Source organism: Streptomyces sp. SPB074 (assembly GCF_000154905.1).
In the GTDB taxonomy this organism is placed as follows: domain Bacteria; phylum Actinomycetota; class Actinomycetes; order Streptomycetales; family Streptomycetaceae; genus Streptomyces.
In genome coordinates this window covers 2,009,177-2,051,322 of record NZ_GG770539.1, presented here as the reverse complement: position 1 = coordinate 2,051,322, position 42,146 = coordinate 2,009,177, and the positions used below count along the sequence as shown (strand labels likewise).

The following is a 42,146-nucleotide window of genomic DNA, read 5'->3' as shown; positions in this document are numbered from 1 at the left end:
CAAGCTCGTCCGCGTCGACCTCGGCGAGGACGGCAGCCCCGTCCTCGCGCGCCAGGGCAGCATGGTGCTCTACCAGGGCAAGGTCGACTTCAGCTACAAGGGCGCGGGTGTCAAGGGCCGCATCGTCGGCAACGCCACCGGCCAGGAACTCCAGCTCATGCGCTGCACGGGCAAGGGCCAGGTCTTCCTCGCCGAGGACGAGGCACACCTGCACCCCATCGAGCTCCAGGGCGACGCGATCTGCGTCTCCGCCGAATCCGTCCTCGCCTTCGACGAGTCCCTCCAGCGCGAGGTGCGCCGCATCGACGGCCACGGGCTCCCCGGCGGCTCGCTCTTCACGATGCAGTTCCAGGGCACCGGGACCGTCATCGTCAAGACGCACGGCACCCCCGTCGTCCTCCCGGTCACACCGACCACCTTCGCCGACGCCAACGCCGTCGTCGCCTGGTCGGCCGCCTCGCAGGTCGTGCTCTCCAGCCAGGTGCGCCTGCGCCGCAACGCCTACCCGGGCCACAGCGGCGAATCGGTGAACCTCCAGTTCCGGGGCGCGCCGGGCAACTTCATCGTCGTCCAGCCCTACGAGATCTGACGCCCGCGAGAGACCACGAGAGACAAGGCAAGCGCATGATGCAGCAGCACCTCGCGGGCTTCGCCGCGACGCCCGTGCAGGCCCGGATGGACACGCACGGCCACCACATCGCCAAGATCGCCATGAGCACCGGCCGGGACCTGTACGCCCGCTCCGGCTCGATGATCGCCTACGAGGGCTTCGTCCAGTACGAGTCCAACCCGCCCACCGTCCGCCGGCTCGCCGGGGGCTGGCTCACCGGCGAGGGCGCGCCGCTCATGAAGTGCAGCGGCGACGGACTCCTCTACCTCGCCGACTACGGCGCCGACGTCGTCGTCCTCAATCTGGGCGGCGAGAGCGTCTCCGTCAACGGCACCAACATCCTCGCCTTCGACGCGCACCTCCAGTGGGGCGTCGAGCGCGTCAAGGGCCTCGCGAAGTTCGCGGGCCAGGGCATGTTCAACGTCACCGTCGGCGGGGACGGCTGGATCGCGCTCACCTCGCGCGGCACGCCCATCGTCGTCGACTGCGGGCGCGGCGACGACGAGACGTACGTCGACCCGGACGCGCTCGTCGCCTGGTCCCCGAACCTCAAGGTCAAGGGCAAGCGCAGCTTCAAGGCCGGGTCGATGATCGGCCGCGGCAGCGGCGAGGCGTACCAGATGGCCTTCTCGGGGCAGGGGATCGTCGTCGTCCAGCCCAGCGAGGACAGCACCGACCGGCTCCGTATCCGGGGCTGAGGGGGGACACCGACATGCAGAGCCCGCTCTTCGCACACACCGAACAGCAGACCCAGGAACGCTGGACGCTCCAGAACCCGCAGCTCCTGCGCATCGCCCTCACCGGGCACGACGACGTCCTCGCCCGCAAGGGCGCCATGGTCGCCTACCAGGGACTCATGGAGTTCGACGGCGAGTACCAGAGCAGCGGCCAGCGCCGCTCGCGCCGCATGACGGGCGAGGGCCTGGACCTCATGCGCTGCACCGGCCAGGGCACCGTGTTCCTCGCCAACCTCGGCCAGTACCTGCACGTCCTCGACGTCGACCACGAAGGTCTCACCGTCGACAGCGCCTACGTCCTCGCGCTCGACTCCGCACTGCACACCGAGGTCATCGCCGTCGACAGCCAGTACGGCATCTCGGGCTCGGGCAAGTACCAGCTCAACATCACCGGCAGCGGCAAGGTCGCCCTCATGACCTCCGGCACCCCGCTGCTCCTCCAGGTCACCGGCGAGAACTACGTCAACGTCGACTCGGACGCCGTCGTCGCCTGGAGCACGTCGCTGCGCGTCCAGATGCAGTCCCAGACCCAGTCCAGCGGCGTCTTCCGCCGCCGGGGCAACACCGGCGAGGGCTGGGAACTGAGCTTCCTCGGCCGCGGCCACGTCCTCGTCCAGCCCAGCGAGATGCTCCCCCCGCAGCACGCCGACCTCTCCGGCATCCGCGGCCACTACGGCGCCGGCCAGAACCAGGGCAACGCCTGGGAGTGACGACCACCGGCCGGCCCTCGCACCGAGCGGCACGGTCGCGGCGGTACGGGCCGGGGCGCCCCCGGCCCGTACCGCCGAAGCGCCCTCAGACCCCCAGCGCCTCCCGCGCCGCGCCCACCAGCAGCCCCACCGACGAGTCGCCGATCTCCGCCGCCTCCGCGTAGCCGAACCAGCGCAGGTCCAGCGACTCGTCACTGATCCGCGCCGCCGCCGCGGCCGGGGCGAGGGCCACGTACTGCACGTCGAAGTGCCGCGTGCACGGGCCCGGGATGGGATGCCGGTCCAGGCGGACCGGGCCGCCCGGACGCAGCTCCAGCGCCCCGATGCCCGACTCCTCGCGGGCCTCGCGCAGCGCCGCCTCCGCGAGCGTCACATCGCCCGGCTCGCAGTGGCCGCCCATCTGGAGCCACATCCGCAGCTTGCGGTGGAGCGTCAGCAGCACCTCGCCGCGCTCCGGGCACACCACGAGCGCGCTCGCCGTGACATGACCCGCCCCGCAGGACTTGAACATGCCGTCCGGGTGCGCGTCGAGGTGCGCCAGGTACGCGTCCCGCAGCGCGGGCTGCGCCCCGTACCGTTTCAGGACGCCGTACGCGTCCGCGTGCAGGCTCACGCGCCCGGACCCCGCTCCTCGCCGTCCCCCGGGCCGTCACCGGAACCGGAACTTGGGCCGTCGCCGGGACCCGAGCCGGAGTCGTCGCCGGAACCCGGCCCGTCGCCGGGATCGTCCGCGTCCTGCGCGCCGCCGTCCTTCTTCCGCAGGTCCGGGCCCTGGCCCGAGGCCGCCTCGCCGAGCATCTTGTCCAGCTCGGAGAAGTCGAGCTGCTCGCGGTGCACGAAACCGTCCGGGTCGTCCAGGTCACGCGCCGTCGGCAGCATGTCCGGGTGCGCCCACAGACCGTCCCTGCCGTCCACGCCGCGCGCGTCCGCGAGCGAGGCCCACAGCCGCGAGGCGTCCCGCAGCCTGCGCGGACGCAGCTCCAGGCCGATCAGCGTCGCGAAGGTCTGCTCCGCCGGACCGCCCGAGGCGCGCCGCCTGCGCAGCGTCTCGCGCAGCGCGTCCGCCGAGCCCAGACGCGGCTTCGCCGCCGCGTGCACGACCGCGTCGACCCAGCCCTCGACGAGCGCGAGCGCCGTCTCCAGCCGGGCGAGCGCCGCCTTCTGCTCGGGCGTGTCCTGCGGCTGGAACATGCCGGACTGGAGCGCCTCCTGGAGCTGCTCCGGGTTCGACGGGTCGAGATTGCCGACCGCGTCCTCCAGCTTCGACGTGTCCACCTGGATGCCGCGCGCATAGCCCTCGACCGCGCCGAACAGGTGCGAGCGCAGCCACGGCACGTGCGCGAAGAGCCGCTGGTGGGCGGCCTCGCGCAGCGCCAGATAGAGCCGCACCTCCTCCTGCGGGACCCCCAGGTCCTTGCCGAAGACCTCGATGTTGAGCGGCAGCAGCGCCGCCTTGCCCGCCGGGCCCAGCGGCAGCCCGATGTCCGTCGAACCGACGACCTCGCCCGCGAGCTGCCCTGCGGCCTGCCCGATCTGCGTGCCGAACATGGCCCCGCCCATCGAGCGCATCACCCCGAGCAGCGGGCCCGCCATGGCCTGCATCTCCTCGGGCAGCACCTGGCCCATCGCCGTGCCGACCCGCTCCGCGACCGGGTCCACCAGGTCCTTCCACACCGGCAGCGTCGCCTCGACCCACTCGGCGCGGCTCCACGCCACCGCCGTGCCCGCCCCGCTCGGCAGCGACGTCGCGTCGTCCAGCCACAGGTCCGCCAGCCGCACCGCCTCCTCGACGGCCGCCCGCTCCGCCGGGCCCACACTGCGGTCCTTCGTGCCCTCCGACGTGCCCTGCGAGACCGTCTGGCGGGCGATCTGCTGCGCCATGTCCCAGTTCACCGGGCCGCCGTCGAAGCTCAGCATCTGCCCGAGCTGCTGGAAGGCGGCGCCCAGATCGTTCGGCCCCATGGAGCCGAAGAGCGCGGCGAACGGGTTGTCCCCGCCCGCGCCCCCCGGCAGGCCGAAGCCGAACGGGTTGCCCGGGGTCTGCCCGGAGCCGGAACCCGAGCCCTGGGACCCGCCGGTGCTGTCCTTCTTCTTGCCTTCGTCGCCGTCGTCCGGCTCCTCCGGCGGAAGGCCGAATCCGAATGGGTTGTCACTCACGGGTTTCCTCGGCTGTTAGGGCCACCGGCACGAGTCCGGCGGCGGCTGCCCTGGGCGGCGCGCACACGGCGCCCCGTACCACCCAGCGTAGACACCGGGACCGGCTCGGGGCTCGGTGCTCCGCCGGTGGACGGCCTGCGGCAGGATGGACGCCACCTGGTACGTACGCGTCATGCCCGTACATACGACAGACAACCGCTGGAGACGCCTGGTGAGTTCCCCAGATCCGCAGGTTCGCGCAGCGCGAAACCCGTCCGGGTCCGCCGCGCGCGGTCCCGTCGTGGCCGTGACCGGCGCGGCGACCGGCATCGGAGCCCTGCTCGTGGAGCGCCTGACCGCCTCCGCGGACATCGGCGAGGTCCTCGCGATCGACGAGAAGCGCGGCGACAACCCCGACGCCACCTGGCACACCCTCGACGTCCGCGACCCCGCCCTCGCCGAGAAACTGCGCGGCGCCGACGTCGTCGTGCACCTCGCCGTCGATCTCGACCTGGAGACCGAGCCCGGCGCCCGCACCGCCTACAACGTGCGCGGCACCCAGACCGTCCTGACCTGCGCCGCCGCCGCCGGAGTGCACCGCGTCGTGCTGTGCACCTCCGCGATGGTCTACGGGGCGCTCCCCGACAACCCGCTGCCGCTCGCCGAGGACGCCGAGCTCAAGGCGACCGCCGAGGCCACCGGCGTTGGCGACCTCCTGGAGATCGAGCGCCTGGCCCGCCGCGCCCCGCGCGCCCACCCCGGGCTCAACGTCACCGTGCTGCGCCCCGCCGTCCTCGTCGGCGGCACCGACACCGCGCTGACCCGCTACTTCGAGTCCCCGCGCCTCCTCGTCGTCGCGGGCTCCCGGCCCGCCTGGCAGTTCTGCCACGTCGAGGACCTGATCAGCGCCCTGGAGTTCGCCGTCCTGGAGAAGGCCGAGGGGGAACTCGCGGTCGGCTGCGAGGGCTGGCTCGAACAGGAGCAGGTCGAGGAGCTGAGCGGTATCCGCCGCATGGAACTCCCCTCCGCCGTCGCCCTCGGCGCCGCCGCCCGCCTGCACCGCATCGGCCTCACCCCCTCCCCGGCCGGCGACCTCGCCTACACGATGAACCCGTGGGTCGTCAGCGGCAGCCGCCTCCACGACGCGGGCTGGCGACCCGCCTGGAGCAACGAGGAGGTCCTGGCCGAACTCCTGGAGGAGGTCGCGGGACGGCGCACGGTCGCCGGGCGGCGCCTGGGACGCAAGGACGCGACGGCCGCCGGGGCGGCGGGGGCGACCGTGGCGCTGCTGGGCACCGCAGCGCTCGTCCGGCGGGCCCGCAAGGCGCGCCGACGGCTGTGACGGCGCCGGGGACCGCCCCCGGGCCCGCTCCCCGGGCGCGGGAAGGGCCCGCGCCGGTGCGGCACCATGGGGGCATGGACTCCTCCGACCCGATCAAGCTCCTCGCCATCCGGGACACCCCGCTCTCCGTGGACGAGGTCTTCGCCGCCGTCGGGGACGACGCGGCCGGCGGGACCGCGCTCTTCGTCGGTACGGTCCGCGACCACGACGGGGGAGAGGACGTCGCCTCGCTCAGCTACTCCAGCCACCCCAGCGCCGCGGCCGAGCTGCGGCGCGTCGCGGAGAAGATCGCGGCCGACTTCCCCGTACGGGCCCTCGCCGCGACGCACCGCGTCGGCGACCTCGCGATCGGCGACCTCGCGGTCGTCGTCGCGGTGTCCTGCCCGCACCGCGCCGAGGCCTTCGCCGCCTGCCGCCGCCTGATCGACGACCTCAAGCACGAGGTGCCGATCTGGAAGCATCAGCGCTTCACGGACGGCCGCGAGGAATGGGTGGGCGCCTGCTGAGGCCGCGCGCTCGCCGGGCGCCGGGCCCGCCCTGCCGCCGTGCCCTTCGGCCCGTCCGTTCCTCCGGTTGCGTAACCGGACCCCGCCAGCGAGCGTTGGACTGGCTGCTGGTTAATCTGCTGATCAGCCAGTAGGTGACGCAGTCGGGGAGTCGGAGGTCGGCATGGCTGCACTCGCGTGGTTGCTGATTCCGCTCGTGGCCGCCGTGGGCGCGGGGCTGTGGGCCATGTGGGCCGCGCGGACGCGCCGGACGGGCGACGGCTCCGAGCTCGACGGCTACGAGAAGTTCCGGGCCGCCATGGAGAAGCAGGGCGCCGGCCGCGCGCCGCGCGAAGAGCCCGCCGAGAGCGCCTGAACCCCGGCCCCTCACCCGTTCGCCCGGCCCGCGGGGCCCGGACGTGCGCGCACAGGCCCGTCCCGTACTGTCGTGCCATGCCGCGCCGCACCGTGACCCTCCTCACCTCGACACTCGTCCTCGTCGCACTCCTGTGCGCGGGCGTGCTGATCCCGGTCCCGTACGCGGAGATGTCACCGGGCCCCACCGTCAACACGCTCGCCGACCACGACGGCGAACCCGTGCTCCAGGTCTCGGGCCGCAAGACGTACGAGGCGAGCGGCCACCTCAACATGACCACGGTGCGCGTCACGAGCCCCGACTACCGGATGAACCTCCCCGAGGCGGTCTGGGGCTGGCTCTCGGGCCAGTCGCTCATCGTCCCGCACGACAACCTCTACCCCGAGGGCACCACCGAGGAGCAGTCCACGAAGGAGAACGCCGAGGAGTTCTCCCAGTCGCAGGAGAGCGCCAAGGTCGCCGCGCTGCGCCAGCTCAGGATCCCCGTCTCCTCGCGCATCGTCGTCGCCGCCGTCACCAAGGACAGCCCCGCCGAGGGCCGGCTGCACGCCGGGGACGTCATCGAGAGCGTCGACGGGACGAAGGTCGAGCAGGCCGACGACGTCGCCGGGGTCGTCACCAAGCACGAGGTCGGCGAGCCCGTCCGCTTCACCGTGATCCCCGCCGCGAAGGCCGCCGAGGCCGAGAAGCGGCACGAGGAGCCCACCGGCGCCCGCGAGGTCACGGTCACGACCGTCCGCTCCGGCAAGGACCAGGGCCCGCGCCGCCCCATCGTCGGCATCTCCGCCGGAGTGGACCACACCTTCCCGTTCTCCATCGACATCAAGCTCGCCGACGTCGGCGGTCCCAGCGCCGGGCTCATGTTCGCCCTCGGCCTCGTCGACAAACTCACCCCCGGCGACCTGACCGGCGGGAAGTTCGTCGCCGGCACCGGCACCATCGACGACGACGGGAAGGTCGGCGCGATCGGCGGCATCGGCATGAAGACGGTCGGCGCCCGCCGCGCGGGCGCCCAGTACTTCCTCACCCCCGCCGACAACTGCGCCGCCGCGCGCGAGAACACCCCCGACGGGCTCACCCTCGTCAAGGTCCGCACGATCGGCGACGCCGTGAAGGCCCTCGACACGATCCGCGCGGGCAAGACCTCCGGCCTCCCCTCCTGCGCCGCGAGCTGAGGCACGGGAACGAGGAGGGGGCGGGCCGCCGTGGGCCCGCCCCTTTGCGCGCACGGGGGCCCGCCCCTTTGCGCGCACGCGGCGCCCCGGCCGGTACGGCGCCCCGGTCCCGTACCGGCCCCCGTACCGCCACCGCCCCCGCTACGCCGCGAACGTCGCCGTCAGGGCCTCGGCGAGACCCGGCACCAGGTCGGCGCCGGTCAGCACGTCCAGCTCCGAGTCCTTCTCGCGCAGCCGCAGCGCCGACTCGCGGGTGCCGTCGCGCAGCACCGCGACGGTCATGCGGACCTCCTGCCGCTCCGGGTGCTTCGCGACCCACGCCGCGAGCCCCGCCTCGTCCAGACCGTCCGGGACACCCGCCTCGGCGGACGAGGGCAGCATGAGGCGCTCGATCGTGAGCGCGCAGCCCGCGACCGCGTCCGGCCAGCCGATCGTGGCGAGGAACTCGTCCAGCGGCACGTCCGCCGGCACCTCCTCCTGCTCGACCGGGGTCAGCGTGCCGGCCGCCGCGTCCGTGTCGAGACCGAGCCGCTGGGCCAGCTCGGGCTCCTCGGCACGCAGCCGTCCCGTGTCGACCAGGGCGAAGAGCCGGGCGGGCTGGTCCCAGCCGAGACCGGCGGCGTAGGTGTCGATCTCCAGTACGGCCCGGGTGAGGGGGGTCGCTGCGGGCGGGGGGCTGGCGGGGGAATCTTTGGACATGGGCAATATCCTGCCCTCTTCAGGGGCCGGGACGGGAACTGAGTAAAGCTTCGTTAAGTTGCATGGGTGTGGGACTTGCCGCGTGAGCCCCATATACGGGGCGAAACAGGCTCAACCGGGCACGCGTCCGGGCCCGAGACACCCCGGCCGACCCGCGCGGCAGCACCACGCCCACCGACCGACCACCACCACAGCGAACTTCGAGGTGCGCACCTTGGCTTTCCAGATGCCGGACCGCGGCGGAGGCCCGACGGGGCCACGGATCAGAGTGGGCCGCCCCTCCAGGCGGGTCCGCACCCTGCTCATGACGCTCGGCGTCCTGGCCGTCCTGGCCATGGTCTTCGTGATGTTCGCGGGCTTCTGGACGGACTGGCTCTGGTATCGGTCGCTCCACTTCTCCTCGGTCTTCACCACGACCCTCAAGACGAAGGTCGGCCTCTTCGTCGTCTTCGGCCTGCTCATGGCCGCCGCCGTCGGCGTCAACATCTGGCTGGCGCACCGGCTGCGGCCCCCGCTCAGCGCGATGTCGATGGAGCAGCAGAACCTCGACCGCTACCGCATGGGCATCGCCCCGTACAAGAAGTGGCTGCTGCTCGGCATCACCGCCCTCGTCGGCCTCATCTCGGGCGCCTCGGCGGCCGGCCAGTGGCGCACCTGGCTCATGTGGGTCAACGGGCAGTCGTTCCACCAGAAGGACCCCCAGTTCCACCTGGACGTCTCCTTCTACGCCTTCGACCTGCCCTGGTACCGCTTCCTGCTCGGCTTCGGCTTCGCCGCCGTCGTCCTCTCGGTCATCGCGGCGCTCCTGACCCACTACCTCTACGGCGGCGTCCGGGTCACCAGCCCCGGCCAGCGCGTCACGAAGGCGTTCACCGGGCACCTCTCCGTGCTCCTCGGCGTCTTCGTCTCGCTCAAGGCCGTCGCGTACTGGCTCGACCGCTACGGACTCGCGGTCAAGTCGAGCGACTTCAAGGCCACCGACAACTGGACGGGCCTGCGCTACGTCGACGCCAACGCCTACCTCCCGGCGAAGACGATCCTGTTCTGCATCGCGATCATCTGCGCGCTGCTCTTCTTCGCGACGCTGTGGCGCCGCACCTGGCAGCTCCCCGTGATCGGCTTCGGCCTCATGGTGCTCTCCGCGATCCTCATCGGCGGCCTCTACCCGGCCGTCGTGCAGAAGTTCACGGTCCAGCCCAACGAGCAGGCCAAGGAAGCCCCGTACGTCCAGAAGAACCTGACCGCCACGAAGAAGGCGTACGGCATCGACGACGCCAAGGTCAGCGAGTACCCGGGCAAGAGCGAGACCGACGACAAGTCCAAGCTGCGCGCCGACGCCGACCAGGCGGCGAGCTACCGGATCATGGACCCCAACGTCGTCTCGCCCACCTTCCAGCAGCGCCAGCAGATGAGGAACTACTACGCGTTCCCCTCGAACCTGGACGTGGACCGGTACAAGGACAAGGACGGCAAGGACCAGGACACCGTCATCGGGCTCCGTGAGCTGAACCTGAACGGCGTCCCGAAACGGAACTGGATCAACGACCACTTCCGCTACACCCACGGCTTCGGCGTCGTCGCCGCCGAGGGCGACAACGCCGACTCCGGCGGCGGACCGGTCTTCACCGAGTCCGACCTCCCCTCCAAGGGCGATCTCGGCGACTACGAGCAGCGCGTCTACTACGGCGAGAAGACGACGCAGTACTCGATCGTCGGCGGCCCGCAGAAGGAGATCGACTACTCCGACGACAACGGCGAGAAGACCACTGGGTACCAGGGCAAGAGCGGCGTCAGCCTCTCCAACCCGCTCAACCGGGCCGCGTACGCCGTGGCCTTCGGCGAGCCGCAGATCCTGTACTCGGGCGCCATCGGGGAAGGCTCGCGCGTCCTGTACAACCGCACCCCGAAGGACCGCGTCGAGGCCGTCGCGCCCTGGCTCACGATCGACGGCGACGCCTACCCGGCTGTCGTCAAGGGCAAGATCCAGTGGATCGTCGACGCCTACACGACGACCAACGGCTACCCGTACGCCTCGCGCACCACGCTCGGCGACACGACGGCCGACTCGCTCACCGCCGCGAACAACCAGCGCGCGGTCGTCGCCCAGCAGAACCAGGTCAACTACATCCGCAACTCGGTGAAGGCGACCGTCGACGCGTACACCGGCGAGGTCAAGCTCTACCAGTGGGACACCGAGGACCCCGTCCTCAAGACCTGGATGAAGGCGTTCCCGCACACCGTCGAACCCCGCTCGGCGATCTCGCCGCAGCTCATGGAGCACCTGCGCTACCCGCAGGACCTCTTCAAGGTCCAGCGCGAACTGCTCACCCGCTACCACGTGGACAGCGCGCAGACCTTCCTGAGCGGCTCCGAGGTCTGGCAGGTCCCGGACGACCCGACGAACAAGACGGGCAACTCCATCCCGGCGTACTACCTCAGCATGAGGATGCCGGGCGAGAGCAACCAGGCGTTCTCGCTCACCACGACCTTCACCCCCAACGGGCGCGACAACCTCAGCGCCTTCATGGCGGTGAACGCCGAGGCCGGGACGAAGGACTACGGCAGACTCACGCTCCTCAAGATGCCCACGGCCGACACCACCGACGGCCCCAAACAGGTGCAGAGCAAGTTCAACTCGAACGAGGCCATCGCCGAGAAGATCAGGCTGCTGCGTGGTGGTGACTCGGAAGTCGAGTACGGCAACCTGCTCACCGTGCCCCTCGACGGGGAGTTCCTCTACGTCGAACCGGTCTACGTGCGCGGCAGCGGCCTGAAATACCCGCTGCTCAAGCGCGTCCTCGTCACCTACGCCGGGAATACGGCCTTCGAGGAGACCCTCGACAAGGCGCTCAACGTCGTCTTCGGCGCCGAGAGCGAGACCCCGCCGGGCGACCAGGACCAGGATCAGGACCAGGGCGGGAAGCAGCAACCGCCGGCCACCGGCGACAAGACCCTGCAAGGCGCCCTGGACGACGCGGAGAAGTCCTTCGAGGACGGGCGGCAGGCCCTCAAGGACGGCGACTGGAAGGCGTACGGCGAGGCCCAGGACCGCCTCCAGGACGCCCTGGAGCGCGCGGCGAAGGCGCAGGACGCGGCTTCGAAACCGTCCTCCGACTCCAAGTCGCCCCCGAAGAAGGAAGGTTCGGGCTCCAGTACCTGAGCAGGCGCCCGCCCCCGGTCCTCGGGGGCGGGCCAGCCCCGCTCCCCGTGATAGCGTGGTGATCACAACGACGCGGGGTGGAGCAGCTCGGTAGCTCGCTGGGCTCATAACCCAGAGGTCGCAGGTTCAAATCCTGTCCCCGCTACGAAGGAGGAGGCCCGGGTCCCGAAAGGGGCGCGGGCCTCCTTTGCTGTGCGGGCACACCGCCGCGACCGCCCTGTGGGGCACGTACCGGAGCCTGTCAGTCCCCTCTGCTTGAGTACGACTACTCATCCGCGCGGCGGCCTTTCGCGCGAGGCTGGGACCGCCTGGACCCAGCCCCGTGTGTCGGCTGTACGGACGGGTCGAGATCGGGGAGCCTCCGCATGTGAAGAGTGAAGCTTACGGGGGTAGTTGGGTGTTCCGAGTTTGACATGCCCTCATGCGGGCATGTCGATAAAACGTTGTAGAGACCTCAATTAGCTGTAGAGACCTCAAGGGGACCCGGATATACCAGGTGTACGGGCTCGCGGGTGGTGCGACGATGGACGTTGTGGGGGACAGGGCGACGTGGTGGGAATCGGGACGGTTCACGCCCTCCGGTACGCCATGGGCCGAGGAGGCCGAGAGTGGTACGGCGCTGATCCCGCCCCCCGGTATCGCCCAGCCGGGACCGGGCACCGCCCCGGCCGTGGCCCGGCCGGTGGCGACGGGCACCGACACGCTCTTCGCCGCGACCGCCCCCGCTGAGCCCGCCGCCGGCTTCACCGGCGCCGCCGACCTCGCGGCCGAGCCCACGCCCGGCCCCTTCGCCGCCCCGGCCGCCCCCGAGACCCTCGCGCCCGACCTCACGGACGCCGAGACCGAGGCGCGCCGCCGGGCGGCCGCGGCCGCCGGGGACACCGCGGCGATGAGCGAGTTGGGCGCCCAGCTCCTGCGCGCCGGTGCCCTCGAAGAGGCCGAGCCCTACCTGCGCTCCGCCACCTCCGCGGGCGACCGCGCCGCGGCCAACAACCTCGGCGTCCTGCTCCACCAGCGCGGCCACAAGGACGAGGCCGCCGGCTGGTGGCGCGTCGCCGCCGTCGCCGGCTCCGCCGCCGCCGCGCACTCCCTGGGCCGCCACCACCGCGAGCGCGGCGACGAGCCCGCCGCCGAGTACTGGCTGCGCCAGTCCGCCGAACAGGGCCACGTGCACGGCGCCTTCGCCCTCGCGGACCTCCTGGAGCACCGGGGCGAGACCGGCGCCGAGACCTGGCTGCGCCGCGCCGCCGAGCACGGGCACCGCGAAGCCTCCTACCGGCTCGCCAGGACCCTGGAACGCCGCGCCCGCGACACCGCGCGCCGCGCGAGAGGCCCGGTCCTGCCCGGCCCCCGCCGCCCCAAGGCGAGCCGCCCCAAGGGCGCCGCCCCCGTCCCCGGGCCCCGTACCCCCGCCGCCGGCGAGAACCAGGGCAAGGAGCAGGGCAAGGCGCGCGCCGAGGAGCTGACCCACCAGGCCGAGCAGTGGTACCAGCAGGCCGCCGCGCGCGGCCACCGGGGCGCCGCGCTCCAGCTCGGCGCGCTCCTGGAACGCCGCGGCAAGCTCAAGGAAGCGGGCCGCTGGTACCTCAGCTCCGCCCGCGAGGGCGAGACACGCGCCGCCTGCGCCCTCGGCTTCCTGCTGCGCGACGCGGGCGACGAGGAGAACGCCGCCGTGTGGTGGCTCAAGGCCGCCCAGGACGGCGACGGCAACGCCGCGAACGCCCTCGGCGCCCTGCACGCCGGGCGCGGCGAGCACCAGACCGCCGAGCGCTGGTACCGCGCGGCGATGGACGCGGGCGACCACAACGGCGCCTACAACCTCGCCCTGCTCTGCGCCGCCCAGGGCCGCACCGCCCAGGCCGAGCAGTGGTACCGCCGCGCCGCCTACGCGGGCCACCGCGAGGCGTCCAACGCGCTCGCCGTCATGCTCCTCCAGGCCGGGGACGCGGCCGGTGCCGAGCCCTGGTTCTCCAAGGCCGCCGAGACCGGCAGCGTGGACGCCGCCTTCAACCTCGGCATCCTGCACGCGGGCCGCGGCGACGAGGACGGCGCCCTGCGCTGGTACGAGCGCGCCGCCGCCGCCGGGCACGCCGAGGCGGCCCTCCAGGTCGGCATGGCCCTCCTGCGCGAGGGCGACGAGCGCTCCGCCGAGCGCCACCTGCGCTGCGCGGCGGGCGGGGGCAGCGCCGAGGGCGCGTACCGCCTCGCGGCGCTCCTGGACGCGCGGCGCCCGCCGCAGGGCCCGCCCCGGCTCGGCGAGAGCAGCGTCGCCGAGCGCGACGAGTCCGCAGCCTGGTACGAGCGCGCCGCCGAGCAGGGCCACCGGCGCGCCCAGGTCCGGGCCGGGATGCTCGCCGCCGAGCGCGGCGAGGTCGAGGAGGCGGCCCGCTGGTACCGCTCCGCCGCCGAGGCGGGCAGCCGCAACGGCGCCTTCAACCTGGGCCTGCTGCTCGCCCGCGAGGGCGGGGAGCCGGAGGCGGCGCTGTGGTGGCGCCGCGCCGCCGAGGCGGGCCACGGCCGCGCCGCCCTGCGCCTCGGGCTCTTCTTCGCCCGCCGCGGCGAGCTGGAGGAGAGCCAGCACTGGTGCGACGCGGCGGTGGCCGCGGGGCCCGCGGAGGTCACGGAGCGCGCGGGACGGCTGCGGGAGGCGCTGCGGGAGGAACTCAGCGCCTGACGCCTCCGGCGGCGTGGCGCGTCAGCGCAGGTGGCCGAAGGCCAGGACGGCGTCGGCCACGGCCTCGGGGTGGACGTCGTCGGCGGTCCTTCCGCCGGCGATCTTCTGCCAGTTGGCCCGGGCGAGCACGCGCTGGACCGCGAGCACCTGGGCCGCCCGCAGCCGCGCCCCGATGCCCTCGCCCAGGGCGGCGGCCAACGCCTCCTCGTCGTCCATCTGGTACCGCGTGAGCCGCCCCGCGAGGCCCGGCGTGGTGAACACCAGCCGGTGGAAGGCCACCACCCCCGGCTCGTCGCACAGGCCGGTGACGGGCTCGTGCCGGTCGAGACCGGCCAGGAAGTGACGGCGCAGCGCCGGCACCGCTCCCGTGCCGGGCCCGCGCTCCCGTACGACGCGGGCCGCCTCGCCCTGGTGGTCCGCGAACCGGTCCAGTACGAGGTCTTCCTTGGTGGGGAAGTACCGGAACAGCGTCGGCTTCGAGACCTCGGCCGCCGCGGCGATGTCGTTGACCGAGACGTGGTCGAAACCGTGCTCCAGGAACAGCGCGAGGGCCACGTCCCCGATCGCCTCGCGCGTGCGCGCCTTCTTGCGGGCCCGCAGCCCCGTCGGCTCGTCCATCTGACCACCGTAACATTGGTGACCCGGTTGCTTTTTTAACCCGGTAACGTTTCTATGGGGTCATGCGACCCACGGACATTCCTCCAGTGCTGGTGACCGGTGCGACGGGCCGGATCGGCCGCCTCGTCATCGGGCAACTCCTCGACGTGGGCGTGCCGGTACGCGCCCTCGTACGTCACGCCGGGGCGGCGGCGACCCTGCCGCCGGAGGCCGAGGTCTTCACCGGCGACCTGACGGCGCCCGAATCGCTCGACCCGGCCCTGAGCGGGGCCAGCGCCGTCTTCCTCGTCTGGACGGCCCCGCCCGGGACCGCAGCCCCCGTCGTCGGGCGGCTGGCGGAGCACGTACGCCGGGTCGTCTTCCTCTCCTCCCCGCACCGGACCCCCCACCCCTTCTTCCAGCAGCCCAACCCCATGGCGGCGCTGCACGCCGGCATCGAACGGTTCCTCGCCGCCACCCGGCTCGCGCCGACGATCATCCGGCCCGGGATGCTGGCCTCGAACGCGCTGGCCTGGTGGGCGCCCGCCACCCGGGCGGGCGAGGCCGTCCGCTGACCCCACGCCGCCGCGGTGACCGCCCCGGTGGACGACCGCGATGTCGCCGCCGTCGCGGCCCTGGCCCTCCGCCGGGACGGGCTCGCCGGGACCGACCACGTCCTCACCGGCGCCGAACCGCTGACCCAGGCCGCGCAGGTCGCCGCCATCGGCGCCGCCCTCGGGCGGCGGATCGCGTACGAGGAGTTGACGCCCGAGGCGTTCCGGACGCTCTGGGAGGTGGAGGGCGCAGGCCCGGTCGCCGACATGCTGCTCGCGGCCTGGGGCGCGGCGGGCGGGCGGCCCGCCTTCGTCAGCACCGCCGTGGCCGACCTCCTGGGCAGGGCGCCGCGCACGCTTCACCAGTGGGCCGCCGACCACGCGGCCGCGTTCACCGGGGAGCCGGACGCGTCGGCCGCGTGACGGGCGCTCCCGCCGTGACGGAACGCGCCACCCGCACCCTCGCGGCACGGCCTCGCGTGCCCCCGCCCTCCCGGCTCCCGCCCCTCCGCCCCAGCTGCAGGTTGAGCCGTTCCGTTGGCAGTGGGTCCTGCTGAAACTCCGGATTCCATGTTGCGTGAGCAGTGGGCCGATCAGCTGATCTTCAGCAATCGTGTGGCCGTCGGGACGGACCGTTGGGCGGGGGTCCGGTGCAACAAGCCGGAGAACCTTTTTCCCGCCTCCCCGGGGGCTGCGCCGAGCTCATGATGCGGCTCGTGCCCGGCGACGCCCGGGGTTCGCGGTGGTCAGGCCGTATGGGAGCGGGTCGAGGTGATCACGACAGATGTGTAGGGCATGGTGGCGTGGCCGCCGAACCTGTCGATCGCGGTCCCGGCGCTGTCCATGACCTCCGCCAACGTGTCCGCGGGGAGTTGGGTGAGGCCGCCGAAGGTGGGGAGCTGGTCGAGCCACTCCTCTCGGGAATAGGTGCGCTCCCAGGTGAAGCGCCACTGTTCCGGCTCGCTGAAGCTGCCGGTCCGGCGGATTCCGTCGGCGATTTTCGCGAACAGTGGCTGGTATGCGTCCACGGCCGAGCCTCTGAGCGCACCGGGGTTGAACGGGGAATCGGGGGCGACGCGTCGGAGTGTTCCGGCGAGGGCGTCGATCACCGCGGCCGGAAGCTGGGGGACGTGGTGGAAGGGGGCGAGTCGGCCGCCGGGCCGGAGCACCTGGGCCGCCTTGGCCGCGCCGGCGACGGGGTCCACCCAGTGCCAGGCGGTGCCGGCGATGACCGCGTCGAACTGCCGCCCGGCCGGTTGCCAGTCCTCGAACCTGGCGACCTCGACCTCGATGCGGCCGCGTCGCGCGAAGGCGGCCGTCCGCTCGTCGGGCTCGACACCGAGCACCGTGCAGCCGGCCGCCTGGAACTGCCGGGCCTCGATGCCGGTTCCGGCTCCGACGTCAAGGACGCGCCGGCCGGGGCTTGCCGCGACGATCCTGTCCGCCAGGGCCTGGGGATACGGAGGCCGGGCACGGTCGTAGCGTTCGGCGTCCACGCCGAACGACTCGGCCGTCTGCCGGTGGCGGTGGGGCTCGGGGCCGGACGTGTCCGGCTGTCCCTGCGATAAAGTGGGCATGTGCCCACACTAATGGGCGGTCGCCCACTTGTTAAGGCGGGGGGCGCGGAAAGGGAGACAATGCCGTCAGGGGTGCACATCCACAACGTGCGCGGCCAGTTGTTCGTAGCCGCCGAGCGCGTCCTGCTTCGGGACGGGCCCGACGCGTTGACCAGCCGGGCGGTCACGGAGGAGGCGAACTGCGCCAAGGGTGTGCTGCACCGACACTTCGCCGACTTCGACGCCTTCCTGGCGGAACTGGTCCTCGATCGCGTCCGCGGCATCGAGGACCGCGCCACGACTCTGCGCGCGGCCGCCGGCACCGGGAGCGTGGTGGACAACCTCACGGACGCGCTGCGGGACCTGTTCGGGCCTGTCACGGTGGCGATCGTCGCGCTCATCACCTTCCGCGACGGCCTCCGCGCCCGGCTGCGCGAGGCCGGTCTGACCGGCATCCCACTGGCCATGCAGGGCACCGCCATGATCGCCGCATACCTCACCGCCGAGCGGGAGTCGGGGCGCCTGGCCGGTGACGCGGACATCGACACACTCGCCCCCACCCTCGTCGGGGCCGGACACCTGCTTTTCGCCGACCGGACAAGTGCCCCACCGCAGACCGCCGCCGTCCGCAAGATGGTGACCACCGTCCTCGCCGGCGCCTTGCGACCACCCCGGTCGTAGGTCGGGCCGCTGGTCGGGTGGCGGAGGATCGCGCCGCGTCCAAGAGGCTGAGCGGGTGCTCTGCTTCATGGAGGAGAGCCGCGCCCGCGGACGTGGCCGCGAGGGGGCTGGTCCGTTCGATCGACTGACGGCCCGGAGGATTGCTGGCCGACTGCTGGAGATCGACCGGCACTGCTCACGCGGACCCGGAACCTGCGCCCGCCCCGTGACGGATTTGCCTCCTGGGGGGCGGGGTGCGTAGAGTCGGGTTCACCGACGCGGGGTGGAGCAGCTCGGTAGCTCGCTGGGCTCATAACCCAGAGGTCGCAGGTTCAAATCCTGTCCCCGCTACCAAGACCGAAGGGCCGGAGATCATTGATCTCCGGCCCTTCGGTGTGTTGCGGCATCCCGGGTGCGACCGCCGCCCGGTGGGTCGGGGGCTCCTGGGGGAGTCTCGTGCCCGGCGGGGTGTTCAGCGGTGTACGTAGCCGGGCTCCGCCCTGGTCAGGCGCTCGCGCAGTCGGGGCACAGGCCGCGGTAGGTGATCTCCACGTCCGAGACCGTGTAGCCGAAGCGCTCGTCCACCGGCAGGTCCTTGAGCGGGTCGCCCGCCGGGCGGACGTCGCGGACGGCGCCGCAGTTCGCGCAGACCAGGTGCTGGTGCGGGTGGTGCGCGTTGGGGTCGTACCGCTTGGCGCGGTGGTCCGTCGCGACCTCGATGACCTCGCCGAGCGAGACCATCTCACCGAGCGTGTTGTAGACCGTGGCACGCGAGATCTCGGGGAGGCGCCGCGCGGCCCGCGCGTGCACCTCGTCGGCGGTCAGATGGACGTGGTCGCCGTCGAGCACCTCGGCGACCACGCGGCGCTGCGCCGTCATGCGCCAGCCGCGCCCACGAAGCCGTTCCAGAAGGTCACTCATAGGGCAAAGGGTAACAGGCGAGCGACCTGATTCCGAACGAGTGTCGCTTTGGAGGGCGGCTTGAATTAGATAAAGTCCAATGCAGGATCGGTCCTGCGGTCCGACCGGGCCGGAACGATGCGGGAGGCAGCAGTGACACAGGGGCAGGGACCACTCACGACCGAGGCCGGGGCTCCGGTCGCCGACAACCAGAACAGCGAGAGCGCCGGCGTCGGCGGGCCCGTCCTCGTGCAGGACCAGTCGCTCCTGGAGAAGCTCGCCCACTTCAACCGGGAGCGCATCCCGGAGCGCGTCGTGCACGCCCGGGGCGCGGGCGCCTACGGGACCTTCACCGTGACCGCCGACGTGAGCCGCTGGACGCGGGCGCGTTTCCTCTCGGAGGTCGGCAAGCGCACCGAGACCTTCCTGCGCTTCTCGACCGTCGCGGGCAACCTCGGCGCCGCGGACGCCGTGCGCGACCCGCGCGGCTTCGCGCTGGAGTTCTACACCGAGGACGGCAATTACGACCTCGTCGGGAACAACACCCCGGTCTTCTTCATCAAGGACGCCATCAAGTTCCCCGACTTCATCCACACCCAGAAGCGCGACCCGTACACGGGCTCGCAGGAGCCGGACAACGTCTGGGACTTCTGGGGCCTCTCGCCCGAGTCCACGCACCAGGTGACGTGGCTCTTCGGCGACCGCGGCATCCCGGCCTCGTACCGGCACATGAACGGCTACGGCTCGCACACGTACCAGTGGAACAACGCGGCCGGGGAGACCTTCTGGGTCAAGTACCACTTCAAGACGGACCAGGGCATCAGGACGCTGACGGCCGAGGAGGCGGCGCGGCTCGCGGGCGCGGACCCCGACTCGCACCAGCGCGACCTGCGCGAGGCGATCGAGCGCGGCGAGTACCCGAGCTGGACGGTGCAGGCGCAGATCATGCCCGCCGCCGACGCGGGGCACTACCGCTTCAACCCCTTCGACCTCACCAAGGTGTGGCCGCACGAGGACTACCCGCCCATCGAGATCGGCAGGCTGGAGCTCAACCGCAACCCGCAGAACGTCTTCGCCGAGGTCGAGCAGTCGGTCTTCAGCCCCGCGCACTTCGTGCCCGGCATCGGCCCCTCGCCCGACAAGATGCTCCAGGGCCGCCTCTTCGCCTACGGGGACGCGCACCGCTACCGCGTCGGCATCAACGCCGACCACCTCCCCGTCAACCGCCCGCACGCGGCCGAGGCGCGGACGTACAGCCGGGACGGCTTCCTCTACGACGGCCGTCACGCCGGTACGAAGAACTACGAGCCGAACAGCTTCGGTGGCCCCCCCGCGCAGACCGGGCAGCCGCTGTGGCAGCCGACGGGCGTCTCCGGCGCGACCGGCACCCACGAGGCGCCCGCGCACCCGGAGGACGACGACTTCGTCCAGGCGGGCACCCTGTACCGGCTGATGCCCGAGGACGCCAAGGACCGGCTGATCACGAACCTCGCGGACTCGATCTCGGGCGTCTCGCGGGACGGCATCGCGGAGCGGGCGATCGCCAACTTCCGCAAGGCGGACGGCGACTTCGGCAAGCGGCTGGAGGAAGCGGTGGCCCTCAGGCGGGCGAAGCGCGCGGCCTGAGCACCCCGCGCCGCCCGGGCCGGGGCCCGTCGGCACCTGTGGACAACTCGGCGGAACCCGCGCGACGGCTCACTCGAAACGGTGAGGCGTCGCGCGGGTTTCCTCGCGTTATCCACAGATGTGCCGGGTTGGGCGGGGGAGGGGGTGGGGATTTGGGAGACTTGTATAGGGGACGCCCCCCTGGGCGGGAGGGGGCTGTTCGCGGTTCGCGGTTTGCTGCGCGACACCCTCGACCGGCCCGGCCCGGCCCGGCCCGGCCCGGCCCCGCTCTCGCGGTCCGGCGTCCCTCCGCATGATGGACGCCCGTACGGATGCCCACGGGTGCGGGCCCCACGGCTTGGGCTCCCAACGGTGGGCGCTCCCGCCGCCGCAAGCCCCACCACTGGGGGCGGGCCCCCACCTCTGCGCCCCCCGCCCCCCTCCCTCAATACCGCTGGTTCAGATAACTCAGCAGCTCGTCGTGCAGCACCCCGTTCGACGCCGCCGCGTTGCCGCTGTGCGGGCCCGGGCGGCCGTCGAGGCCGGTGAAGGTGCCGCCCGCCTCCGTGACCACGATCGCGTTCGCCGCCATGTCCCACAGCGACAGTTCCGGCTCGGCGCAGATGTCGACGGAACCCTCGGCGACCATCATGTACGGCCAGAAGTCCCCGTAGCCGCGCGTCCGCCACACCGCCCGGCTCAGGTCGAGGAGCCCGTTGAGCCGGCCCTGCTCCTCCCAGCCGGTGAGCGAGGAGTACGCGAACGAGGCGTCCGCCATGCGCCGCACGCCCGAGACCCGCAGCCGGCTCGCCGAGGTGAGGCTGCGCCCGGTGAACGCGCCGTGCCCGTACGCCGCCCACCAGCGGCGGTTCAGCGCCGGTGCGGAGACGACCCCGACCACCGGGTGCCAGGTGTCCTGCTCGCCCTCGCGCCCCGGGAACAGCTCCATGAGCGAGATGAGGGTCGCCCAGACCGGCACCCCGCGCACGTAGTTCTTCGTGCCGTCGATCGGGTCGACCACCCAGCGGCGCGGGCCCGTGCCGCGCAGCCCGTACTCCTCGCCGAGGATCGCGTCGCGCGGCCTGGCCCGCTGGAGCTGGGAGCGGATCAGTTCCTCGGCCGCCTTGTCCGCCTCCGTCACCGGCGTCAGGTCGGGTTTCGTCTCGACCTTGAGATCCAGCGCCTTGAAGCGCTCCATCGTGGTGGCGTCGGCGGCGTCGGCCAGGACGTGAGCGAGGCGCAGATCATCGTGGTAGTCGGCCATGCCCGAACAGTATCCACGCGCCCGCCGCGTGATCCAGTCGCGCCCGCGCCACTCCCGGCGCGCCACCCGCGACCGCCGGTACTTCGCGCCCCCGCGAGGGGCGCTCCCGGCGCACCACCCCGCGACCCCGCCGCCCCGCACGGCCCGTCCCGGCGTCGCCCGGCACCGGCCCCGCGCGCCCCCCAAGGTCCCGCCGACCCCGCCCTCAGTGCGCCGATCCCGAGAGCTGGAGCCCGATCACGCCCGCGATGACGAGGCCGATCGAGACGATCTTGAGCACCGAGACCAGGTCGTCCATGAAGACCATGCCGTAGATCGCCGTGCCCGCCGCCCCGATGCCCGTCCACACCGCGTACGCCGGGCCCACGTCGAGCTTCTTCAGCGAGAGCGTCAGCAGGCCGAAGCTGCCGAGCGCGAAGCTGGCGAAGGCGATGGTCGGCCACAGCCGGGTGAAGCCGTGCGAGAGCTTCAGGCAGATCGCGAAGCCCGTCTCCAGCAGCCCGGCCACGACGACCAGCAGCCACGCCATGTGGTGTCTCCTTCACGCTCGTACGGGCCCGCCCGCGCACACCGCCGCCGACGACGGCACCACGCGGCCGGACCGGCCCGCGTCCGCCTCGTGCGGACCCGCCCGAGCTTAGGCCTTTGCCTTCCCTTGGGGGACGCAAACCCCCTCCCCCCGGGCCGGCCGCACCACGCCTGGCGGCCCCTCAGTCCCCCTCGTGCCGCTCCCGGGTGGCCAGCAGCCGCCGCAGCGAGGCGAGCCGCTCCGGGCCCGCGTGCCCCTCGGCGACCCAGGTGTCGAGCGCGCACTCCGGCTCGTCGTGCGAGCAGCCGCGCGGGCACTCCTCCGTCCCCGGCACGAGGTCGGGGAAGGCGAGCACGACGCGCGAGGGATCGACGTGCGCGAGTCCGAAGGACCGCACGCCCGGCGTGTCGACGACCCAGCCGCCCGCCCCGTCCAGCGGCAGCGCGAGCGCCGACGTCGTCGTGTGCCTGCCGCGTCCGGTCACCGCGTTGACGTGCCCGGTCGTACGCCGCTGGTCCTCCGGGACCAGCGCGTTGACCAGCGTCGTCTTGCCCACCCCGGAGTGCCCGACGAACGCCGTGACCTTCCCGTCGAGCAGCTCCCGCACCCGTCCGGCCGCCCCGCCGTCGTACAGCTCCTCACGGCTCGTCACGACGTAGGGCACCCCGAGCGGCGTGTACGTCTCCAGGAGCCGGTCCGGGGAGGCGAGGTCGGACTTGGTGAGGACGAGGAGCGGGCTCAGGCCGCCGTCGTACGCCGCGACGAGGCAGCGGTCGATCATGCGGGGGCGCGGTTCGGGATCGGCGAGCGCGGTGACGACGGCGAGCTGGTCGGCGTTGGCGACGACGACGCGTTCGTAGGGGTCGTCGTCGTCGGCCGTGCGGCGCAGCACCGAGCGGCGCTCCTCGATACGCACGATGCGGGCGAGGGTGTCCTTCTCGCCGGACAGGTCGCCCACGAGCGCGACACGGTCCCCGACGACGGCGGCCTTGCGGCCCAGCTCGCGGGCCTTCATCGCGACGATCCTGCGCCCCTCCACGAGGCAGGTGAGCCGCCCCCGGTCCACGGTGAGGACCATGCCGGAGGCGGCGTCCTCGTGCTTGGGCCTGATGTGGGTGCGGGGGCGGCTGCCCCGGCGCCCGGGGCGGACGCGGACGTCGTCCTCGTCGGGGTTCTTTCCGTAACGGCGCATCGCTCAGGTCCCGTCAGTTCCCGAGCATTCCGGTCCACAGCTCCGGGAAGTCGGGCAGCGTCTTCGCCGTCGTCGCGACGTTCTCGATCTCCACGCCGGGCACCGCGAGCCCCAGGATCGCCCCCGCCGTGGCCATGCGGTGGTCCTCGTAGGTGTGGAAGACCCCGCCGTGCAGCGGGCGCGGGCGGATGTGGAGGCCGTCGGCGGTCTCGGTGACGTCGCCGCCGAGTTCGTTGATCTCCTTGGTGAGCGCCGCGAGCCGGTCCGTCTCGTGCAGGCGCAGGTGCGCGACGCCGCGCAGCGTGGAGGGGGAGTCGGCGAGCGCGGCGACGGCGGCGATGCCCGGTGTCAGCTCGCCGACCTCGCCGAGGTCCACGTCGACGCCGCGGACCCGGCCCGTGCCGCTGAGCGCGAGGCCCGCCTCCGTCAGCTCGCAGGCGCCGCCCATCTCCGTGAAGATCTCCCGGAGCCGGTCGCCCGGCTGCGTCGTGCGCGCCGGCCAGTCCGGGATCGTCACGGTGCCGCCCGTGACGAGCGCGGCGGCCAGGAAGGGCTGCGCGTTGGAGAGGTCCGGCTCGATCGTCAGGTCGCGGCCGAGCAGCGCGCCCGGCGTCACCCGCCACACGTTCGGCTCGCCGCCCGTCTCCGGCTCGTCCACCTGCGCGCCGACCGCGCGCAGCATGTCCACGGTCATCCGGATGTGGGGGAGCGAGGGCAGCGTCGCGCCCGTGTGCCGCAGCTCGACGCCCTGGTTGAAGGACGGTGCCGACAGCAGCAGCGCGCTGATGAACTGAGAGGAACTGGAGGCGTCCACCTCGACCTTGCCGCCGTCCAGCGCCCCGCTGCCGAAGACCGTGAGGGGCAGCGCGCCCCGGTCGCCGTCGTCGATACGGGCGCCGAGCGCGCGCAGCGAGTCGATCACCCCGTGCAGCGGGCGCTCGTAGGAACGCGGGTCGCCGTCGAAGCGGATCGCGCCCTCGGCGAGCGTCGCGACGGGCGGCAGGAAGCGCATCACCGTGCCGGCGTTGCCGACGTCCACGGTCGCCGGGCCGCGCAGCCCGGCGGGGATCACGCGCCACGCCTCGCCCGCGCCCGCGAGCCCGCAGGACTCCGAGGAGACGGTCTCCTCGATGCCGACGCCCATCGTGCGCAGCGCGCTCGCCATCAGGAGTGTGTCCCGCGAGCGCAGCGGGCGGCGCAGCCAGCCCGGCTCGGCGGCGAGCGCGGCGAGCACGAGCGCGCGGTTGGTGATGGATTTGGAGCCGGGTACCCGCACGGTCGCGCGAACGGGCCCCTCCGCGTGCGGCGCGGGCCAGAGGTCGGTCAGTGCAGGCGTCTCGGTCATGACCCTCACTCTAGTCGCTCAGGGTGATCCACGATCCTGTCCAAATGCGCCGAAACCAGTCCGAAACAGGGGTGTGGTAAGCGGGACGGGCGGGGCCGGCGAGGCCCGTTTCACCCGCACGAGGGGCCCCGCGCACGCCGGTGGACACGCGCCGGCGCGCACCTCCCCGGCGTCCCGCGCGGGGTTCACAGCCCGAGCAGCCACCGGCCGCCCGCGACGAGCGAGCCGAGCGAGACCGCGAAGAAGAGCAGCAGCCACAGCCCGGCGGGCACGTGGGTCAGCCGGGCGAGCTGGTCGGGATCGGAGTCGTGGGCGCCCTCGCGCCGCCGCTTGCCCCGGAGCTCGAAGACCGGGCGCACCCCGCCGAGCAGCAGGAACCACACCACGGTGTAGGCGAAGAAGGACTGCGCCTGCGGCCCGGTGAGCCAGGAGACGAGGACGAACGCGGCGCCCGTGACGAGCACGGTGAATATCCCGTACGCGTTGCGGACCATGATCAGCAGGAGCAGGAGGAGCGCCGTCGCCGCCCACAGCAGGAGCGTGATGTGGTGCGCGGCGAGCAGCCACGCGCCGCCGAGGCCGAGGAGCGAGGGCGCGACGTACCCGGCCGCCGCCGTCAGGATCATGCCGGGCCCGGTCGGCTTCCCGCGGCTCACGGTGAGCCCCGAGGTGTCCGAATGCAGCCGGATGCCGTCCAGGCGCCGCCCGGTCAGGAGCGCGACGAGCCCGTGCCCGCCCTCGTGCGCGATCGTCACGGCGTTGCGCGTCAGGTGCCACAGCGGGCGGGGCCCGGCGCCGAGGAGCGCGAGCAGCAGCGCGACGAGGACGACCCAGCGCTCGGGGGAGGGCTGGCCGCTGAAAGCGCGGTGCCAGAGTCCGGGGAGATCGGTGGGGTGCATGGGACGGAACGCTCCTCGGGTCGGGGGTGGACGTGGCAGGCTGAGGCTCATGTGTGGACGGTATGCGGCCTCTCGTGCCCCCGAGGATCTCGTCTCGCTCTTCGGTGTGGAGAAGTGGGAGCCGAGCGAGACCCTGGCCCCCGACTGGAACGTGGCCCCGACGAAGCTCGTCCCCGCGATCCTCGAACGGCCGCTCAAGGGACAGGACGCGGGGGACGGGCGCCCGGTTCGCCAGCTCCGCCCTCTCAAGTGGGGCCTCGTGCCCTCCTGGTCGAAGTCCCCCGAGGGCGCCGCGCGGCTGATCAACGCCCGCGCCGAGACCGTCCACGAGAAGCCCTCCTACCGCCGCGCCTTCGCCGCCCGCCGCTGCCTGCTCCCCGCCGACGGCTACTACGAGTGGGTCACCGGCAAGGAGGAGCGGCGCCTTGAGGAGGAGGGCCGCCGCAAACGCCCCCGCAAGCAGCCCTACTTCGTCACCCCGGCCGACGGCTCCGTCTTCGCGATGGCCGGGCTCTACGAGTTCTGGCGCGACCGCACGCTCCCCGACGACCACCCGCAGGCGTGGTGGGCCACGTGCACCGTCCTCACGACGGAGGCCGAGACCGCCCCGCTCGCGCGCGGCCCCGAGGACGGCCCCCGCGCCCTCGCCGACATCCACCCCCGGATGCCCCTCATGCTCACCCCCGATCGCTGGGACGCCTGGCTCGACGCCGCCCACACGGCCCCCGAGTCCCTCCTCGCCCCGCCCCCCGAGGGCCTGATGCGCGCCTACCCGGTCAGCACCTCGGTGAGCAACGTCCGCAACAACGGCCCCGAACTGGAGAAGGAACTCCCGGCCCCGGAGGAGGAGACGCTGTTCTGAGGGGCGCCGACCAAGCCCCCCGGGAGACGGCGGAGCGGGGTGCGGGGCGGAGCCCCGCGGCACCGTGCGGCGCGTGACCGGGGCCCTGCGGCACCGTGCGGCGCGTGATCGGGGCCCTGCGGCACCGTGCGGCGCGTGACCGGGGCCCTGCGGCACCGTGCGGCGCGTGACCGGGGCCCCGCGGCCCAATCCGGCACGTGACAAGGGCCCCACGGCACAATGCGGCGCGTGACCGAGCCCCGCGGCCCAATCCGGCACGTGACAAGGGCCCCGCGACACAATGCGGCACGTGACTCCTGACCTCGTGCCCACCCCGCACGGCGACGCGCGCATCACCTGGCACCGTGCGGCGGAGCCGCACACCGTGCTCGCCCTCGGCCACGGCGCCGGCGGCGGCATCGAGGCCCGCGACCTCGCGGCCCTCGCCGCCTCGCTCCCGCCCCTCGGCGTGACCGTCGCCCTGACCGAACAGCCCTGGCGCGTCGCGGGCCGCGGACTCGCCCCCGCTCCCCGCACCCTGGACGCCGCCTTCACCGCCCTGTGGCCCGCGCTCACCGGGGCGGCCGGCGGGCTCCCCGTCGTCGCGGGCGGGCGCTCCGCCGGGGCGCGCGTCGCCTGCCGCACCGCCGCGGAACTCGGCGCCGCCGCCGTCCTCGCGCTGTCCTTCCCGCTCCACCCGCCGGGGAAGCCGGAGAAGAGCCGCGCCGCGGAACTCCTCGGCGCCGGACCGCCCACGCTCGTCGTGCAGGGCGGCAACGACCCCTTCGGCCGGCCCGCCGAGTTCCCGCCAGGCCCCTACGACCTCACCGAGGTCCCGTACGCCGACCACTCCTTCCACGTGCCGAAGAAGGCACCACTGGGGCAGGAGGAGGCGGTGAGTCTCCTCACATCGGCGGTGGCCGGGTGGCTGCGCGCGCGGGGCTGAACCCGGCGCGGGAATGCGGCGCGCCGCCCTGGTGTTCTGTCAGGCGTACCGGAACCCCCGGCGTACGAAAGGAAGAGGCCCCGCATGGGAGCGACGATCTGCCCCAGCCGCAGCGGCACGGAACTGGACTGGTCCGTTCTGCACGCGGCGCGCACCACCCGGAACGGCGGCGTGGCCGGAGTCGACCCGAAGGCCCCCGAGGCCCCCGGTCGTCTATTCTCCGAGGCGGGCGCCCGCACCTTCGCGGACGCCGGCACGGTGTCGGAGGAGGTGGGTCGGGTCACTGGGACCGACGCGGGAGAGGACGAGGCGGGGACGCGTTCCGAGGAGAGCGCGGCCGAACGCAGCGCCCGCTTCGAGCGGGACGCCCTCACGTACCTCGACCAGATGTACTCGGCCGCGCTGCGCATGACGCGCAACCCGGCCGACGCCGAGGACCTGGTGCAGGAGACCTACGCGAAGGCGTACGGCTCCTTCCACCAGTTCCGTGAAGGCACCAATCTCAAGGCGTGGCTGTACCGCATCCTCACGAACACGTTCATCAACTCGTACCGCAAGAAGCAGCGCGAACCCCAGCGCAGCGCGGCCGAGGAGATCGAGGACTGGCAGCTCGCGCGCGCCGAGTCGCACATGTCCACCGGTCTGCGCTCCGCGGAGTCGCAGGCCCTGGACCACCTGCCGGACTCGGACGTCAAGTCCGCGCTCCAGGCGATCCCCGAGGAGTTCCGCATCGCGGTCTATCTCGCGGACGTCGAGGGCTTTGCCTACAAGGAGATCGCGGACATCATGGGGACACCCATCGGGACGGTGATGTCCCGGCTCCACCGCGGCCGCCGCCAGCTGCGCGGCATGTTGGAGGACTACGCCCGCGACCGCGGGCTCGTCCCGGCGGGCGCGAGCGGGTCGGACGAGGCGAAAGGCTCGGGCTCATGAGCTGCGGAGAGCCGCACGAGACGGATTGCAGCGAGGTCCTCGACCACCTGTACGAGGTCCTGGACCATGAGCTGCCGGACGCCGAGTGCGTCAAGTACGAGGACCACTTCCAGGAGTGCGATCCCTGCCTGGAGAAGTACGGTCTGGAGCAGGCGGTGAAGAAGCTCGTCAAGCGCTGCTGCGGCCAGGACGACGTTCCCGCCGACCTGCGCGCCAAGGTGCTCGGCCGCATCGAGCTGATCCGCTCGGGCCAGGCGGTGCCGGACGACGACATCTCGCTCCCCGACGCGGTGGAGAGCGCCGCGCGGGAGCGCTGAGCGACCGGCGGCTCGCGCGGCGGGCCGTACGGGACGGCCCACCGGCCCGCCCGGAGGTGAACGGAGGCCGTGTCCCGCAGGGGGCACGGCCTCCGGCGTGCCCGGCTCATCACCGTACGTACCCTCTCTCACCCGTACGAGGGACACGGGCCCCCGTGCCCCGGCCCGGGGGCCAGGTCTGGATGCGTCCGGACGGGGTAACCCATGGGTAATGAGCGGGCGCCCGGAGGTCCGTGGTTGGATGCGAGAGCGGGAGCCGGCGGCGAGGAACGCGCCCGGCTCGCCCGGTACCGACGGGGCGACACGGCCCGTGCGGCGGAACAGCGGGCCGCGGCCCCTCCAACGACGGCAGCGGGGATGCAGGCGGGAATCGTGAGGATCTTCGGCAAGGGACGGCACCGGCCCTCCGCCTCCTGGCGGCAGGCCACCGATCGCGCGTTCACCCTCATCGGCGACGGCAGGTACGAGGACGCGGGGGCGCTGCTCACGCGCGCCGCCGACCTGGAGCCCTGGCTCTCCGAGTCCTGGTTCAACCTCGCCCTGCTCCACAAGTTCCGGCACGACTGGGAGGCCGCCCGCACCACCGGCCTGCGCGCCGTGGCCCTCCTGGACCGCTCGGCCGGGGCCCCGGACTGGTGGAACGTGGGCATCGCGGCCACCGCGCTCCAGGACTGGCCGCTCGCCCGGCGCGCCTGGCAGGCGTACGGGCTGCGGCCGGCCGGTGACGCGGCCCCCGGCGGGCCGCCCACCGGCATGGGGCTGGGCAGCGCCGCCGTGCGCCTCTCGCCCGAGGGCGAGGCGGAGGTCGTGTGGGGCAGGCGCATCGATCCCGCCCGGATCGAGGTCCTCTCGGTGCCGCTGCCGTCCTCGGGGCGGCGCTGGGGCGAGGTCGTGCTCCACGACGGGGTGCCGCACGGGGAGCGGATCACGCCCGAGGGGCAGTCCTTCCCCGTCTTCGACGAGATCGAGCTGTGGGCGCCCTCGCCGGTGCCGACCTGGGTCGTGCTGCTCGACGCGGCCACCGAGGACGACCGCGACGCCCTGGAGAAGCTCGCCTCGGACGCGGGCTACGCGGCCGAGGACTGGACCTCCTCGGTGCGGCTGCTGTGCCGGAGCTGCTCCGAGAGCCGGATGGAGAGCGACGCGGGCGACGGGGAGCGGGCCGACCCGCACGACCACAGCGAGCCGGGGGCGCCGGGCCCGCTCGGGCACGCGACCGCCGGGGGACGGTGGGTGACCGAGCGCGAGTGCGGGATCGCGGCCCCGGCCGAGCTGGTGCGCGGGATTCTGGAGACGTGGGTCGCCGACCGGCCCGAGGCCAGGGGATGGCGGGACCTGGAGGAGGTCTGCTGACCTCCTCGCGCGGGCACGGCCCTCGCCGGGAGCCCCGGGGCCGCGCCCCGGACGGACCTGACGGACCCCGCCGCCCGAGCGCCGCGGGGGCGCCACCTCCAGCCCGTCCTCGCTGCCTCCATCCCGCCCGGGCCGGATTGGCCGCCCCTGTAGGGTAGGTCGGCACATCCCGCTGGTCGCTCGGCCGGCTCCCTGAAAGGACACTCCGGAGAAGATGGCGCAGCAGACGACCGGCCTCCCCGTCGACGACGAGGGCTACGTGATCGACACGGCCGAGACCGAGGAGCGGGAGAGCGCCTACCGGGAGCGCGGGGAGGTGCTGCCGATCACCGTCGTCGGGAATCCCGTGCTGCACAAGGAGTGCGCGGACGTCACCGACTTCGGCCCGGAGCTGGCGAAGCTCGTGGACGACATGTTCGCCAGCCAGCGCGCCGCCGAGGGCGTCGGGCTCGCCGCCAACCAGGTCGGCGTGAGCCTCAAGGTCTTCGTGTACGACTGCCAGGACGACCAGGGCGAGCGGCACGTCGGCGTCGTGTGCAACCCGAAGCTGCGCGACCTGCCCGCCGAGCTGCGCACCCTGGACGACTCCAACGAGGGCTGCCTCTCCGTCCCCGGCGCCTACGCCGCGACGCCCAGGACCGAGTACGCCGAGGTGACCGGGCAGGACGAGCACGGCAACGCGATCAAGGTGCGCGGCACCGGGTACTTCGCGCGCTGCCTCCAGCACGAGACGGACCACCTCTACGGCTCTCTCTACCTGGACCGCCTCTCCAAGCGGGACCGCAAGGACGCGCTGAAGCAGATGGCCGAGGGCACCCCGCGCTACGCGACCGTTCCCAACGACTGAGCGCCGCACCTCTCCCCACGGCTGCGCTCCCCCTGCGCTCGTGCGCCCGCGTGTGCCCCCGGCGGCTGTCCGCGCCGTGCGGCGCGGTCTCAGGAGTCTCCCGCCGCCCGTCCGCCCCAGGACGGGCGGTGCGGCATATTCGGCCGCAATATGACGACCATAGATGATCGGATTCCGGACAAAAACGTGCCTGTTGTCGGCACACCTGAGCGATTCCTCGACGGTATCCATTCCCTTCCCGCCACTTCATAGGGCTGAATGGAATGCGCTGTCGATTTACGACGCGGCGCGTGCCGGGAGACGGGGACCCGGCGTGCCCGCGTCCGGCTCCCGAAAGGGGTTCGCTCGTGCCTGCTTTCTCACCCCGGGCCACCGCCGTCAGGCCCGTGCCCGCGCCGCCCGCGCTGCAACTCCCGGTAGTGGAGAGGGATTTCACCCGCCGACTGCACAATTATTGGCCAAAGCTTCAGGTGAAGTCGAAGCTCTGGCTCCAGGAGAAGCGGCTCATGGCCCCCGCCGCCGCCGAGGCGCTCGCCGACGAGCTGCGCTACACCGACCTCGTCGCCGGCTACTACCTCGGCGCCTCGGACGCGATGCTCGGCGCCATCGCCGACTTCAGCAGCTGGTTCTTCGCCTGGGACGACCGGCACGACCGGGACATCGCCCACGCCCGCACCGCCTCCTGGCACACCCTGTGCGCGGACCTGCACGCCGCCCTGCGCGAGCCCGAAGCCCATCTCCACCACGAGGAGCCGCTGGTGGCGGCCTTCGCCGACTGCCTGATCAGGATGGGCGAGCCCATGCCCCCCACCTGGCGCAGCCGCTTCGCCCGCCACATGCGTCCCGTCATCGACGCCTACGACCAGGAGTTCCGCAACCGACTGAGCCGGACGGTCCCCACCGTCGCCGAGTACCTGCTGCTGCGGCGCCTCACCTTCGCCCACGACATCTGGCTCGACCTCCTCGAAGCCGTCGCGGGCGCCGAACTCCCCGCCGTCGTGCGGGAGGACGCCGCGTACCGGACCGCCGGGCTCGCCTGCCAGGATTTCGCCGCCTGGTACAACGACCTCTGCTCGCTGCCGAAAGAAATAGCGGGCGACGAACTCCACAACCTCGGGATAAGCCTCATCCGGCACGAGGGAATGGAACTCGCCGAAGCCGTCTCCGTTGTCCGCGAAAAAGTCGCCGGACGCGTCACCGCATTCCTCGCCGCCGAAAAGGAATTGCACGCGCTCGCGGATTCCCTCGCGGACGGCGGGGGAGCGGAGGGGGCCAGAACACGGGACATCCTCCTTTCCTGCGCGGACAATATGCGGAACTGGTTCCCCTCCGTCTACTGGTTCCACCACGAATCCGGTCGCTATCGCGTCGAGCAATGGGAGGACCCCGCCTGCCCGCCCTATCTCCAGGACGGCGCACCGGCGCGCACCACCCCCGCGCGGCACCCCGCCGCGCCTGCCCGCGCCCTTGACGCGCGCGAGGCGGGGGACGCCGTATGAGCCCGCGTACGCCCCCCGTCGCCGCCCCCGCCGAGCACCTGCGGCCCGCGCCGCTCGCCGCCGGCGCCCTCCCGCTCCTCGGTCACGCGCCCGCCCTCGCCCGGGGCCCGTTGCCCTTCCTCGAAGGGCTGCGCGCGCACGGTGAGGTGGTGCGCATCGCGCTCGGGCCCAAGCGGGTGCTCGCCGTCTGCGCCCCCGACCTCGTCGGCACCCTCCTGACCCGGCCCGAGTTCACCGTCGGCGGGCCGCTGTGGGACACCCTGGAGATCCTGCTGGGCAAGGGCGTGGCGACGAGCAACGGCCCCCGCCACCGCCGCCAGCGCCGCACCATCCAGCCCGCCTTCCGCCCCGACCGCATCGCCGCCTACGCGCGGGTGATGACCGAGGAGGCGGTCAGCACCGCCTCCTCGTGGCGGGACGGCGAGATCACCGACGTCGGCGCCGAGATGTTCCGTACCGGCGTACGGATCGTCTCCCGCTCCCTGCTGGACGTGGACGCGCGCGGCGGCGAACGCGCCGACCGGATCGCGCACGCCCTGCACACCGTCTTCGGCGGCCTCTACCAGCGGATGATCCTCTCCTTCGGGCCGCTGCACCGCCTGCCCACCCCCGCGAACCGCCGCTTCCGGGCGGCCCTGGAAGAACTCCACGGCCTCGTGCGCGAACTGGTCCGCGAAGCGCGCGCGGACGATTCCGGCGAAGCGGGGCCCGAGGACGACCTGCTCTCCGTACTGCTTCACGCCACCGGCGAGAGCGGAGAGCCGCTGCCCGACGAGGAGATTCACGACAACGTCGTATCCCTCGTCGTCGCCGCCGCCGAGAATGTCGCGGCCACACTCGCCTGGACTTTTCAGCTCCTCGCCCGCCACCCCGAGTGGGAACGCCGGCTGCGCGAGGAAGTGGAATCGGTCGCGCCGGACCGGCCCGTCGATTTCGAGGATCTTCCGAAACTCGCCCTCACCCGGAATCTCGTGAGCGAATCCATGCGGATACGCCCCGCGGCATGGATATTCACCCGCAGGGCCGCCCACGACACCGAACTCGGCGGCTACCGCGTCCCGGCCGGGACCGACGTGCTCTACAGCCCCTGGGCCCTCCAGCACGACGCCCGGTCCTTCCCCGAGCCGCACCGCTTCGACCCCGACCGCTGGCTCCCCGAACGCGCCGCCACGATCCCCCGGCACGCCTTCATCCCCTTCGGCATCGGCAACCGCAAGTGCCCCGGCGACATCTACAGCCTCACCGAACTCGCCCTCGTCCTCGCCAACACGGTCCGGAACTGGCACGTCGAGACCGTCCCCGGACGCACCGACCCCCGCCCCCGCGTCGGCATCACCCTCCAGCCCCGCTCCACGCTGCTCCGCGTACGGCGCGCCTGAGGCGGGGGAGGGGACTACGGCGGAGACGACGGAAGGGGGGGGCGGGCCCGTACGGACCCGGCCCCCCCTTCCGGGGTGGCGCTTTCTAGAAGTCGTCGTCGAAGGAGACCGAACCCTCGACCGCGACCTGGTAGGCGGAGGGCCGCCGCTCGAAGAAGTTCGTCAGCTCCTGCACGCCCTGGAGCTCCATGAAGGAGAAGGGGTTGCTGGAGCCGTACACCGGAGCGAAACCGAGGCGCTGGAGGCGCTGGTCGGCGACGCACTGGAGGTACTCGCGCATCGACTCGGTGTTCATGCCGGGCAGGCCGTCACCGCACAGGTCCCGCGCGAACTGGAGCTCCGCGTTCACGGCCCCGTCCAGCATGTCCTTGACCTCCTGCTCCAGCTCCGCGTCGAAGAGCTCGGGCTCCTCCTTGCGGACCGTGTCCACCACGTCGAAGGCGAAGCTCATGTGCATCGTCTCGTCGCGGAAGACCCAGTTGGTGCCGGTCGCGAGGCCGTGCAGCAGTCCGCGCGAGCGGAACCAGTACACGTAGGCGAAGGCGCCGTAGAAGAACAGGCCCTCGATGCAGGCCGCGAAGCAGATCAGGTTGAGCAGGAAGCGCCGGCGGTCGGCCTTCGACTCCAGCCGGTCGATCTTCTCGACCTCGTCGATCCACTTGAAGCAGAACTCGGCCTTCTCCCGGATGGAGGGGATGTTCTCCACCGCCGCGAAGGCGTCCGCGCGGTCGTCCGGGTCGGGCAGGTACGTGTCGAGCAGCGTCAGGTAGAACTGCACGTGCACGGCCTCCTCGAAGAGCTGCCGGCTCAGGTAGAGCCGCGCCTCCGGGGAGTTGATGTGCTTGTACAGCGTCAGCACGAGGTTGTTCGCCACGATCGAGTCACCCGTCGCGAAGAACGCGACGAGGCGGCCGATGAGGTGCTGCTCGCCCGGCGTGAGCTTCGCGAGGTCGGCGACGTCCGAGTGGAGGTCCACCTCCTCGACGGTCCACGTGTTCTTGATCGCGTTCCGGTACCGCTCGTAGAAGTCCGGGTAGCGCATGGGGCGCAGGGTCAGCTCGAAGCCGGGGTCCAGGAGGTTCTGGTGGCGCTTCTTCTGCTCGGGAAGGGTGGGTTCGGACATTACTGGCAGGCCTCGCAGGACTCGGGGTTCTCCAGTGAGCAGGCGATGGCGTCCGCGTCGGGCACGGCCTGCTGCACCGGGATGGGGGCCGACGCGGCGGCGCTGGAGCCTGCCGCGCGGGCGATGCGCGTCGCGGGACGCGAGCGCAGGTAGTACGTCGTCTTCAGGCCCTTGTTCCAGGCGTGCGCGTACATCGAGGAGAGCTTGCCGATCGTCGGCGTCTCCATGAAGAGGTTGAGCGACTGGCTCTGGTCGAGGAAGGCGGTGCGCTCGGCGGCCATGTCGATCAGGCCGCGCTGCGGCAGCTCCCACGCGGTGCGGTACAGCGCGCGCACGTCCTCGGGAATCCAGTTGAAGCCCTGCACCGAGCCGTTCGCCTCGCGCAGCGCCTCACGGGTGCGGGCGTCCCACACGCCGAGCTTCTTGAGGTCCTCGACGAGGTAACCGTTGACCTGGAGGAACTCGCCGCTGAGCGTCTCGCGCTTGAAGAGGTTGGAGACCTGCGGCTCGACGCACTCGTAGACACCGGCGATCGAGGCGATCGTCGCGGTCGGCGCGATGGCCAGGAGCAGCGAGTTGCGCATCCCGGTCTTCGCGATCCGGGCGCGCAGCGCCTCCCAGCGCTCCGGCCAGGTCCGCTCCACGTCGAAGTGGTCGGGGTGCAGGACACCGCGCGCGGTGCGGGTCTTCTCCCAGGCGGGGACGGGGCCGTGCTTCTCGGCGAGGTCGGCGGACGCCTCGTAGGCGGCGAGCATGATGCGCTCGGCGATCCGCGTCGAGACGGCCTTGGCGGCGGCGGAGTCGAAGGGCAGCCGCAGCTTGAAGAAGACGTCCTGGAGGCCCATGGCGCCCAGGCCCACCGGGCGCCAGCGGGCGTTGGAGTTCGCCGCCTGGCCGGTCGGGTAGAAGTTGATGTCCACGACGCGGTCGAGGAAGGTGACGGCCGTGCGGACGGTCTCGTCCAGGCGCTCCCAGTCGATCTCGCCGTTCTCCACGAAGGCGCCGAGGTTGATCGAGCCGAGGTTGCACACGGCGGTCTCGCCGTCGTCGGTGACCTCGATGATCTCGGTGCACAGGTTCGAGGAGTGCACGACGCTGCCGGGCTCGGCGGTCTGGTTCGCGGTCCGGTTGGAGTGGTCCTTGAACGTCATCCAGCCCTGGCCGGTCTGCGCGAGGGTGCGCATCATGCGGCCGTACAGCTCGCGCGCCGGCATCGTCTTGCGGGCCAGGCCCTTCGCCTCGGCGGCGCGGTAGGCGGCCTCGAACTCCTCGCCCCACAGGTCGGTCAGCTCGGGCACGTCGGCCGGCGAGAAGAGCGACCACTCGCCGTCGGCGGCGACGCGGCGCATGAACTCGTCCGGAATCCAGTGCGCGAGGTTGAGGTGGTGGGTGCGGCGCTGGTCCTCACCGGTGTTGTCGCGCAGCTCCAGGAACTCCTCGATGTCCGAGTGCCACGTCTCCAGGTAGACGGCGGCGGCACCCTTGCGGCGCCCGCCCTGGTTGACGGCGGCGACGGAGGAGTCGAGCGTCTTGAGGAAGGGGACGATGCCGTTGGAGTGCCCGTTGGTGCCCCGGATCAGCGAACCGCGCGAGCGGATGCGGGAGTACGCGATGCCGATGCCGCCCGCGTGCTTGGAGAGCCGGGCGACCTGGAGGTAGCGCTCGTAGATCGAGTCCAGCTCGTCCTTGGGGGAGTCCAGGAGGTAGCAGGAGGACATCTGCGGGTGCCGGGTGCCGGAGTTGAAGAGCGTCGGCGAGGAGGGCAGGTAGTCCAGGCGGCTCATGAGCCGGTACAGGCTCGCGACCTCGTCCACGGCGGGGAGGCTGTCGTCGGCGGCGAGCCCGGCGGCGACGCGCAGCAGGAAGTGCTGGGGGGTCTCGATGACCTGGCGCGTGATCGGGTGCCGCAGCAGGTAGCGGCTGTAGAGGGTGCGCAGGCCGAAGTAGCCGAAGCGGTCGTCGCCCTCGGGGTCGATGAGCGCGTCCAGGCGGGCGGCGTGCGTGGCGACGAACTCCGCGGTGCGGTCGCCGATCAGGCCCTCGCGGTGGCCCACGGCGACGGAGGCGGCGAAGCCGCTCGCGCCCTGGCCCGCGGCCTCGGCGACGATCCCGATGGCCAGCAGGCGCGCGGCGAGCCGGGAGTAGGCGGGGTCCTCGGAGATGAGACCGGCGGCGGCCTCGGTGGCCAGCTCGCGCAGCTCCGCCTCGTCGGCGTGGGCGCTGCGGCCGCGCAGGGCGGCGGCGGCGACCCGGCCGGGGTCGGTGTCGGGGAGGTCGGCGGTCAGTTCCGTGAGGGTCCGCAACAGGGCGGTCCCGGGAAGGTCCTGCTCGGCCGCGACCGATGAGGCGGGATCTGCTGGCGCGATGGTCACTGGGTGGCTCTCCCTCGCTCGGCTGGGGGCCTCGGGGGCGGGGCGGCGACGGGACGGCGGACGCTCTTTCGGGCACACCGCGTCACATCCCCGGCCCTTTCCGCGGGGCCCGGACGTCTGGCACCGCGCCCGGGCGGGGCGGCGGCGCGCTTTCGGCAGGTCATCGGACTCGCGATACGCCACGGGGCGCGTCGCACACCGTTGCGGGACAGTCCCGGGCTCGCACCGGATTCCCCTGCCGACAGCGAGGAAGAGCATACATCTGGGGGGCGGGCGGGAAAGGAGGCCCCAGATGTTGTGTCGGGGGTGGGGACTGTTACGTGCGGGTCAACGGTTGTGGGGTGCCGACAAGGGCTCCTGTGCCCGGTGGGGCGACGGGGGGCGGTGGGGGCGGCGGCGTCGATCGTATGGCTTGAGGGGACCCCACAAGCGAGGGCGTGCGGAGTTTTTTCCGGGCGGGCCGGGTGGCGCGCGTGTTCGGATTTCGGTCGCTGAAAGTGAGGGCGTGTCAGGGGCACGGGAAAGCCGGAGGGGCTGAGAAGACTCAGCCCCTCCGGCGGGTGGGAAGCGGGGGTCCGGAGCGGCGCTCCGCACGGGTCCCGGCCCCGGGGGCCGGCGTCCCGCGCGGGCCCCGGCCCCCGGGGGTCAGTGCCCCGCGGTCTCCGGCATGGCGGGCGGGAGCTCCTGCCGGACACCCGGGTCGCCCGCGTCCGCCACGTAGTCCGAGGGCCGGGTCTCGTCCACGCCCTCGGGCGCCTTGAGGGCCCGCAGCACGAACGTGAGGACGACCGTCACGACTACGTTCAGGACGATCGCGGTCATCCCGATGTAGCCGATCTCGCCGAGCCCGGGGATCTCCTTCGAGGAGCCCCCGAAGTGGTCCTGCGTCGGCGAGGACGTCGACCAGGCCGCCCACGTCCCGTACGCCATCCCGGCCGCCCAGCCGGCGAGCAGCGCCCAGCGGTGGAACCAGCGGGTGAAGAGGCCGCCGACGAGCGCGGGGAGCGTCTGGAGAATCCAGATGCCGCCGAGGAGCTGGAAGTTGATCGCGACGGTCTTGTCCATGCCGAGCACGAAGATCAGCGCGCCGACCTTCACGAGGAGCGAGACGAGCTTGGAGACCCGCGCCTCCTGCGCGGGCGTCGCGTCCGGCTTGAGGAAGTCCTTGTAGATGTTGCGCGTGAAGAGGTTCGCCGCCGCGATCGACATGATCGCGGCCGGGACGAGCGCCCCGATGCCGATGGCCGCGAAGGCGACCCCGGCGAACCAGTCGGGGAACATGTTCTCGAAGAGCTGCGGGATCGCGAGCTGGCCGTTGCTGACCTTGACGCCGCTCGCGATCGCCATGAAGCCGAGGAGCGCGAGCAGCCCGAGCATGAGCGAGTAGAGCGGCAGGATCGTCGTGTTGCGCCGGATCACGTTCCGCTTGCTGGAGGAGAGCGTCGCCGTCACCGAGTGCGGGTACATGAAGAGCGCGAGCGCCGAGCCGAGCGCGAGCGTCGCGTAGCCCCATTGCCCGGCCTCGCCGGGCGCGAGCGCGCCCTTCGGCGCCCCGGTGGCCGGGTTCTTCTGCGAGAGCGCGGCACCGGCCTTCGCGAAGATGTCGTCGAAACCGCCGAGCTTGATCGGGATGTAGATGATCGCGACCGCGATGACGAGGTAGATCAGCCCGTCCTTGACGAAAGCGATCAGCGCCGGGGCGCGCAGGCCCGCCGAGTACGTGTACGCGGCGAGCACGGCGAAGGCGATCAGGAGTGGCAGGTCCTTGACAAACCAGTTGGTGTCCTCGCCACCGCCCACGCCCATCACGTCCAGCACCGCCTGGATGCCGACGAGTTGCAGGGCGATGTACGGCATCGTGGCGAGGATGCCGGTGAGCGCGACGGCGAGCGAGAGCCCCTTGGAGCCGAAGCGGCCCCGCACGAAGTCCGAGGTCGTCACGTACCCGTGCCGGTGCGAGACCGACCACAGGCGGGGCAGGAAGGTGAAGATGAGCGGGTAGACCAGGATCGTGTACGGCACGGCGTAGAAGCCGGCCGCGCCGCCCGCGTAGATCGCCGCGGGGACCGCCACGAAGGTGTAAGCGGTGTAGAGGTCGCCGCCGAGCAGGAACCACGTCACCCAGGTGCCGAACGAGCGCCCGCCGAGGCCCCATTCGTCCAGGCTCTCCACGCCGGAGCGCCGCCAGCGCGCGGCGAGGAAGCCCATGACGGTGACGACGACGAAGAAGAAGATGAAGACCGCGAGCGCGATCCCGTTGACGCCGTCCTTCACGCGCCCTCACCTCCCCGTGCGGCGCGCCGCACGCGCTGGTCGCGCTGCCACAACTTGTAGGCGAGGAAGGTCAGTCCGCTGGAGAGGAAGACCCACAGCATCTGGTACCAGTAGAAGAACGGAATCCCGATGAACGTCGGGTCGATCCTCGCGTACGAGCCCACCCACAGCATCGCCACGAAGGGCGCGACGAGACAGAGCCCGACGACGACCCGTACAGGGGTCACGACCGGCAGCGTCCCGTCACCTCCCCCCGGCCGCGCCGTCGTTCCCGCTTGCCGTGCCATGCCCGGCTCCCCTCCGGCCCGCCTCCGCGACCGCGGAGCGGACCACGCCGTCTCCCCGCGCACCTCGGTGTGCGCGGGCGCGCGTCGCCGCACGCGACGCGACGGGGGAAAGGTAGGGCAGTTACCGGCCAGGCAACACCCCTTTACCGCATAGCGGACGCGTTCGGGCGGTCGCCCGCGCCCGGGGTGTCCCGGGGTGTGCGCGGGCGGGCGGCTTTGTCCTTCGGGAGGTATGGGGAGTTACGGGCGCCGCAGGTTGGCCACGAACTTGTAACGGTCGCCGCGGTAGACCGAGCGCACCCACTCCACCGGCTCCCCGCGCCCGTCCACCGAGTGCCGCGAGAGCAGCAGCATCGGCAGGCCCACGTCGGTGCCGAGCAGGGAGGCTTCGCGCGGGGTGGCGAGCGAGGTCTCGATGGTCTCCTCGGCCTCGGCGAGCCGCACGTCGTAGACCTCGGCGAGCGCGGTGTAGAGGGAGGTGTACTTGACGAGCGAACGGCGCAGCGCGGGGAAGCGCTTGGCCGCGAGGTGCGTCGTCTCGATCGCCATCGGCTCGCCGCTCGCCAGGCGCAGCCGCTCGATGCGCAGCACCCGGCCGCCGTTGTCGATGTCGAGCAGCCCGGCGAGGCGTTCGTCGGCGGTGACGTAGCCGATGTCCAGGAGCTGGGACGTCGGTTCCAGGCCCTGGGCGCGCATGTCCTCGGTGTAGGAGGTCAGTTGCAGCGCCTGCGAGACCTTCGGCTTCGCGACGAAGGTGCCCTTGCCCTGGATGCGTTCGAGACGGCCCTCGACGACGAGTTCCTGGAGCGCCTGGCGCACGGTCGTGCGGGAGGTGTCGAACTCGGCGGCGAGCGCCCGCTCGGGAGGCACCGGGCTGCCGGGGGGCAGGGTGCGGGTCATGTCCTGGAGGTGGCGTTTGAGGTGGTAGTACTTCGGCACGCGGGCGGTGCGCGCGGGTGCCGAAGGGCTCGCCCCGGCCTTGGTCGCGGCGGCCTTGGTGTCCGGGCCGGATCGCGTCCTGCCCCCGTCGGTGCCCATTCTTCGCGCTTGCCTCTCCGGCTCGGCGGCCGTCACGGGGACGGCCGCTCCTGGGTCCTGGTGGTGCCGTACCGCTTGTGGTGCGGCACCGCGTGTGGTGCTGTGGTGCTCGGTGTTCGCGCCGTCGTCCCGCCCGTCGCGCGCTGGTGCGCGTGGCGCCGCCCATCGTGGCACGGCCGCCGGGAGACAGGGGGCCGGGTTCGCCTGCCCCGGTCCACCCGCCGCTCACACCCGGATCAGGTACCGGTCCGGTAACGGAGCGGACAGCCCCTCTTATACACCCTTGACACCCCTAAAGGTCTAGGCCAAGCTCCCGAGTACTGGTCTACACCATTAACGGCCAGGTCCCAGTCCCGCGAGTGCTGCCGTTCGTGTGCCGTCGCTGTGGGTGGGGGGTTGCTGGAATCCCTGAGGAGGGTGGCGTGAAGCGCAAGCTCATAGCGGCGATCGGTGCAGTCGTGATGATCGGTTCGATCGCGGCGTGCGGCTCGGACGACGACTCGTCGTCGAAGAAGGCATCATCGGCCAAGGACGGCTACAAGGGCCAGACCCTGACCGTGTGGGTCATGGACGGCTCGACGCCCGACCAGTGGCAGAAGGACCTCACCGCGGCCTTCGAGAAGAAGACCAAGGCCAAGGTCAAGTTCGAGATCCAGCAGTGGAACGGCATCCAGCAGAAGCTGACCACCGCCCTCTCGGAGTCGAACCCGCCGGACGTCTTCGAGGTCGGCAACACCCAGACCGCCTCGTACGCGCAGAGCGGCGGCCTCGCCGACCTCGGTGACCTCAAGTCCTCGATCGGCACCGACTGGACCGAGTCGATGAACAAGGCCGCGGTCGTGGACGGCAAGCAGTACGCCGCCCCGTGGTTCGTGCTCAACCGCGTCGTCCTCTACAACAAGAAGATCTGGAAGGACGCGGGGATCACCGACACCCCGAAGACGCGCGACGAGTTCTACAAGGACCTCAAGCAGATCGGCGACAAGACCAAGGCCGAGCCGATCTACCTGCCGGGCCAGAACTGGTACCACTTCGTCGGTCTCACCATCGGCGAGGGCGCCGAGCTGGTGAAGAAGGACGGCGACAAGTACGTCTCCAACCTGGCCGACCCGAAGGTCACCGCCGCCATGGAGACCTACAAGAAGTTCCAGGACCTCTCCAAGGCCCCCAAGGACAAGGACGAGGCCACCCCGCAGCAGGCCGACGTCTTCGCCAAGGGCAAGACCGGCGCCATCATCGGCATGGGCTGGGAGGCCGGCACCGCCATCAAGGCGAACCCGGCGATCGAGAAGGACCTCGGTTACTTCACGATCCCCGGCGCCACCGCCGACAAGCCCGAGGGCGTCTTCCTCGGCGGCTCCAACCTCGCGGTCGCCGAGGGCAGCAAGAAGCAGGACCTCGCCAAGGAGTTCCTGAAGATCGCGCTCTCCGACCAGTTCGAGGGACAGCTCGCCAAGGAAGGCGGGGTCATCCCCAACAAGTCCGCCCTGGAGAGCAACCTCGACGGCAACGCCGCGGCCCAGGCCGCCGCGCCGGCCGCCGCCACCGGTGGCACCACGCCGCTCATCCCCGAGTGGGCGCCGGTCGAGAACGCCCCGAACCCGATCAAGACCTACATGACCGCCGTGCTCAAGGGGAAGTCCCCGGCCGAGGCGGCCAAGCAGGTCGAGGGCGAGTTCAACAAGCGTCTCTCGCAGCAGCAGTAAGCAGCACCCCGGCCGGGGGCCGGGGC

Annotated in this window: 38 protein-coding genes, 2 tRNA genes and 1 riboswitch; of the genes, 24 read left to right on the top strand and 16 right to left on the bottom strand. The window is 72.3% G+C overall.

Annotated features, from left to right (window positions below; translation table 11 throughout):
* From SSBG_RS08210 to SSBG_RS08200, 3 genes are all read left to right on the top strand, one after another.
* Nucleotides 1-589: AIM24 family protein (locus tag SSBG_RS08210; protein ID WP_037869240.1), on the top strand; the 589-nt coding region annotated here is incomplete at its 5' end.
* Nucleotides 590-627: 38 nt separating this feature from the next.
* Nucleotides 628-1,308, top strand: a complete 681-nt coding sequence (locus SSBG_RS08205; RefSeq protein WP_008745726.1) for an AIM24 family protein — start codon at nt 628-630, stop codon at nt 1,306-1,308.
* 14 nt (nt 1,309-1,322) lie between these two features.
* Nucleotides 1,323-2,057 (top strand): AIM24 family protein, encoded by a 735-nt coding sequence (locus SSBG_RS08200; protein ID WP_037869238.1) that lies wholly within the window; start codon nt 1,323-1,325, stop codon nt 2,055-2,057.
* 85 nt (nt 2,058-2,142) lie between these two features.
* On the opposite strand, the gene SSBG_RS08195 is transcribed toward SSBG_RS08200, so the two are convergent.
* Nucleotides 2,143-2,670: an NUDIX hydrolase gene (locus SSBG_RS08195; RefSeq protein ID WP_008745724.1), complete on the bottom strand. Its 528-nt coding sequence runs from the start codon at nt 2,668-2,670 to the stop codon at nt 2,143-2,145.
* Nucleotides 2,667-4,214: a zinc-dependent metalloprotease gene (locus SSBG_RS08190; protein ID WP_037869236.1), complete on the bottom strand. Its 1,548-nt coding sequence runs from the start codon at nt 4,212-4,214 to the stop codon at nt 2,667-2,669. Before SSBG_RS08190 ends, SSBG_RS08195 begins: the two co-directional genes overlap by 4 nt.
* A 211-nt stretch (nt 4,215-4,425) precedes the next feature.
* Here SSBG_RS08190 and SSBG_RS08185 point away from each other — a divergent pair, with 211 nt between their 5' ends.
* The 4 genes from SSBG_RS08185 (at nt 4,426) to SSBG_RS08170 (ending at nt 7,571) form a co-directional block, all read left to right on the top strand.
* Nucleotides 4,426-5,535: an SDR family oxidoreductase gene (locus SSBG_RS08185; protein ID WP_037869234.1), complete on the top strand. Its 1,110-nt coding sequence runs from the start codon at nt 4,426-4,428 to the stop codon at nt 5,533-5,535.
* Nucleotides 5,536-5,609: 74 nt separating this feature from the next.
* Nucleotides 5,610-6,041, top strand: a complete 432-nt coding sequence (locus SSBG_RS08180) for a molybdenum cofactor biosynthesis protein MoaE (RefSeq protein WP_050776739.1) — start codon at nt 5,610-5,612, stop codon at nt 6,039-6,041.
* A 163-nt stretch (nt 6,042-6,204) separates the two neighbouring features.
* Nucleotides 6,205-6,396 carry a hypothetical protein gene (locus SSBG_RS08175; RefSeq protein WP_008745720.1) on the top strand — a complete coding sequence of 64 codons (192 nt, stop codon included), beginning with the start codon at nt 6,205-6,207 and terminating at the stop codon, nt 6,394-6,396.
* Between the two features lie 77 nt (nt 6,397-6,473).
* A complete protein-coding gene (locus tag SSBG_RS08170; RefSeq protein ID WP_008745719.1) occupies nt 6,474-7,571 on the top strand; it encodes a YlbL family protein in 1,098 nt (365 codons plus the stop codon).
* 141 nt (nt 7,572-7,712) lie between these two features.
* Here the strand turns inward: SSBG_RS08170 and SSBG_RS08165 are convergent, their stop codons facing one another.
* Entirely contained in the window at nt 7,713-8,270 is a 558-nt protein-coding gene (locus SSBG_RS08165; RefSeq protein ID WP_037869232.1) for a PPA1309 family protein, read from the bottom strand.
* A gap of 226 nt (nt 8,271-8,496) precedes the next feature.
* Here SSBG_RS08165 and SSBG_RS08160 point away from each other — a divergent pair, with 226 nt between their 5' ends.
* The 3 genes from SSBG_RS08160 to SSBG_RS08150 all read left to right on the top strand — a co-directional run bounded on the left by SSBG_RS08160 (nt 8,497) and on the right by SSBG_RS08150 (nt 14,104).
* A complete protein-coding gene (locus SSBG_RS08160) occupies nt 8,497-11,430 on the top strand; it encodes a UPF0182 family protein (protein ID WP_008745717.1) in 2,934 nt (977 codons plus the stop codon).
* Between the two features lie 71 nt (nt 11,431-11,501).
* Nucleotides 11,502-11,575, top strand: a tRNA-Met gene (locus SSBG_RS08155).
* A gap of 378 nt (nt 11,576-11,953) precedes the next feature.
* Nucleotides 11,954-14,104, top strand: coding sequence for a tetratricopeptide repeat protein (locus tag SSBG_RS08150; RefSeq protein ID WP_037871233.1), 2,151 nt, complete (start codon nt 11,954-11,956; stop codon nt 14,102-14,104).
* Between the two features lie 21 nt (nt 14,105-14,125).
* Here SSBG_RS08150 and SSBG_RS08145 read toward each other — a convergent pair whose 3' ends face one another.
* Entirely contained in the window at nt 14,126-14,722 is a 597-nt protein-coding gene (locus SSBG_RS08145; protein ID WP_008745715.1) for a TetR/AcrR family transcriptional regulator, read from the bottom strand.
* An 86-nt stretch (nt 14,723-14,808) separates the two neighbouring features.
* Between SSBG_RS08145 and SSBG_RS34380 the strand changes: the two genes are divergently transcribed.
* Complete coding sequence (locus SSBG_RS34380) at nt 14,809-15,276, top strand: SDR family oxidoreductase (RefSeq protein WP_234010419.1); 468 nt, start codon at nt 14,809-14,811, stop codon at nt 15,274-15,276.
* Between the two features lie 15 nt (nt 15,277-15,291).
* Nucleotides 15,292-15,678 carry a hypothetical protein gene (locus tag SSBG_RS34375; RefSeq protein ID WP_234010418.1) on the top strand — a complete coding sequence of 129 codons (387 nt, stop codon included), beginning with the start codon at nt 15,292-15,294 and terminating at the stop codon, nt 15,676-15,678.
* A 323-nt stretch (nt 15,679-16,001) separates the two neighbouring features.
* Here SSBG_RS34375 and SSBG_RS08135 read toward each other — a convergent pair whose 3' ends face one another.
* Nucleotides 16,002-16,832 carry a class I SAM-dependent methyltransferase gene (locus tag SSBG_RS08135; protein ID WP_008745714.1) on the bottom strand — a complete coding sequence of 277 codons (831 nt, stop codon included), beginning with the start codon at nt 16,830-16,832 and terminating at the stop codon, nt 16,002-16,004.
* 72 nt (nt 16,833-16,904) lie between these two features.
* On the opposite strand from SSBG_RS08135, the gene SSBG_RS08130 reads away from it, so the two are divergent.
* Both SSBG_RS08130 and SSBG_RS08125 read left to right on the top strand, forming a co-directional pair.
* Nucleotides 16,905-17,492: a TetR/AcrR family transcriptional regulator gene (locus tag SSBG_RS08130; protein ID WP_037869226.1), complete on the top strand. Its 588-nt coding sequence runs from the start codon at nt 16,905-16,907 to the stop codon at nt 17,490-17,492.
* Between the two features lie 256 nt (nt 17,493-17,748).
* A tRNA-Met gene (locus SSBG_RS08125) sits at nt 17,749-17,825 on the top strand.
* 150 nt (nt 17,826-17,975) lie between these two features.
* On the opposite strand, the gene SSBG_RS08120 is transcribed toward SSBG_RS08125, so the two are convergent.
* The gene (locus SSBG_RS08120; protein ID WP_008745712.1) at nt 17,976-18,392 is read right to left on the bottom strand and encodes a Fur family transcriptional regulator; all 417 of its coding nucleotides are present in this window, start codon (nt 18,390-18,392) and stop codon (nt 17,976-17,978) included.
* Between the two features lie 117 nt (nt 18,393-18,509).
* On the opposite strand from SSBG_RS08120, the gene SSBG_RS08115 reads away from it, so the two are divergent.
* On the top strand, nt 18,510-19,997 hold the full coding sequence (locus tag SSBG_RS08115; protein ID WP_037869224.1) for a catalase: 1,488 nt from the start codon (nt 18,510-18,512) through the stop codon (nt 19,995-19,997).
* 424 nt (nt 19,998-20,421) lie between these two features.
* On the opposite strand, the gene hisN is transcribed toward SSBG_RS08115, so the two are convergent.
* The 5 genes from hisN to SSBG_RS08090 form a co-directional block, all read right to left on the bottom strand.
* Nucleotides 20,422-21,240, bottom strand: a complete 819-nt coding sequence (gene hisN, locus SSBG_RS08110; protein WP_008745710.1) for a histidinol-phosphatase — start codon at nt 21,238-21,240, stop codon at nt 20,422-20,424.
* 205 nt (nt 21,241-21,445) lie between these two features.
* On the bottom strand, nt 21,446-21,769 hold the full coding sequence (locus SSBG_RS08105) for a DMT family transporter (RefSeq protein ID WP_007822261.1): 324 nt from the start codon (nt 21,767-21,769) through the stop codon (nt 21,446-21,448).
* A 181-nt stretch (nt 21,770-21,950) separates the two neighbouring features.
* Nucleotides 21,951-22,961, bottom strand: a complete 1,011-nt coding sequence (rsgA, locus tag SSBG_RS08100; RefSeq protein WP_008745709.1) for a ribosome small subunit-dependent GTPase A — start codon at nt 22,959-22,961, stop codon at nt 21,951-21,953.
* Nucleotides 22,962-22,974: 13 nt separating this feature from the next.
* Entirely contained in the window at nt 22,975-24,306 is a 1,332-nt protein-coding gene (gene aroA, locus SSBG_RS08095; protein ID WP_037869223.1) for a 3-phosphoshikimate 1-carboxyvinyltransferase, read from the bottom strand.
* A gap of 185 nt (nt 24,307-24,491) precedes the next feature.
* Nucleotides 24,492-25,205 carry a M50 family metallopeptidase gene (locus SSBG_RS08090; protein WP_008745706.1) on the bottom strand — a complete coding sequence of 238 codons (714 nt, stop codon included), beginning with the start codon at nt 25,203-25,205 and terminating at the stop codon, nt 24,492-24,494.
* 49 nt (nt 25,206-25,254) lie between these two features.
* On the opposite strand from SSBG_RS08090, the gene SSBG_RS08085 reads away from it, so the two are divergent.
* The 8 genes from SSBG_RS08085 (at nt 25,255) to SSBG_RS08050 (ending at nt 33,320) form a co-directional block, all read left to right on the top strand.
* The gene (locus tag SSBG_RS08085) at nt 25,255-26,067 is read left to right on the top strand and encodes an SOS response-associated peptidase (RefSeq protein WP_008745705.1); all 813 of its coding nucleotides are present in this window, start codon (nt 25,255-25,257) and stop codon (nt 26,065-26,067) included.
* 280 nt (nt 26,068-26,347) lie between these two features.
* Nucleotides 26,348-26,992: an alpha/beta family hydrolase gene (locus SSBG_RS08080; protein WP_037869222.1), complete on the top strand. Its 645-nt coding sequence runs from the start codon at nt 26,348-26,350 to the stop codon at nt 26,990-26,992.
* A gap of 270 nt (nt 26,993-27,262) precedes the next feature.
* A complete protein-coding gene (locus SSBG_RS08075; protein ID WP_037871232.1) occupies nt 27,263-27,925 on the top strand; it encodes a sigma-70 family RNA polymerase sigma factor in 663 nt (220 codons plus the stop codon).
* Entirely contained in the window at nt 27,922-28,242 is a 321-nt protein-coding gene (rsrA, locus tag SSBG_RS08070; RefSeq protein WP_008745702.1) for a mycothiol system anti-sigma-R factor, read from the top strand. The genes SSBG_RS08075 and rsrA overlap by 4 nt, the downstream gene beginning before the upstream one ends.
* A gap of 372 nt (nt 28,243-28,614) precedes the next feature.
* On the top strand, nt 28,615-29,595 hold the full coding sequence (locus SSBG_RS08065) for a tetratricopeptide repeat protein (protein WP_008745701.1): 981 nt from the start codon (nt 28,615-28,617) through the stop codon (nt 29,593-29,595).
* A 214-nt stretch (nt 29,596-29,809) separates the two neighbouring features.
* The gene (gene def / locus SSBG_RS08060; protein WP_008745700.1) at nt 29,810-30,442 is read left to right on the top strand and encodes a peptide deformylase; all 633 of its coding nucleotides are present in this window, start codon (nt 29,810-29,812) and stop codon (nt 30,440-30,442) included.
* Between the two features lie 347 nt (nt 30,443-30,789).
* A complete protein-coding gene (locus SSBG_RS08055; protein WP_420790266.1) occupies nt 30,790-31,941 on the top strand; it encodes a terpene synthase family protein in 1,152 nt (383 codons plus the stop codon).
* Entirely contained in the window at nt 31,938-33,320 is a 1,383-nt protein-coding gene (locus SSBG_RS08050; protein ID WP_008745698.1) for a cytochrome P450, read from the top strand. The genes SSBG_RS08055 and SSBG_RS08050 overlap by 4 nt, the downstream gene beginning before the upstream one ends.
* An 85-nt stretch (nt 33,321-33,405) precedes the next feature.
* Here the strand turns inward: SSBG_RS08050 and SSBG_RS08045 are convergent, their stop codons facing one another.
* The 5 genes from SSBG_RS08045 to SSBG_RS08025 all read right to left on the bottom strand — a co-directional run bounded on the left by SSBG_RS08045 (nt 33,406) and on the right by SSBG_RS08025 (nt 40,414).
* On the bottom strand, nt 33,406-34,443 hold the full coding sequence (locus tag SSBG_RS08045; protein WP_008745697.1) for a ribonucleotide-diphosphate reductase subunit beta: 1,038 nt from the start codon (nt 34,441-34,443) through the stop codon (nt 33,406-33,408).
* A complete protein-coding gene (locus tag SSBG_RS08040) occupies nt 34,443-36,815 on the bottom strand; it encodes a ribonucleoside-diphosphate reductase subunit alpha (protein WP_008745696.1) in 2,373 nt (790 codons plus the stop codon). Before SSBG_RS08040 ends, SSBG_RS08045 begins: the two co-directional genes overlap by 1 nt.
* 136 nt (nt 36,816-36,951) lie before the next feature.
* Nucleotides 36,952-37,073, bottom strand: a riboswitch (cobalamin riboswitch).
* A gap of 387 nt (nt 37,074-37,460) precedes the next feature.
* Nucleotides 37,461-39,089 (bottom strand): monocarboxylate uptake permease MctP, encoded by a 1,629-nt coding sequence (gene mctP / locus SSBG_RS08035; protein ID WP_008745695.1) that lies wholly within the window; start codon nt 39,087-39,089, stop codon nt 37,461-37,463.
* Entirely contained in the window at nt 39,086-39,376 is a 291-nt protein-coding gene (locus tag SSBG_RS08030; RefSeq protein WP_008745694.1) for a DUF3311 domain-containing protein, read from the bottom strand. Before SSBG_RS08030 ends, mctP begins: the two co-directional genes overlap by 4 nt.
* 240 nt (nt 39,377-39,616) lie before the next feature.
* Nucleotides 39,617-40,414, bottom strand: coding sequence for a GntR family transcriptional regulator (locus SSBG_RS08025; RefSeq protein WP_008745693.1), 798 nt, complete (start codon nt 40,412-40,414; stop codon nt 39,617-39,619).
* A gap of 422 nt (nt 40,415-40,836) precedes the next feature.
* Between SSBG_RS08025 and SSBG_RS08020 the strand changes: the two genes are divergently transcribed.
* Nucleotides 40,837-42,120: an extracellular solute-binding protein gene (locus SSBG_RS08020; protein WP_008745692.1), complete on the top strand. Its 1,284-nt coding sequence runs from the start codon at nt 40,837-40,839 to the stop codon at nt 42,118-42,120.
* Nucleotides 42,121-42,146 lie beyond the last annotated feature (26 nt).

What these genes read in the sequence shown, in the direction of transcription:
- SSBG_RS08205 (WP_008745726.1), top strand. Translation starts at nt 628, where the DNA reads ATGCAGCAGCACCTCGCGGGCTTCGCCGCGACGCCCGTGCAGGCCCGG.
- SSBG_RS08200 (WP_037869238.1), top strand. Translation starts at nt 1,323, where the DNA reads ATGCAGAGCCCGCTCTTCGCACACACCGAACAGCAGACCCAGGAACGC.
- SSBG_RS08180 (WP_050776739.1), top strand. Translation starts at nt 5,610, where the DNA reads ATGGACTCCTCCGACCCGATCAAGCTCCTCGCCATCCGGGACACCCCG.
- SSBG_RS08175 (WP_008745720.1), top strand. Translation starts at nt 6,205, where the DNA reads ATGGCTGCACTCGCGTGGTTGCTGATTCCGCTCGTGGCCGCCGTGGGC.
- SSBG_RS08170 (WP_008745719.1), top strand. Translation starts at nt 6,474, where the DNA reads ATGCCGCGCCGCACCGTGACCCTCCTCACCTCGACACTCGTCCTCGTC.
- SSBG_RS08165 (WP_037869232.1), bottom strand. Translation starts at nt 8,270, where the DNA reads ATGTCCAAAGATTCCCCCGCCAGCCCCCCGCCCGCAGCGACCCCCCTC.
- SSBG_RS08160 (WP_008745717.1), top strand. Translation starts at nt 8,497, where the DNA reads ATGCCGGACCGCGGCGGAGGCCCGACGGGGCCACGGATCAGAGTGGGC.
- SSBG_RS08150 (WP_037871233.1), top strand. Translation starts at nt 11,954, where the DNA reads ATGGACGTTGTGGGGGACAGGGCGACGTGGTGGGAATCGGGACGGTTC.
- SSBG_RS08145 (WP_008745715.1), bottom strand. Translation starts at nt 14,722, where the DNA reads ATGGACGAGCCGACGGGGCTGCGGGCCCGCAAGAAGGCGCGCACGCGC.
- SSBG_RS08135 (WP_008745714.1), bottom strand. Translation starts at nt 16,832, where the DNA reads ATGCCCACTTTATCGCAGGGACAGCCGGACACGTCCGGCCCCGAGCCC.
- SSBG_RS08120 (WP_008745712.1), bottom strand. Translation starts at nt 18,392, where the DNA reads ATGAGTGACCTTCTGGAACGGCTTCGTGGGCGCGGCTGGCGCATGACG.
- SSBG_RS08115 (WP_037869224.1), top strand. Translation starts at nt 18,510, where the DNA reads ATGCGGGAGGCAGCAGTGACACAGGGGCAGGGACCACTCACGACCGAG.
- hisN (WP_008745710.1), bottom strand. Translation starts at nt 21,240, where the DNA reads ATGGCCGACTACCACGATGATCTGCGCCTCGCTCACGTCCTGGCCGAC.
- SSBG_RS08105 (WP_007822261.1), bottom strand. Translation starts at nt 21,769, where the DNA reads ATGGCGTGGCTGCTGGTCGTCGTGGCCGGGCTGCTGGAGACGGGCTTC.
- rsgA (WP_008745709.1), bottom strand. Translation starts at nt 22,961, where the DNA reads ATGCGCCGTTACGGAAAGAACCCCGACGAGGACGACGTCCGCGTCCGC.
- aroA (WP_037869223.1), bottom strand. Translation starts at nt 24,306, where the DNA reads ATGACCGAGACGCCTGCACTGACCGACCTCTGGCCCGCGCCGCACGCG.
- SSBG_RS08090 (WP_008745706.1), bottom strand. Translation starts at nt 25,205, where the DNA reads ATGCACCCCACCGATCTCCCCGGACTCTGGCACCGCGCTTTCAGCGGC.
- SSBG_RS08085 (WP_008745705.1), top strand. Translation starts at nt 25,255, where the DNA reads ATGTGTGGACGGTATGCGGCCTCTCGTGCCCCCGAGGATCTCGTCTCG.
- SSBG_RS08080 (WP_037869222.1), top strand. Translation starts at nt 26,348, where the DNA reads ATGCGGCACGTGACTCCTGACCTCGTGCCCACCCCGCACGGCGACGCG.
- rsrA (WP_008745702.1), top strand. Translation starts at nt 27,922, where the DNA reads ATGAGCTGCGGAGAGCCGCACGAGACGGATTGCAGCGAGGTCCTCGAC.
- def (WP_008745700.1), top strand. Translation starts at nt 29,810, where the DNA reads ATGGCGCAGCAGACGACCGGCCTCCCCGTCGACGACGAGGGCTACGTG.
- SSBG_RS08050 (WP_008745698.1), top strand. Translation starts at nt 31,938, where the DNA reads ATGAGCCCGCGTACGCCCCCCGTCGCCGCCCCCGCCGAGCACCTGCGG.
- SSBG_RS08045 (WP_008745697.1), bottom strand. Translation starts at nt 34,443, where the DNA reads ATGTCCGAACCCACCCTTCCCGAGCAGAAGAAGCGCCACCAGAACCTC.
- SSBG_RS08030 (WP_008745694.1), bottom strand. Translation starts at nt 39,376, where the DNA reads ATGGCACGGCAAGCGGGAACGACGGCGCGGCCGGGGGGAGGTGACGGG.
- SSBG_RS08025 (WP_008745693.1), bottom strand. Translation starts at nt 40,414, where the DNA reads ATGGGCACCGACGGGGGCAGGACGCGATCCGGCCCGGACACCAAGGCC.